Raw genomic sequence first — 46,491 nt, 5'->3', positions numbered from 1 at the left:
TCTTCTTGACCACCCGGAACGTGCCGTTCGCGCGCGCGATAACGACGCTATCTGCGGTGACAACGCATTGCACAAAGCAAAGCGTGCTTCCGGTCTTGATCACCTGGGATTCTACCGTGAGCCATTGTCCGATCTGGGCGCTGCTGATGAAATCGATCGCCATGCCGACCGTCACCAGCGAATGGCTGCCTGCAAGCTTCTGGCCACAGCTATGTCCCATGGCCTTGTCGGTCAGTGCCGCGATCAATCCGCCATGCGCGAAGCCGCGCGCATTGGTGTGAGGCCTGGCGAGACGAAGGCCCAGAACAAGTGCGTCAGGTGTCTGTTTTGAGTAGATCGGCTCCCACGGGTCGGTCAGCGGACTTCGCCGGGTCTGCCGTTCGAAACCCTCGGGGATATCGGTATCGATGGCGGTCATGGGAGAGGCTCGTGTGCTGACAAGATGCCTCGCATCAAACGTCAACACGGCGCCAATTGCACCGCCTACAAAGTTTAAAGCATGATTTCAGCGGTTGTTTGAAATGGGAGGATCGTTGCTGTTCCCCGTCATTGCAAGGAGCGAAGCGACGAAGCAATCCATCGCGCAACGGGGCGAAGTGGAAGATGGATTGCTTCGCGGAGCCTGTCATCGGGCGCGCATTCGCGCGACCCGTTGGCTCGCAATGACGAATCTAGATCTCCGGTCAGCTCAATACGGCAGCCCGACGTAATTCTCCGACAGGGACGTCGTCGCGGCTTTCGAGCCCACTAGGTAATTCAGCTCGGCAATCTGGATGCGCGCGCCAAATCCTTCGGTGTCGGGAAACCGATGCAGCATCGCGGTCATCCACCACGAGAAGCGCACCGCTTTCCAGACCCGCGCCAGCGCTTTCTGCGAGTAGCCGTCGATCCCGACGGAAGATTTCTCGTCGTAATATTCGCGCAAGGCCCCCGAGAGGTAATGCACGTCGCTGGCGGCAAGGTTTAAGCCCTTGGCGCCGGTTGGCGGCACGATGTGGGCGGCGTCGCCGGCCAGGAACAGGCGTCCGAACCGCATCGGCTCGGCGACAAAGCTGCGCAGTGGCGCGATGCTCTTTTCGATCGAAGGCCCGGTGATAAGATTATCTGCTGCTTCCTGGTCCAGCCGCCGTTTCAATTCGTCCCAGAACCGGTCGTCCGACCATTGATCGACGTGATCGTCGAGGCTGCATTGGACGTAATAGCGGCTGCGGTGCGTCGAGCGCATGGTGCACAGCGCAAAGCCCCGGGCGTGGTTCGAATAGATCAGTTCATGGCTGACCGGCGGTGTCTCCGACAGGATGCCGAGCCAGCCGAACGGATAGATCCGCTCGAAGGTCTCGATCGCGGACGGCTTCACGCTGGCGCGGCTGACGCCGTGGAAGCCATCGCAACCGGCGATAAAGTCGCATGCGATCTCGTGGCTGACACCGTCCTTTACATAGGACACTTTGGGATGATCGGTGTCGAAATCCTGCGGCTTGACGTCGCTGGCTTCATAGACCGTGGTCAGGCCGGCGGCGCGGCGCGCATTCATCAGGTCGAGCGTTACTTCGGTCTGGCCATAGATCGTCACTGTCTTGCCGGTGGCCGCCTTCATGTCGATGCGATGGCGCGAACCGCCGAAGGCCAGCTCGATGCCGTCATGGACCAGGCCTTCCTGGTGCGCCCGTGCGCCGGCACCGATCTTGTCGAGCAGCGCGACGGTGCCTTCTTCGAGCAGGCCGGCGCGGATACGGCCGAGCACATAGTCGGGCGTCTGGCGCTCCAGGATGATGTTCTCGATTCCGTAAGCGTGCAGCAATTGTCCCAGCAGCAATCCCGCCGGTCCCGCGCCGATGATGGCTACTTTTGTCCGCAACACTTGCTCCCTCACCCGTGATAGAATTTAACACAGTCATTGCCGTTACCGGCGCGGCCGTTTGGCCGTCGCCGGCGCGTCTGCTTGCAATGATAATTATATCATATAACAATATCCGCAAAAGGGCCATTGAAGCCTGATGCTGGAGGGGAGACGATGTCGATGAGGAAAACGCTCCTGGCGTTGCTCGTGGCCGCCTGCGTATCGCCTGCTTACGGGCAGGAGAAGACCTTTGAGCTCAAATTGTCGCACTGGGTGCCAGCGTCGCACCCGCTGCAAAAGGCGCTGGAAGATTGGGGCGCCGCGGTCGAGAAGGAATCTGGCGGCACCATCAAATACAAGGTCTATCCCGCACAGCAACTCGGCAAAGCCTTCGACCATTATGATATGGCGCGCGACGGCATCGCCGATGTCACTTACATCAACCCGGGCTACCAGCCCGGCCGTTTCCCGATCGTTGGCGCCGGCGAGCTTCCCTTTCTGATGTCGGACGCCAAGGGAGGCTCGATGGGGCTCGACGCCTGGTACCGGAAATATGCCGCCAAGGAGATGAAGGACGTCAAGTTCTGCCTGGCTTTCATTCATTCCCCGTCGTCGTTTCACTCGCGCACCAAGAAGATCACGGTGCCGGATGACGTCAAAGGCATGAAGATCCGGCCCGCCGACGCCACCATCGCGAATTTCGTGACGCTGCTCGGCGGCACCAATGTTCAGTCCTCGGCGCCGGAAGTGCGCGACATCATCGAGCGCGGCGTTGCCGACGCCGTCACCTTCCCGTGGGGATCGCTGGTGCTGTTCGGCATCGACAAGGTGACGAAGTATCACATGGACGCGCCGCTCTACGTCACGACATTCGCCTTTGTCATGAACAAGGACAAATATGAGCAGATGTCCGACCGGCAGAAGAAGGCCATCGATGACAACTGCAACACCGAAGCTGCTGGTCGCGTCGGCGAGCCCTGGGGCAAATTCGAGGACGCCGGTGTCGACAAGGTAAAGGCGCAGTCCGGTCAGGAAGTGTACACGCTGACGCCGGAGCAGACCGTGCTGTGGAAGAAGGCGTCCGAGCCGCTGATCAAGACCTGGAGTGACAGCGTCAGGAAAACCGGTGTCGACCCGGACGCCGCATTGACCGAACTGCGCGCATCGCTCGCCAAATACAACGCCTTGACGCAGTAATCCCCCGTACGGCGGCCCTGCGTCGCCGGGCTCTCGTCTCGCAATTCCCCGAAACCGGTATGGAGCGGAAATGAAGCGCACATCCATGGATCGTTTTATCAATACGATCGAATGGATTGCGGCCGGATTTGTCGGCCTTGTCGCGGCCAACATCTTCATTTCGGTTCTGTTGCGCAATCTCTTCAACTATTCGATCCCGGATTCCTTCGATATCGGGCGCCTGATGCTCGGCATCCTGATCTTCTGGGGTATCGCGGCCACCAGCTATCGCGGTACCCACATCACGGTCGATTTGATCTGGGGCAATGTCGGTCCGAAATACCAGCGCTGGGTCGACGTGTTTGCGACTTTGGTCCTGTTGTTCGTGGTGACGGTGCAGACCTGGACGCTGTTCGACAAGGTCCGCGGCACCTACAACGACAATGTCACGACCTTCGACATGCATATGCCGACCTGGCCGTTCTTCGCGGTCGCATGGGCCGGCGACGTCTCCGCGGTTCTCTTGATCGCGATCCGCACCTGGCGGCTGATCTTTGATCCCGAAGAGATGCACGACCCGAAAGTCGCGGGTACGGAATGAGAACCGCATGAGTACCGACGCTGTTGCGGTCCTGGGATTTGTCGCGCTGTTCGCGCTGATGTTGCTGCGCGTGCCGGTCGGCATGGCGATGGGCCTCGTCGGCGTGTCCGGCTTCGGCTATCTGGTCGGCGGCACGCCGGCGCTCAAGCTGGTCGGCCAGACGTCGATGCGCACGGTGACCGACTATACGTTCGGTGTGATTCCGATGTTCCTGCTGATGGGAACGTTCGTCAGTAACTCCGGCATGAGCCGCGATCTATTCCGGGCGGCGAATGGTTTCGTCGGCCATTTTCGCGGCGGCCTCGGGATTGCGACGGTCGCGGCGTGCGGCGGCTTTGCCGCGATCTGTGGTTCATCAGTGGCAACGGCGGCGACATTTTCCGCCGTGGCCTATCCGGAAATGCGCCGTTTTGGTTACCCGCAATCCTTTGCCACCGGCGTGATTGCGGCCGGCGGCACTTTGGGGGCGATGCTGCCGCCCTCGACCGTGCTGGCGGTGTACGGCATCATCACCGAGCAGGACATCGGTAAACTGTTCATCGCCGGCATCATTCCCGGCCTGCTGGCGATGACGATGTACATGATCACCATTGCGTTGATCGGCTATTTCCGGCCGGGCTTCCTGCCGACCGGCGCGCAGACCACATGGCGCGAGCGGTTCGCCGGACTCAAGGACATCTGGGCGCCAGTGCTGCTGTTCGTTTTCGTGATCGGCGGGCTTTACGGTCTGCCGTTCCTGCCGCGCTTCACCCCGACCGAAGCTGGCGGCGTCGGCGCCACCGGCGCATTTTTGATTGGCGTCTTCACCGGGCGATTGGACAAGGACAAGATCCTCGCCTCGCTGCTGCAGGCGACCCGCACGGCGGCCGCGGTGTTCACGGTGCTGATCGGCGCGCTGATCTTCGGATATTTCCTCACGGTGACGCAGACCCCGCAAAAGGTCACGGAATTCCTCACCGGGCTTGGGCTTGGCAGTTATGGCGTGCTTGCGGTCATCATGGTGATGTATCTGGTGCTTGGCTGTCTGATGGACGCGATGGCGATGATTATCCTGACCGTGCCGATTATTTTCCCGGTGATCTCCCAGCTCGGTTTCGATCCGATCTGGTTCGGCGTGATCATCGTGATGACGGTCGAACTCGGGCTGATCCATCCGCCGGTCGGAATGAACGTCTTTGTCATCAAAAGCGTGGTCAAGGACGTGTCGTTCACCACGATCTTCAAGGGCGTGATCCCGTTTGTGGCGACCGATATCGTCAGGCTGATCATCCTGATCGCGTTTCCGTTGCTCGCAACCTGGCTGCCGCAACAGATGATGGCGCACTGATGACGCCGGTACTGCAGACCAAATATGTCTTCACCATCACCGCCTATATCGGCGGCGTGACATCTGCCGGCGAGATCGGCCATGGCGTGCGGCGGATCATTCCGGTGATCGGCGGTGAGGTGCGTGGCCCCGGGATCAACGGCAAGGTCAGCGCCTTCGGTGCCGATTTTCAGATCATCCGGCCCAATGAGTTGATCGAGCTCGAAGCCAAATACGCCTTCGAGACCGATGACGGCGCGGTGGTCTATGTCGAGAACCGGGGCATCCGCTTCGGGCCGATCGATCTGCTGCAGAAGCTCAAGCGCGGCGAGCCGGTCGATCCCAAGCTGATTTATTTTCGCACCGTGCCGAAGTTCGAGACCGGCAGTGAAAAATACCGCTGGCTGATGGAAAACCTGTTCATCGGATCGGCCGCACGCCATCTCGACCGTGTCGTGGTCGATGTGCATCAGGTGCTGTAACTTCTGTCGTTCCCGCGTACGCGGGAACCCATACGCTGCGGCCTGTCGGTTTAATAACGCTGTTCGACGTCTGTCTCTAACGACGAAAGTCGGTGGCAATGGGTCCCGGCTCAAGGCCGGGACGACACCGAGTATTGATTGACTCCTTCCCTATTAGTTATAAAACATAACTATTCTAGGCAGGAAACAATACCGCCATGGGAAACGCCGCCACCGGGACCTCGGATCCTTCCGCACTGCTCCAGCTCGAAATATCCGGGCCGGTGCTGACCGTCGGCCTCAACCGCCCGGCCAAGCGCAATGCGCTCAACGACGGCATCATCCTGGCGATCCAGGAATGCTTCACTAATCTGCCGGAGGGAATCAGCGCGGTGGTGATCCATGGCATCGGCGATCATTTCTCTTCCGGCCTCGACCTGTCGGAACTGACCGAGCAGGACGCCACCGACGGCCTGCGCCATTCGCAGATGTGGCATCGGGTGTTCGACCGCATTCAATATAGCCGCGTGCCGGTGATTGCCGCGCTGCGCGGTGCGGTGATCGGCGGCGGGCTCGAACTCGCTTGCGCCGCGCATATTCGCGTCGCCGAGCCCAGCGCCTATTTCGCATTGCCCGAAGGCCAGCGCGGTATCTTTGTCGGCGGCGGCGGATCGGTGCGGCTGCCGCGCTTGATCGGCGTGGCCAGAATGACCGACATGATGCTGACGGGGCGGGTTTACTCGGCGACCGAAGGCGCGTCCTACGGCTTTGCGCAATATCTCACCGAAGAAGGCCAGTCGCTGGCCAAGGCGATGGAACTGGCGGAGAAAGTTGCCAAGAATGCGCCGCTGACGAATTTCGCGGTGCTGCAGGCGCTGCCGATGATTGCCGAGGCCAACCCGCAAACCGGATTGCTGATGGAATCCCTGATGGCGACGGTGGCGCAAAGCGACAAAGAGGCTAAACTTCGCATCCGTGCGTTCCTCGATCGCAAGACGGCCAAGGTGAAGCCGACCTGACATGAGCGCCAAACCCGACATGTCCCTCCCGTTCGCCGGCCACGCGCATCCGCTGCGCGCGATCTCGTTCGGCGATCCCGCCGTGTCGATCGATCGCCGCGCCGACGGCACCATCTATCTGCGTCCGAAAATCGCGCTCGGCGACTACCCGGCGCGGCTGACTGATCGGCTGCATCATTGGGCGGGCAAAGAACCGAACCGTGTCTTCATGGCGGAGCGCGACGCAAACGGCGGCTGGCGGAAGATCACCTACGCTCAACTCCTGACCGCGGCCCGGCGCATTGCCTCCGGTCTGCTTGCGCGTGGTCTGTCGGCTGAGCGACCCGTCGTTATCCTTTCGGGTAATTCGGTCGACCATGCGCTGATGGCATTCGGTGCGCTCTATGGGGGGATCCCGCTTTGCCCGATGTCGCCGGCCTATTCGCTGGTCTCGAAAGATTACAGCAAATTGAGTTTCCTGATGAAGCTCTTGACGCCCGGTCTGGTGTTCGCGGATGACGCGGGAAAATTCGCCGATGCGATCCGTGTTAATGTCCCCGGTGAAACCGAAATCGTGGTGTCTCACGGCGAAGTGCCCGGCCGCGATGTCACGATGCTCAGCGCATTGCTCGCCTCGCTGGAATATCCTGGCCTTGATGCCGCGCATGACGCGATCGGCCCGGACACGATCGCCAAATTCCTGCTCACCTCAGGCTCGACCGGTAATCCCAAGGCCGTCATCAACACCCAGCGGATGATCTGCGCCAATCAGGTGATGCTGCGTGAGACCATGGCGTTCCTGAAGGACGAGCCGCCCGTGATCGTCGACTGGCTGCCGTGGAATCACACGTTTGGCGGCAATCACAATATCGGGCTGACGCTCTATAATGGCGGCTCGATGTATCTTGATGCGGGCAAGCCGATGCCCGGCGGCATCGAGGAGACCGTGCGCAATCTCCGCGAGATTTCCCCAACGGTCTATTTCAACGTGCCGAAGGGCTATGAATCGCTGCTGCCGTATTTGCGCGACGACAGGGCGTTGCGCGCCAAATTCTTCCACCGGCTGCACGCGATGTTCTTCTCGGGGGCGGCGATGTCGCCCTACATCTGGAACAGTATCGACGAACTCGCGGTGCAGGAAACGGGTTTTCGGGTGCCGATGCTGACAGGCCTCGGCGCCACCGAGACGGCGCCCTATTTCATGGCGGTGCGTCCCGCCACCAGCCGCTCCGGCCATGTCGGACTTCCCGTGTCCGGCAATGAGGCCAAGCTGGTGCCTGATAACGGCAAGCTGGAGGTTCGTGCCAAGGGGCCGAACGTTACGCCGGGCTATTGGCGTCAGCCTGATTTGACTGCGAAGGCTTTCGACGAGGAAGGCTTTTATAAATTCGGCGACGCCCTCAAGCCGGCCGATCCCGACGATCTCAACGCCGGTTTCGATTTCGACGGCCGCATCGCCGAGGACTTTAAACTCGCCAGCGGCACCTGGGTCAGCGTCGGTCCGCTTCGCGCGCGCTTTATCGCCGCCTGCGCCCCTCTGGTGCGCGATGTCGTGATCGCGGGCATCAACCGCGACGAACTGTCGGCGCTGGTTGTGCTCGATCTCGACGGTTGCCGCCTGATCAATCCGGCACTACTGCCCGATGACCTCGCGGCGGCGGTGTCCGATCCGCTGGTTCGTGGGGCATTTCGCGAGCGGTTTGTAAAATTTCTGGCGATGTCGACGGGATCGTCGACGCGGATCACCCGCGCGGTCCTGTTGGACACGCCGATGTCGATCGATCGCGGCGAAGTCACCGACAAGGGTTCGATCAATCAGCGTGCGGTGCTGGAGCATCGCAGCCGCGTGATCGACGAGATTTATGCGCCAACGCCGGCTACCGAGATCATCACGCTGAACTGAATTCGAACAACACATCGCCAGGGAGAGACTCATGCAGTTAAAAGGCCATGCCGCTATCGTCACCGGAGGCGCATCAGGCTTGGGCGCGGCGACCGCGCGCAAGCTCGCCGGGCAGGGCGCCAGGGTCGCGGTGTGCGATCTCAACGCCAAGCTGGCCGAGACCGTTGCCGCCGAGATCGGCGGCGTCGCGGTTGTCTGCGATGTCGCGGATGCGGCCTCGGCGGAAGCCGCGATCGCAGCGGCGGCCAAGGCCCATGGCCCGGCGCGGGTGCTGGTGAATTGCGCGGGGATCGGCGTTGCCAAGCGGGTGATCGGCCGCGACGGGCCGATGCCGCTGGCCGATTTCGACCGTGTCATCAGGATCAATCTGATTGGTTCGTTCAACATGTTGCGGCTGGCGACGGCGGACATGTCGAAACTGGAGCCGCTCGAGGGCGGTGAGCGCGGCGTGGTGATTTCGACCGCGTCGGTCGCGGCCTATGACGGCCAGATCGGGCAGTCGGCCTATTCGGCCTCGAAGGGCGGTATCGTCGGCATGACCTTGCCGATCGCACGCGAACTGGCGCAATTCGGCATCCGCGTGCTGACCATCGCACCGGGTCTGTTTCTGACGCCGCTATTGGCCGGTCTGCCGCAGGAAGCGCAGGACAGCCTGGCCGCGGCGATCCCGTTCCCGCACCGGCTCGGCCAGCCCGATGAATTCGCCTCGCTGGCGCTGCACATGATAGACAATCCCTATCTGAACGGTGAAGTCGTGCGCCTCGACGCGTCGCTGCGGATGGCGCCGCGCTAGGAAAACTGAATGTTCGTCCATCGCAGAGATGTGCAGATCCAGTGGGGCGATTGTGACCCCGCCAATATCGTCTATTACCCGCGCTACTTCGAGATGTTCGACGATTCGACGTCGATCCTGTTCGAGGCTGCGGGTTTTTCGAAACAGGACATCGTCAAGAAGTATGGCCTGGTCGGAATTCCCATGGTGGACACGCGGGCGAAATTCTACATCGCCTCGACCCATGGCGACTGGATCACGATCGAAAGCCGGGTCGAGAGCTTCAAGCGCTCGAGTTTTGAGGTGACCCACAGGGTGTTCAAGGGCGAGGCGCTGGCGATCGAGGCGTTCGAGACCCGCGTGCTGGTCGGGCGCCACCCGGATGATCCCGGCAAGTTAAAATCCGCGGCGGTGCCTAAGGAAATCGTCGCGAAATTCATGCTGGGCTAATTGGGGCCTCATCCAAAAAGGGGCTGAAGTGCCCGGCAGATTTGGCTATAAAAATAACACCCCACGGAGGACGTCATGAGGAATTTCCATCTGTCTGCCGCCATTGTCGCGGCGGCCTTCGCGCTGCCGGCGTTACCTGCGACCGCGCAGACCAACGAGATCACCATCGGCATCTCGATCTCCACCACGGGGCCGGCTGCCGCGCTTGGCATCCCCGAGCGTAACGCGCTCGACTTTGTGCCGAAGGAAATCGGTGGCGTGCCGCTCAAGCTGATCGTGCTCGACGATGGCGGCGATCCGACCGCCGCGACTACCAATGCGCGCCGGTTTGTTACCGAGTCCAAGGCCGACATCATCATGGGGTCGTGTATCACACCGCCGTCCATTGCGGTGTCCAACGTCGCCAACGAGGCAGGCATCCCGCATTTCGGGCTCTCGCCGTTTCCAATCACGCCGGAGCGGGCAAAATGGTCGGTCGACCTGCCGCAGTCGATCCCGATCATGGGCAAGGTGTTGTATGCGCATATGAAAGCGCACAACATCAAGACCGTGGGTTATATCGGCTACTCCGATTCCTACGGCGATCTCTGGGTCAATGATTTCAAGGCCCAGGCTGTTCCGATGGGCATGACACTGGTGGACGAAGAGCGCTTCGCGCGGCCGGATACTTCGGTTGCGGGGCAGGTGCTCAAACTGGTCGCCGCCAATCCCGATGCGATCCTGATTGGTGCATCCGGCACCGCCGCGGCGCTGCCGCAATCGGCATTGCGCGAACGCGGCTACAAGGGACTACTTTATCAGACCCACGGCGCCGCCAGCATGGACTTCATCCGCATTGCCGGCGCATCGGCGGAAGGCGTGATCATGTCGGCCGGGCCGGTGATGTCGCCGGAGACGCAGCCGGACGACGCGCTGACCAAAAAGCCGGGGCTCGCACTCAACGCGGTCTATGAGGCCAAGTACGGGCCCAATAGCCGTAGCCAGTTCGCCGGGCATTCCTACGACGCTTTTGAAGTGCTCAAGCGCATCATTCCGGTGGCCTTGAAGACCGCCAAACCGGGCACGCCGGAATTCCGCGAGGCGATCCGTCAGGCTTTGATCAGCGAAAGGGAAATCGTCGCCACCCAAGGCGTCTACAACTGGACCGAAAAAGACCGCTACGGCCTCGACGATCGCTCGCGCATCATCCTGACGGTGAAGGACGGCAAATACGTTCCGGCGATGTGAGGTTCGATTGTAGTTCACTTGTAGGGTGGGCAAAGCGCAAGCGTGCCCACCACCTGTCCACGGGCATAGGCGAAGAATGGTGGGCACGGCGCAAGGGCGCCTTTGCCCACCCTACGCTTTCCCGTTCAAACGCTTACAGCTTGGTCGATCCACGCGTCAGCAGCTTCCAGTCTGCGCCCTGTTTTTGCCAGTTCATCAGGATGTGCAGATTGGTAGAGCTCTTCTTGCCGTCGGCGACGGCCTGGGCTTCGCCGACCCAGTGAAACCGCACGATCGCGGCATCGCCGACCACGCGAATGCTGACGTCCTGGTAGGCCAGCGACAGAACTTTCGATTTTCCGTCGGTGGCATTGGTGACAAAGGTCGCCTTGTCTTCGACCCGGCCGTCGGAGTGGCTGTAGCTGAGCTGCGGCGCGCAGAGCCCTTCCAGTGTCTTGGCGTCGGCGTTCATCTGGGCCACACGAAACGCCTCGACGTTCTTTGCAACGGCGTCTTCATCGGCGCCGGCGAAGGCGGGGCCCACGCCCAGCAGTCCAACGGCAAGCAGCGGCAACGCTAAATCGCGGCGATTGATGTTCATGGTTTCCTCCGGGGTTGTTATGTTATCAGGGCAGTCTCGCAGCCGTTTTTGCCGTTGTCGAGTAGGTGTACTCGATGTTGCAATTGCGAAGTCGTAGGGTGGGCAAAGCAAGCGTGCCCACCGCCTTTGACCAACAAGGATCGTGGTCACGGCGCAAGGGCGCCCTTACCCACCCTACGAATGCGACCCGACGATATATACGTCGTTTAAATCACGCTCGCGCCTTCATGCGTGAAGCCAAGATAGCTGGCGGCGACGCGGGTATTGGCGGCGATGTCCTTGGCCGGACCGTTCAGGATGAATTCGCCGAGCTCCATCACATAGGCGCGGTCGGCGATTTGCAGCGCGGCCTGCGCGTTCTGTTCGACCAGCAGCACCGAGACGCCGCTCGCGCGCAACTCGCCGATGATGCGGAAAATATCCGCGACGATGATCGGCGCCAATCCAAGACTCGGTTCATCCAGCATCAACAGCTTCGGCGCGCCCATCAGGGCGCGACCCATCGCCAGCATCTGCTGCTCGCCGCCGGATAATGTCCCGGCCAATTGCTTGTGGCGTTCTTTCAACCGCGGAAACAGCGTGTAGACGCGCTCCAATGACTGCGCCGCGACAGCTTTGGTTATCCGAAACGCGCCGAGCTGCAGATTGTCCTCGACATTCATGCTGCCGAACAATTCGCGATGCTCTGGCACCAGGCTGAGCCCGGCAGCGACCCTATCCTCGATGTCGAGCCGTGCCATGTCTTGATTTGCAAAGGTCACGCCGCCCTTCAGCGGCAGAATGCCCATGATGGCGTTCAAGAGCGTGGTCTTGCCGGCGCCATTGGCGCCGATGATGGTGACGATCTCGCCCGTGGCGACATCGAGCGAGACCGAGCGGACCGCTTCGACCTTGCCATAGGCGATATGCGCCGAGGATACCGACAGCAGCGTGTTTCCGCCGGCGTTCATGCAACGGCTCCGAGATAGGCCTTGATCACCTCGGGATTGGTCTTGATCGCTTGCGGCGTGCCCTCGGCGATTTTGGTGCCGAAATCCAGCACCACGATGCGGTCGGCCAGATCCATCACGAAGCCCATATCGTGTTCCACCAGCAGCACCGACATGCCGCCGTCGCGCAATTGGCGCAACAAGGCTGCGAGCTGCTGCTTTTCCATGTGACGCAGTCCGGCCGCCGGTTCATCGAGCAGTAATAACATCGGGTCGACGCACAGCGCGCGGGCGATCTCGACAATGCGCTGCTGGCCGAGCGACAGGCTCCCGGCCAACTGATCGATCTGGTCGCCGAGACCGACACGCTCGATCTGGCGCGTTGCTTCCGCCAGTAGTTTTGCCTCGTCAGCGCGATCAAGGCGGAACATGCTGGCGATAGCGCCGGCATGGCCGCGCAGATGCGCGCCGATCGCGACGTTCTCCAGCACAGTCATGTCGGGCACCAGTTTGACATGCTGAAACGTTCTGGCGATGCCGAGTTTTACGATCTGTTGCGGGGCGGCATGGCCGACCTTTTTGCCGAGCACGGAGATCGTGCCGCCCGAGGGGGCGAGCACGCCGGTGATCAGGTTGAACGTCGTGCTCTTGCCGGCGCCGTTGGGACCGATCAGCGCCACGATCTCGCGGGCCTGGACGTCGAAAGAGACGTCGTTGACCGCGATCACGCCGCCGAATTGCTTGCGGGCGTGGTCGATCTGCAGGAGTACGTCGGGCGTGATCGCGGGCCTGATACGCGCGGGCAGGACCAGCGACGTATCGGGTCGTTTTCGTTTGGGCCTGAACGGCAACCACACGGTAAGCGAGGGCCACACGCCGGTTGGCGCGATCTGCAGCAGCGTCACCAAGAGGATGCCGAACACGATGGTTTCGAGCTGGCCTTCGCCATGAAACAAATAGGGCAGATAGCTCTGCAGCAATTCCTTCAGGATCACGACAATCGCGGCGCCGAGGACGCCGCCCCAGACGTAGCCGGCGCCGCCGACCACGGCGATGAACAGATATTCGATGCCGGTCTGCACGCCGAACGGTGTCGGATTGGTCGCGCGCTGGAAATGCGCATAGAACCAGCCGGACAGTCCCGCCAGCACCGCCGCATAGATGAATACCAGCAGCTTGGCGCGCGGCGTCTGAACGCCGAAGGCTTCGGCGGCGACATGTCCGCGCCGCAGCGCGCGGATCGCGCGGCCCGTGCGCGAGTCCAGCAGATTCAAGGTGAGCAGCGCACATAGAAGCACCGCGATCCAGATCGCGAAATAGATCGTTCCGGGATCGATCATCCGCAGCGAGCCGATCGACAGCGGCGGAATGCCGGAGATGCCGTCATTGCGTCCCAAAAACTCAAGCTTGCTGAACAGATAAAACAGGCCGAGGCCCCAGGCCAGCGTGCCGAGCGGCAGATAATGTCCCGACAACCGCACCGTGACGAGGCCGAGCAAGACCGCGGCGATACCGCTCACCAGCAGAGAGAGCGGCAGTGTCAGCCATGGCGAGACGCCATAGGCCGTCGTTAGCACCGCCGTGGTATAGGCGCCGAAGCCGCAAAATGCCGCTTGGCCGAACGAGGTGAGGCCGCCGACGCCGGTCAGCAGCACCAGCCCCATCGCCACCAGCGCGGACAGGCCGATATTGTCCAGCAGTACGATCCAGAACGGCGGCACGCCCGGAATGAACGGGATCGCCGCCATCACGAGCGCAAAGACGATGATGGGCAGTCGCGGCATCATCGCGCTCAATCCTTCTCTTCCTCGACCGCGGGCGCTGCCAGCGACCGCAGCACGAGCACCGGAAGGATCAGCGTGAAGACGATGACTTCCTTGAAGTTGCTGGCATAGAAGGATGAGAACGCCTCGACCGCGCCAACCAGAAGCGCGGCGATCGCGGTCAGCGGATAGCTGACAAGACCGCCGATGATCGCGGCGACAAAGCCTTTCAGGCCGATCAGAAATCCGGTGTCGTAATACAGCGTCGTGATCGGCACGATCAGGATTCCCGAGACCGCGCCGATCACAGAGGCCAGCAGGAAGGCGATCTGTCCTGATAGCGCGGTCCGGATGCCGACAAGACGCGCGCCGAGACGATTGACCGCGGTGGCGCGCAGCGCCTTGCCCATTCGGGTAAAGCCGAAGAACATCCAAAGTCCCGCGATCAAGGCGAGCGTGATGGCGTAGACCGCGATGCTCTGGCCGGTGAATCGCAGTGGGCCGACAATGAAGGCGCTATCGGAAACCGTCGGGCCGCGCTGGCCTTCGGCGCCGAAAAACACCAGGCCGAAACCCTGCAGCGCGAGGTGACAGCCGACTGCGGCGATCAAAAGCACCAGCACCGAGGCATGGGCGATCGGCTGAAACGCGATCCGATAGAGAAATAATCCGATCGCGGCGACGATTACCAGCGACAGTGCGATGTTGACGCCGATCGGGCTGTGATGGCCGGCGAGCCAGATCGTAAGCGCCAGCACGGCGGCGGGCAGCACGATGTCGATCGCCAAGGCACGCGCGATCAGTTTTGCATGCAGCGCGCGGCGGCCGGCGAATAAATCGAGGCCAAAGGCCACGATACCCATCGCCAGCGCCAGCCGCGCGGTTCCCGGAACCTGCCCCGAAGACAACGTGGCATAGGTCAGCGCGCCATAGGTGACGAACTCGCCCTGCGGAATCAGGATCACACGGGTGACGGCGAACACCAGCACCAGTGCCAGCCCGAGCAGCGCGTAGATCGCACCATTGGTGATGCCGTCCTGCAGCAGGAACAGCATGATCGTCGTGTTCAAGACCGGGCGCTCCCCCTCAGGCGTCGGCTGCGCGGGGCTTCAAACCGCCGCCCGGCCGTCCGATATCAGCAGTTGAAAAAGCCTGCCGATATTTGATATGGTGGATAACAATTATCAAATATAATCTCAAGGCAGGTTTTGACTGAGCCTTTTTAGAGCGTTTTCGAGCGAAGTGGACACCGGTTCGCGTGAAGAAAACGCGTCAAAACAAAAACTGGAGCCCGGTTCTGATTCCATCAGAACCGATAGAGTTCCAGCCTAGCGGGATTGCGAGCCTCGAGCGATGACTGTTTCCAAAAACGCCGCGATCGATGCCGTCAAGGGCGTGCGTTCCTCGCGCAAGGAGCCGGCTGACGACGCGGCTGAGGGCACAGCGCTGCAACTGGGTGAACTGGCCGAGTTGCTCGGCTATTCACTCAAGCGCGCACAGTTGAAAGTCTTCGAGGATTTTCTGCACTGTGTCGCGCCGCTGCAACTGACCCCGGCGCAATTCTCGGTATTGTTGCTGCTCGACAATAACCCCGGGCGTAACCAGACCGAAATCGCCAACACGCTCGGAATTCTCCGGCCGAATTTCGTCGCGATGCTGGATGGTCTGGAAAGCCGCGATTTGTGCGCACGGATGCGCTCGACCAATGATCGGCGCTCGCACATTCTGGTGCTGACCGACAAGGGGCGCGCGGTGCTGGCGCGGGCCAAGAAGCTCGTCGCCGCCAAGCATGAAGCGCGTCTCAACGAATTGCTCGGCCCCGCCAACCGCGCGGCGCTGCTCGGCATGCTGGCCAAGATTGCCAAGGAATTTTGAGGGGCGGCTCATCTTGAGGAGCCGCAAAGCGGCGTCTCGAAGGATGAGATGGAACGCGTGATCTCATGGTTCGAGACGCGCGAAGACGCGCTCCTCACCATGAGGAACTGAGGCGCGATCAGGCCGCGACGATGCGGTTGGGTGCGGGCTGAACTTCACGCTCCGGCAGGAACAACCGCTCGATCTCGCGGGCCGGCAGCGGCTTGCTGAACAGGAAGCCCTGCATCTCGGTGCAGCCTTCGGACGTGATGCTGTCGAGCTGTTCGCGTGTTTCGACGCCTTCGGCCGTGGCGGTCATGCCCATGCCGCTCGCGAGTGCCGCGACCGCGCGCACGATGTTCAGCGAACCCGAGTTTTCCGTGATGTCCTTGACGAAGGAGCGGTCGATCTTGATCTTGTCGAACGGAAACGACTGCAAATAAGTGAGCGAGGAATAGCCGGTGCCGAAATCGTCGAGCGCGATCCGCACGCCCAGCCCGCGCAACTGATGCAGTACGGCCAGCGTGGCTTCCTTGTTTTGCAGCAATACGGTCTCGGTAATCTCGATTTCCAGCCGTGCCGGATGGAGGCCCGAGGCCGCCAACGCGCCGACGATGACCTGCAGCAGGCCGGGATTACGGAATTGCACGGCTGAAATATTGACGGCGACGCGCGCATCGCCCGGCCACTTCGCCGCGGTCGCGCAGGCCTCGCGGATCACCCACTCGCCCATCGGGACGATGAAGCCGATTTCTTCCGCAAGCGGGATGAAAGTGCCAGGTGATACCAGTCCGTGCTGCGGATGATTCCAGCGGATCAGCGCTTCGAAGCCGCTGACCTCGTTGCTCGCCAGGTTGACCACCGGCTGGTAGTAGAGCTCGAATTCGCCTGATGACAGCGCCTTGCGCAGGTCCTGCTCCATCAGGCGGCGGGTCTGCATCTGCAGGTCCATCGCCGGTTGGAAGAACCGGAACACACCGCGTCCGTCGCCCTTGGCGCGGTAGAGCGCGAGGTCGGCGTTGCGCAGCAGCCTGTCGGGCCGCAGGCCATCGCCCGGACCGACCGCGATGCCGATGCTGGCGCCGATCACGGCCTGATGGCCGTCAATCTCGAAGGGTTCGCCGATCGACCGGATGATCCGCTCGGCGAGCGAGGTCGCCTCGGAAGGATCCTTGATCGGCGCCTGCACGATGACGAATTCATCGCCGCCCATCCGGGCGATGGTGTCGCTGGCGCGAACCAGCCCGCGCAGCCGGTCCGCCACCAGCTTCAGGAGCTTGTCGCCGGCGGGATGGCCGAATGTATCGTTGACCGCCTTGAAATGGTCGAGATCGAGATGATGAACCGCGACGATCTCCTCGCGGTGAATTCGCGCACCCAGCGCATGTTCGAGCCGTTCGTTCAGCAACACGCGATTGGCAAGATCCGTCAGCGCATCATGGTGCGCCATGTATTCGATCTTGACCTCGGAGCGCCGCTGCTCGGTGATGTCTTCATGGGTCGCGACCCAGCCGCCGTCCGGCATCGGGCGATGGCGGATCTTGAACGTGCGCCCGTTGCGCAGTTCGACGATACTGTCGGTGGGTTCGGCGGATACGGCAACATTGGCGCGCCAGATCAGATATTCCTCGCGGGTCATCGCCGGAAAGCTGCCCGCCTCGAAGCGCATGTCGACGATTTCGGTCAGGGCGGTGCCCGGGCCGACGCGGTCGTGCGACAGGTCATACATATCGATATAGCGGTCGTTACACACGATCAGCCGGTGCGCCGCATCGAAGAAGCACAACCCTTGCGACATGTTGTTGATCGCAGTGTCGAATTGAAAGTGCCGGATTCGCAGATCCTCTTCCTGCGCCTTGCCGACCTCGTATTGCCGCTGCAGGCGGGCGCTCATTTCCTCCCGCGCGGTGATGTCCTCGTGCGTGGCCATCCCGCCACCGTTCGGCATCGGATAAATCGTGTAGGCAATGATCCGGCCATCGGTGAATTCCTGCACCGTAGTGCCGGCCTGAAGCGCGGTTCCGATGTGCTCGCGGATATATTCCTCTGACGGGACAGATATTTTCAGACCCAGATTCAGCCGGTGCTGGATCATGTCCTTGAGCAGCGTTCCGGGCTTCACCTGTTCGGGTGAAAGCCCATAGATTTCCATGTAGCGCCGGTTGCAGAACAGGATCGCGCGCTTGTCGTCGAAGATGGTCAATCCCAGCGATAGATTTTGGAGCGCGACTTCAAGCAATCCAGCCGGTTGAACCGGCTCCGGATGAATGGCGCGCTGTGTTGAATCCACCATATGACGACCCCCTGCTGCGGGTTCGCAGCACTCCGGCAATCAGGAGCCGCATATTGGAAGGGCAAGCCGGTAAATTACACCCTTGTAACGTCCTGCGCCCGGCGGCTTCTTCAGAGTTCGCTAAACAAAGCGTTAAAAAAATTCAGCGCGGGCGGCCGGCATCGCGAGACGATGATTTCGCAACGAAAATAAGTTGCGATGCAATGCCGGGATATGTCGCCTTGCCGACTCTTGCCGATGGTGTGCAACCCCGATGGCCGGAATCTAAACCGCGTCGACCAGGATCACTCTGACATCGTTGACATTGGTGAGCGTCGGGCCGGTCTGCAGGCGATCGCCAGTCGCGGTGAAGAAGGCGGTGGCGTCGTTGTTGTCGAGATAGGCTTTGGGATCGAGACCAAGCGACTTCATCTTTGCGAATGTGGCCTGATCGATGATCGCGCCCGCCGGATCGGAAGCGCTGCCGGCGCCGCCGTCCGCGCCGTCGGTATCGCCGGCCAGCGCCGCAATGCCGGAGGTGTTCTTGAGCAGATCGGCCAGCGCCAGCGCATATTCCTGGTTGGGGCCGCCGCGGCCGTTGCCGCGCACGGTCACGGTGAGTTCGCCGCCCGAGATGATTGCGACGCGCTTGCCTTCGGCTTGCGCCTTCAACGCGAGCCGCGCGTGATCGGCCGCGACCTCGCGGGCCTCGCCTTCGAGATCGGCGCCGAGATCGATGATCGCGTATCCGGCCGTTGCGGCTACCTTGATCGCGGCATCGAGCGACGCTTTCGGCCGCGCGATCAGTTCATACTGCGCGCGCGCGAACGCCGGATCGCCGGGTTTGCAGCTTTCGTTGTTGGGGTCATTGAGCGCGCGGCCAATCGCGTCGTCGACCTTCAAATCATATCTCGCGACCAGCGCGCGCGCATCGGCGAGCGTCGTCGGGTCCGGCACGGTCGGCCCCGAAGCGATCGCAGAGGGATCGTCATGCGGCACGTCCGAGATCGCCAGCGTCACGATCTCGGCGCGCTGACCGGCCCGCGCCAGCCGCCCGCCCTTGATCCGCGACAGATGCTTGCGCACGGTGTTGACCTCGCCGATCGGCGCGCCCGAGCGCAACAGCGCGCGCGTCACCTGCTGCTTCTGCGCAAAGGACACGCCCTCGACCGGCGCGATCCAGTTCGCCGAGCCGCCGCCCGACAACAACACCAGCAGGAGATCGTCCGCACGGGCATCGGCGGCCATCTGCAGGCTCTGCTCGGCGCCCTTCAGCCCGGCCTCGTCGGGCACGGGATGGCCGGCTTCGATCATCTTGATCCGGCGAGTCGGCACGCCGTGGCCGTGACGGGTGGTGGCGATGCCCTGCAATCGCTCGGGCGCCAGTCCCAATTGATCGAGATAATACCGCTCCGCGGCCGCAGCCATCGCACCCGCGCCCTTGCCGGCGGCGAGACAAATCACCCGGCCCTTCGGGACCGGGCGCAGATGCGCCGAGAGCACAACGTCGGGATGAGCCGCGGCGACGGCGGCGTCGAAAATCGTGCGCAGGAGAGGGCGTTTGTCGGTCATTGTTTCACGGAATCTGCCATCGGGATATCGGATGCCGGTTATCCATCCGATTGAAGCAAAAGAAAACCCCCGCGGCGCCCGCGGGGGTCATATGGCCTGTCCTCACACCTCAGCCGCCGACATCCGCACTGATGATGTCGCCGAACAGTTCCCATTTCTCGCCCTTGAACTTCATCAGTTGAAGCTGGCTGATCGGGGCGAAATCGGTCGGGCTGGTGTTGATCTTGATGCCGGGCAGCAGGACTTCGCTGCGGAAATCCTTGAGGCTCGCGGCCTGTTTCATGACATTGGCGCGGGTCAGGTCGTCACCGCATTTGGTGAGGACTTCCACCAGCGTCTGGGCAACGCCATAGCCGACCACAACATTGCCGTCGAGCTTGTTGCCTTCCGGGTAATCCTTGGCGAGAAATTCGTAGAATTTCTTCATGCCAAGATCGTTGTCCCATTGCGGGTCCGACGCGTCCTTCAGATAGGCGGCGGAAACGATGCCTTGCGAATTGTCATAGCCGGCCGGCTTGATCACGCTGCCGACCGACGCCGAAACGTTGTTGAGGAAGTGAAGCGGCTTCCAGTCGATCTCGGCGACCTTCTTGATGGCTTGCGCCGCGAATTTCGGTGTCGCGATATCGATGAATACATCGGCGCCGCTGGCCTTGAGCTTGACGATGTGATTGTCGATGGTCGGCTCCGAGGTCTCGAAACTCTCCTCGGCGATGATCATCGAGGCGGCCCTGGCGCCGAGACCATCTTTCAGGCCTTTGAGGTAGTCCTTGCCGTAATCGTCGTTCTGATACAGCACGCCTATTTTCGCGTTCGGTTTCTCTTTGAGAAGATACTTGGCGTAGATCTGCGTTTCGCTCTGGTAGCTCGGCTGCCACCCCATGGTCCATGGAAAATCCCTGGGATCGTTCCACTTGGTGGCGCCGGTGGCGACGAACAGTTGCGGCACCTTTTTCGAATTCATGTATTTGTGGATCGCGGAATTCGGCGGCGTGCCGAGCGGGTTGAACACCAGCAGGACTTCGTCGCTTTCCACCAGCTTGCGCGCCTGTTCCACCGTCTTCGGTGGGCTGTAGCCGTCGTCATAGGTGATGAAATTGATCTTGCGGCCGTTGATGCCGCCGGTATCGTTGATCTTCTTGAAATAAGCCGCTTCGGTCTTGCCGATCACGCCATAGGCGGAGGCGGGGCCGCTATAGGGCATGATGTTGCCGATCTTGATTTCTGTATCGGTGGCGCCGGCGTCGTATTTCTTCTGTGCGAGCGCGCCGCTACCGGATGCGGCCAGCAGCGCGAGTGCGGCGGCCGAGGCAACGACTATTCTGGTCGCGGTGACAGGCATGATCCTCTCCCTCATTTCCATTGGTATGGATGGCGTGTGTCACGGCCTTCTTGATCGAAAGCTCTTTGAACCCAACGCCTTGAGTAACATTTTACCGGATGGCTCACAAGAAAAAGCCCTCCGCGCCGGGCGCGAAGGGCTGCTTCTTTAGTCGTCAGTCAGGACCAGAGCTTTTTATTTTGACGCGTTTTCTTCACGCGAACCGGTGCCCACTTCGCTTGAAAACGCTATCTCGTATCAGTTGCTGAGTTCGCCGCTGATGGTGTCGCCGAACAGGTCCCACTTTTTGCCCTTGAACCGCATCATCTGAAGTTGCTCGATCGGATAGAAGTCGGTTGCGCTGGTGTTGATCTTGACGCCGGGCAGCAAAGTGTCGGGCGTGAAGTCCTTCAGGCTGGTGGCCTGCTTCATGATGTTTTCGCGGGTCAGATTGTCGCCGGCCTGCTTGAGGACCTGAACTACGGTCTGGGCCTGGCCATAGCCGAACACGACGGACCCGTCGGCTTTGTTGGCGTCCGGCGCGTATTTGGCGAGGAACGCATAGAATTTCTTCATGCCCTCGTCATTGTCCCATTGCGAGTCCGCGCCGTCCTTGGCGTAAGCCGCGGAGAGAATGCCCTGGGAATTTTCAAAACCGGCAGGCTGCAGCACAGAGCCAACCGATGCGCCGACGTTGCTCTGGAAATACAGCGGCTTCCATTCTAGTTCGGCGAGTTTCTTGATGCTCTGGGCAGAGAATTTTGGCGTCGTCATGCTGAAATACACGTCGGCGCCGGAAGCTTTTATCTTCACGATATGCGAGTCGATGCTCGGCTCGGTCACCTCATAGCTTTCCTCGGCAACAATCATGGACGCGGCCTTGTCGCCGAGACCGTCCTTGAGACCTTTCAGCAGGTCCTTGCCGAAATCGTCGTTCTGATACAGGATTCCGACCTTGGCGCCCGGCTTCTCCTTCAGCAGATACTTTGCATAGATGCGGCCTTCACTCTGGTAGGCTGGTTGCCATCCCATGGTCCACGGAAAGTTCTTGTAGTCGCCGAATTTGGTGGCGCCTGTCGCGACGAAAATCTGCGGGACTTTCTTGCTGTTCAGATACTTCTGGATCGCCGAGTTCGACGGTGTTCCGAGCGGTCCAAACAGAAAAAGCACCTCATCGCTTTCGACCAGCTTGCGGGCCTGCTCGACGGCTTTCGGCGGGCTGTAGCCGTCATCATAGCTGATGAACGTGATTTTGCGGCCGTTGATGCCGCCTTGCTCGTTGATCATCTTGAAGTAGGTTTCTTCGATCTTGCCGATCACGCCGTAAGCCGAGGCCGGACCGCTATAGGGCATGATGTTGCCAAGCTTGATCTCGGTGTCGCTGGCGCCGGTGTCGTATTTCTTCTGGGCGAGCGCGCTGCCGGTGGTGGCCGCAAAAGCGATCACCGCGGTCGAGAGTACGGCGGCCAGCATTTTCTGTTTTGAAAGCATGTCTTCTCCTTGAGCTTTTTTTGAACCGGTTTTTCTTGAGCTTAGCCGTTCTTGAGCTTGCCGAGCCAATGTTGAGCGACCACGGCGACTTGCCTCGCGCCATGCGGCACCAGGAAGATGACGAGGAACAAGAGAACTCCGAACACCGCTCCGGAAAGCCCTTTCGAGATTCCTTCGGCAATATTCGGCACGAAGATGATGAACGCCGAACCCACGATCGATCCCGGCAGCCATCCGACGCCGCCGACCACCATGCCGAGAAACAGCGAGATCGCCAGCGTGATAGTATAGCCATCGGGGGCGACGAATTGCACGGCGATGGCGCCGAGGCCACCGGCCACGCCGGTGATCCCGGCGCTGACTCCGAACGCCAGTGTCTTGTACAGCGCCACGTCGATGCCCATCGCGGAGGCGGCGATTTCATTGTCGCGGATCGCCATGAAGGCACGGCCGGAGCGTGATTTCAGGAGATTGACAGAGAAAATATAGATCGCGATCGAGACCGCGAGCGTGAAATAATACAGCCACATGTCCTGCGACATCGGCAGGCCGAACGGGGCATCGGGCTTGGTCACCACCAGGCCCTGCACGCCGCCGGTCCATTTTTCGAACACGCCGAGTTTCAATAGCTGCGGCATCGCGGTCGCCAGCGCAAAGGTCGCCAGCGCCAGATAGACGCCGCTCAACCGAAGCGCCGGCTGGCCGAACAGAAATCCGAAGATGAAGCAGACGAGGCCGGCGACCGGCAACGTCAGTGCATAATTGATGTCGGCATGTTCCATCAGGATCGCCGAGGTGTAGGCGCCGACCGCGTAGAACGCGCTCTGGCCCAGCGAGAATTGCCCGCTGCCGCCGGTCAGGATGTTGAGCGCCAGAACAGCCAGCGCATAGATCAGCAGCATCGTAAGCTGAAAGATGACAAAATTCTTCACGAACAGCGGCACCAGGATCAGCACCAGCAACATCGCGAGCGACGTTCCGTAACCGAGCGTCATGGCGCGCTTGGGAACCGCCTCGACCGCGGGCGCCTCAGTGACGACTTCCTGAATGGCGCTCATGATCAAACTCGCTTCACGATGGAACGGCCAAACAGGCCCGCCGGTTTGACGACCAGAACCGTAATGATCAGCGCCAGTGCGATCGGCAGCTTCAGTTCGTTGCCGACGCCGGGAATATAAGTGCCGACCAGGTTTTCGAAGATCCCGACCAGGAAACCGCCGATCACGGCGCCAAACGGGCTGGTCAGGCCGCCGAGCACGGCGGCGGCGAAACCATAGATCAGCACGCCCAGCATCATGTTCGGTTCGAGAAACACCACCGGCGCGATCATCATGCCGGCGATCGAGCCGATCGCCGCCGCCATGCCCCAGCCGAGTGCGATCATCCAGGACGTGTTGATGCCGACCAGCCGCGCCGATTCAGGCACCGAGGCCGCCGCGCGCATCGCGAGTCCGACCCGCGTGAACTGAAAGAACAGATAGAGCAGGATCAGCAGCAGTACCGTGATGCCGATCATGCCGGCCTGATGGGTCGAGATCAGCTGACTGCCGAGGAACGGCGAGGAGCCGAACGGGCTCGGATATTGCTTGATAGTGAAATCCCAGATCAGCCCCGCGACGCTGTTGATGATCGCGTACAGCGCAATGAACCCGGCGACGTTGGTCAAAATGGGTGCCTTGGCCAGCGGCTTGAACAACAGGCGTTCGATCAGGATGCCGGCGGCGAACGAAATTGCCAGCGTCAGCACGAAGGCGCCCCAATAGGGGATGCCCCATTGCATTAGCTGCCAGGAAATGAAGGTCGAGAACATCGCCATCTCGCCCTGGGCGAAATTGAGATGGTCGATCGCCTGGTAGATCATGACCACGGCGAGCGCCATGCAGGCATAGATCGCGCCAGTCGCGATGCCGGCCAGGACCTGGTTGGTGAAAAGCTCCATGGCCGCGCTCCCTCAATACCCCAGATAGGATTTACGCACGTCTTCGTTGTTGGCGATCTCGTCGGCCTTGCCCGACATCACGATCCGTCCGGTCTCGATGACGTAAGCCTGATCGGCCAGTTCCAGCGCCAGTTGCGCGTTCTGCTCCACCACCAGGATGGTGACCTTGTCCTCGCGATTGATCTTGCCGAGGATCTTGAACAAGTCGCGCACGATCAGGGGTGCGAGACCAAACGACGGCTCGTCGAGCAGCATCAGCCGCGGGCGCAGCATCAAGGCGCGGGCGACCGCGAGCATCTGCTGTTCGCCGCCCGACAACGTGCCGGCCTGCTGGGTATAACGCTGCTTGAGCACCGGAAAGTGGGCGTACATGCGCTCGATGTCGGAGACGATGGCAGTCTTGTCGCTGCGGGTAATGGCGCCGAGCTGGAGGTTTTCTTCCACCGTCATGGTGGTGAAGGTGCCGCGGCCCTGTGGCACATGGGCGATACCGAGGCGGACGACGTTCTCGGTCGAACGATTTCCCAGCGGCTTGCCGTCAAACTCGATTCCGCCGGTCGAGCGCACCATGTTGCAGATCGCTCGCAGCGTGGTGGTCTTGCCGGCGCCGTTGGCGCCGAGCAGCGTGGTCAGGCTGCCCTCGTTGAGCGAGAACGAAAGGCCATGCAGCGCCTGGACCTGCCCGTAATAGGCTCTGAGATCGCTGACATTCAGGAGCGCGGTCATTGGTCCTTGCTCCCCAGATAGGCCTTGATGACATCCGGGTCGGCCTGGACCTGCGCCGGTGTTCCCTCGGCGAGCTTCTTGCCAAAATTTAACGCAACCACATGATCGGCGATCGACATCACCAGGCCCATGTGATGTTCAACCAGCAGCACCGTCATCCTGCGCTCGTCGCGGATACGGCGGATCAGGTCACCGAGTGCATAGACTTCCTCGTGGTTGAGGCCGCCGGCGGGTTCATCGAGCAGCAGGATTTTCGGATCGGCCGCCAGCGCGCGCGCCAGTTCGACGCGCTTCTGGGTGCCGAACGGCAAGCCCGACACCGTGAGATGGGCGACATCGCCGAGATCGAGATAGCCAAGAATTTCGTGGACGCGTTTGTTGAGCTCGGTCTCGCTGCGGCGAACCCAGGGCAGTTTCAGGGAGTCGCTGATGATGTCGCTGTTGGTGCGGGCATGGGTGCCGACCCTGACATTGTCGAGCACGGAAAGATTTGCAAACAGCGCGACGTTCTGAAAGGTGCGCCCGATGCCGATTTCGGCGATTCTATGCGGCGGCCGCTTTAGGATGCTCCGGCCTTCCATCAGAATGTCGCCCTTGCTCGGCTGATAGAGCCGGCTCAGGCAATTGAACAGGGTGGTCTTGCCGGCGCCGTTCGGTCCGATCAGGCCCAGGATCTGGCCTTGATACATGTCGAACGAGACGCCATTCAACGCAACGATTCCGCCGAACACGACGCTGACATTACAGACCGCAAGCAGGGGGGATTCAGACTGCGCAGATTGTGCCTGCGTCATCGTATCCTGCCCGAATGATCGATCCGGCCGGAACGTGCACGCAGACTGGTTCGCCGCTCACCGTGTTGACCGCTACCTGATCCCCTCGACCACACGTGCAACTTTCCCTCCTGGTTTCAGCTTTTTGCCTTCTTCTTTTTTTGATTGCGGAACAGCGCCGCCAAGGGCTGCCTCGATATTTCTTACCATCGCCACCAGACGTGGTCCAATGTCGTCACGCAGCCGCTCTTCCGTGAAACGGAATGCTGGCGCGCCGCAATTAAACGCATAAGGGCCGGTTCCGTCGTTAAGCTTGAGGGCAACGCCGACGGCGTGGATGTCGTCGTGCCACTCGCCCGCCGAGATGACGAAGCCATGTTGTCTGACGTTTTCTCCGGCGCGCTCGATGCCGTCGCGCATCCGCGGCCAGCGGCTGCCATAATGCTCGCGCAGGTCGCGCAGCAATGTCGTGCGCTCTTCGTCGGGCAATGCCCAGAGATAGGCGCGGCCCATGGCCGTGGTCGCGATCGGGATTCGCGAACCCACATCCAGTTGGACGCCGAGCGTCATGCCGCGGCTCTGGCCGAAATAGATCATGCTGAGACGGTCGCGTCCGCCGACGGCTACCGCGCCGCCGGTTTCGCGCATCAATTCTTCCCGGTAGCTTTCGGAAAGGTGCCGAACGCCGAGATTTGCCAAGGCCGCATAGCCGAGCGCCATCGCCGCGGGCGCGAGCTGATATTTTTCGAACCTCGGAACCGGCGTCAGATAACCCAGTTTGGTCAGCGTATAGGTCAGCCGCGAAATGGTCGGCTTGGGCAGTTTGGTGCGGGCCGCGATTTCCTGGTTCCCAAGCAGCCCGTCATTGGGATGGAATGCGCGCAACACATCCAGGCCGCGGGAAAGCGCGACGACAAAACTGCGATCAGTCGCCACTTTCTTGGTCGGACGTTTCATCGCCTGCTGCCGCTGTGCGGACCTCGTTGACAAGGGACGTGCTTCAAAATAACCCTCGCTGTCAAGATGTGGAATTAAATTCCGCAATGCGGAATAGGCAAGAACGGCGATCCAGGGAGAATCTCGTGAACGAAGTGGTCAAGCTCGAGCGTCATGACGTCATCGGCATCGTCACGGTCAACAGTCCTCCCGTCAATGCGCTGAGCGCCGCCGTCCGGGGCGGCATCCTGGAGTGCATCAAGAGCGCGATCGCCGATCCGGAAATAAAGGCAATCGTGCTGACCTGTGCCGGCCGCACTTTTATTGCCGGCGCCGACATCACCGAATTCGGCAAGCCGCCGAAGCCTCCGGGTCTGCATGAAGTGCTGACCGAAATGGAGAACTCGCCGAAGCCGATCGTTGCTGCAATTCATGGCACCGCATTGGGCGGCGGCCTTGAGGTCGCGCTTGCCTGCCATTTCCGTGTTGCAACCAAGGACGCCAGACTAGGTCTGCCCGAGGTGAAACTCGGCCTACTGCCAGGCGCCGGTGGCACGCAACGCCTGCCGCGCGCGGTCGGCCCCGAACTGGCTGTGAAGATGATCGTGGCCGGCGATCCGATCGGCGCTGCGGAAGCCCTCAAGAACGGCCTGATCGAGGATATCGTCGAAGGCTCTGCCACCGGCGGCGAAGCCTTCGCCCGCAAGGTGCTGGCGGAGAAGCGCCCGCTGCGCAAGCTGCGCGACGACAACAGCAAGCTTGCGGCCGCGAAGGCTGACCGTTCGATCTTCACCAATGCGGTCGCCGCCCTCACCAAGAAGGCGCGCGGGCTGGAAGCGCCGTTCGCGGCCGCCGACGCGGTCGGCTTCGCGATCGACCTGCCGTTCGACGAAGGCCTGAAGAAGGAACGCGAAAGTTTCCTCAAGCTGATGATGGGCGATCAATCGAAGGCACAGCGTTACGCCTTCTTTTCGGAGCGCGAGGCGGCCAAGATCGCGGGCGTTCCCGAAGGAACCAAGGCCCGCAACGTCGAGCGCGTCGCGATCATCGGCGCCGGCACCATGGGCGGCGGCATTGCGATGTCGTTCGTCAATGCCGGCATTCCCGTGACGCTGATCGAGACCGGCGAAGAGCAGCTCAAGCGCGGCATGGGCGTGATGCAGAAGAATTACGAAGCCACCGCGGCGCGCGGTGGCATCCCGGCGGATGCGCCTGCCAAGCGATTGGGGCTGATCACCGGCGTGGTCGGGCTGGAGAATGTCAGGGATGCTGACCTGATCATCGAAGCCGTGTTCGAGACCATGGCGATCAAGAAGGAAGTGTTCGCCGCGGTCGACAAATACGCCAAGCCCGGCGCGGTGCTGGCATCCAACACCTCCTATCTCAACATCGACGACATCGCCAAAGTAACCAGCCGTCCGCAGGACGTGCTGGGCATGCACTTCTTCAGCCCTGCCAATGTGATGAAGCTGTGCGAGATCGTGCGCGCGGACAAGACCGCGCCGGATGCGCTGACCACCGCGGTCGCGGTGGCGCGCAAGATCGCCAAGGTGCCGGCCGTGGTCGGCGTCTGTGACGGTTTCGTCGGCAACCGGATGCTGGCGCAACGCGGCAAGCAGGCAGAGAAATTGTTGTTTGAAGGCGCGCTGCCGCAGCAGGTCGATGCGGTCGTGACCAGGTTCGGTATGCCGATGGGGCCTTTTGCGATGGGCGATCTCGCCGGCCTCGATATTGGCTGGCGCTCGCGCAAGGACCGCGGCATCAAGTCCGAGATCGCCGATGCGCTGTGCGAAGCCGGCCGCTTCGGCCAGAAGACCGGCAAGGGCTATTACAAATACGAGGCCGGATCGCGGGCGCCGCTACCCGATCCGGAGGTCGAGAAGCTGATCGACGAGACGCTGCAGCGGCTCGGCCGCAAGCGCCGCATCGTCACCGACGACGAAATTCTCGAGCGCATGATGTATCCGATGATCAATGAAGGCGCGCGAATTCTCGAAGAAAAGGTCGCGGCGCGTCCGAGCGATATCGATGTGATCTGGCTCTATGGTTACGGCTGGCCGATCTATCGCGGCGGTCCGATGTTTTATGCCGATCAGGTCGGCCTCAAGCACATCGCCGATCGTCTGTCGTTCTACGCCAAGGAGACCAATGATCCCTCGCTTGAGCCGGCGCCGTTGCTCAAGCAACTGGCGGCGGAAGGCAAGACTTTTGCGTCGCTGGCGCAGACAGCGAAAGCGGCTTGATGGTGGCGGGTCGGATGTACTCTGGTTCGTATTTCAACGCGTCGTCCCTGCGAACGCAGGGACCCATACCGCGTGGATTCACGTTCAGGCACGTCGGGAGAGACCTCTTTCCAATATCGAGGGCAGTGGCTATGGGTCCCTGCGTTCGCAGGGACGACGAGCGGAGAGAGTTTTCTGAGCTCGGCTTGCAGGACGACCCATGACTCATCCCGGCGAGCGATTTTATCCGGAAGGGATTCACTGGGATGATCCAATCGCCCGCGGATCGTTGCCCGATGTCCTGTCGAACGCGGCGGCGAAGTTCGAGGTGCGGCCGGCGCTTGAGTTTCGCGATCGCACGATCAGCTACCGCGAACTTGAGCAATTGACCGAAATCGCAGCTTCGGCCTTCCTGCGCGCCGGCTACGGCAAAAACGATGCGATCGCGCTGTTCCTCGGAAATTCACCGGATCATCCCGTCAATTTCTTCGGCGCGTTGAAGACCGGTGCGCGCGTCGTGCATCTGTCGCCGCTCGATGGCGAGCGCGCACTCTCGCACAAGCTCAGCGACAGCGGCGCGCGCATTCTGATCACCAGCGATCTCTCCGCATTGCTGCCGATGGCGCTGAAATTCCTGGAAAAAGGCCTGCTCGATCGCCTGATCGTCTGTGAGGACGATCATTGGGGCGCGGTCGGCAATCCGCATACGCCGATCCCGGATCACCCTGCGATCGTAATGTTCAAGAGGTTTGTCGAGGGCGCGATAAAACCCGCGCAATGGCCGTCGATTTCGCCTGATGATGTCGCGCTGCTGCAATATACCGGCGGCACTACCGGATTGCCCAAGGGGGCCATGCTCAGCCACGGCAATCTGACGTCGGCAGTATCGATCTATGAACTCTGGGGTCGCAAGGCCACCGCCGAGCGCAAGGCGATCGAGCGCGTGATCTGCGTGCTGCCGCTGTTTCATATCTACGCGCTGACGGTGATCCTGTTGCGCTGTCTGCAGCGTGGCGACCTGATCTCGCTGCATCAGCGTTTTGATGTTCAGGCGGTGATGCGTGATATCGAGGTCAAGCGCGCGACGGTATTCCCCGGCGTGCCCACGATGTGGATCGCGATTGCGAGCCTTCCTGATCTGGAAAGCCGCGATCTGTCGTCGCTGGTCAGTTGCGGATCGGGCGGCGCGCCGCTGCCGGTCGAGGTCGCCAAGATTTTCGAGCGCAAGACCAACATGAAGCTCAAGAGCGGCTGGGGCATGACCGAGACCTGTTCGCCCGGCACCGGCCATCCGATGAACGGTCCGGACAAGCCGGGCTCGATCGGGCTGATGCTGCCCGGCATCGAAATGGATGTGGTGTCGCTGGAGGATTCCAAAAAGGTTCTGCCGCCGGGCGAAGTCGGCGAAATTCGCATCAAGGGGCCGAACGTCACCAAGGGCTACTGGAACCGGCCCAAGGAAACCGGCGAGGCATTTGTCGGCGATCGGTTCCTGACCGGCGATATCGGCTATATGGACAGTGACGGCTACTTTTATCTGGTCGATCGCAAGAAGGACATGATCATCTCCGGCGGCTTCAACGTCTATCCGCAGATGATCGAGCAGGCGATCTACGAACACCCGTCCGTGCAGGAAGTAATCGTGATCGGGATTCCCGATCAATACCGCGGCGAGGCGGCAAAGGCCTTCGTTAAATTGCGCGCGGGCGCCAATTCCTTCACGCTGGACGAGCTCAAGGCGTTCCTCGCCGGCAAGCTCGGCAAGCATGAAATCCCCGCCGCACTCGATTTTGTCGATGAACTGCCGCGCACGACCGTCGGCAAGCTCTCGCGCCACGAATTGCGCACACAACAATCCGCACAAACATCCGCGCCGCCCCAACACCAACCCGCAACAGGAGGTCGCTCATGACCGACGCCGTAATCGTCTCCACCGCCCGCACGCCGATCGGCAAGGCTTATCGCGGCGCGCTCAATGCGACCGAAGGCGCGACATTGCTCGGTCACGCGATCGGCGAAGCCGTCGCGCGCGCCAAGGTGGATCCCAGCGAGGTCGAGGACGTGGTGATGGGCGCGGCGTTGCAACAGGGTTCTACCGGCGGCAATATCGCGCGCAAGGCGCTGTTGCGGGCCGGCCTGCCGGTGACCGTCGGCGGCACGACGATCGATCGGCAATGCGCCTCCGGTCTGCAGGCAATTGCGCTCGCCGCGCGCTCGGTGATCTTCGACGGCGTCGAGATCGCGGTCGGCGGCGGCGGCGAATCCATCAGCCTGGTGCAGAACGACCACGCCAACAAGTTTCATACTCAGGATCCAGCGCTGCTCAAAATCAAGGGCGAAGTCTACATGCCGATGATCGACACCGCGGAAGTCGTCGCCAAGCGCTACGGCATCTCGCGCGAGCGGCAGGACGAGTATTCGCTGGAGAGCCAGCGCCGCGTCGCGGCCGCGCAGCAGGGTGGCAAGTTCAACGACGAACTCGCGCCGATCACCACCAAGATGGGCGTCGCCGACAAGGCCACCGGCGAAATCTCCTTCAAGGAGATTACGCTGTCGAAGGATGAAGGCCCGCGGCCGGAAACCACTGCCGAGGGCCTCGCCGGTCTCAAGCCGGTGCGTGGCGAAGGCTTCACCATCACCGCCGGCAATGCCAGCCAGCTCTCGGACGGCGCCAGCGCGTCTGTCATCATGAGCGACAAGGAAGCCTCAAAACGCGGGCTCAAGCCGCTCGGCATTTTCCGCGGCTTTGTCGCCGCCGGTTGCGAGCCCGATGAAATGGGAATTGGTCCGGTGTTCGCGGTGCCGCGCCTGCTCAAGCGTCATGGTCTCAAGATCGACGACATTGATCTGTGGGAACTGAACGAAGCCTTCGCGGTGCAGGTGCTGTATTGCCGCGACAAATTGGGAATCGATCCCGAGAAGATCAATGTCGACGGCGGCGCGATCGCGGTCGGCCATCCTTATGGAATGTCCGGCGCGCGTCTCACCGGTCACGCACTGATCGAGGGCCGCCGCCGCAAGGCCAAGCTCGCGGTCGTGACCATGTGCGTCGGCGGCGGCATGGGTGCCGCGGGATTGTTCGAGATTGTGCAGTAGGACGGTTCCGTCATTCCGGACAGGCGCATAGCGCCTGATCCGGAATCTCGAGATCGTAGTCATAGCAGTGAGATTCCGGGTTCACGCTTACGCGTGCCCCGGAATGACGGAAAAATTCCGAGGCCGGCGCAAGCGGCTTTCATCACAGGAGGATCCGATGGATCTCAGCTTCAGCAAGGAAGAAGTGGCGTTTCGGGATGAAGTGCGAACCTTCCTGCGGGACAATGTTCCGCCCTCGACACGCCAGAAACTCCAGGAGGGTCGTCACCTCTCCAAGGACGAGATGGTCGAGTGGTGGCGGATCCTGAACAAGAAGGGTTGGGGCGTCTCGCACTGGCCAAAGGAATATGGCGGCACCGGCTGGAGCTCGGTGCAGCATTACATCTTCAACGAAGAGCTGCAGATGGTGCCGGCGCCGGCGCCGCTCGCCTTCGGCGTCAGCATGGTCGGTCCCGTCATCTACACTTTCGGCAATGAAGCGCAGAAGAAGCATTATTTGCCGCGCATCGCCAGTGTCGAAGACTGGTGGTGCCAGGGCTTTTCGGAGCCCGGCTCCGGTTCTGATTTGGCCTCGCTCAAGACCAAGGCCGAGCGCAAGGGCGACACGTATGTGATCAACGGCCAGAAGACCTGGACCACGCTGGCGCAATATGCCGACTGGATCTTCTGCCTGTGCCGGACCGACCCCGGCGCCAAGAAGCAGTCCGGCATTTCGTTCATCCTGGTCGACATGAAGACCAAGGGCATCACGGTGCGCCCGATCCAGACCATCGACGGCGGCGTCGAAGTCAACGAAGTGTTCTTCGATGACGTGGTGGTGCCGGTCAGCAATCTCGTCGGCGAGGAAAACAAGGGCTGGGACTACGCCAAATTCCTGCTCGGTAATGAGCGCACCGGGATCGCCCGCGTCGGCGTGTCCAAGGAGCGGCTGCGCCGCATTCGCGACCTTGCCTCCAAGGTGGAATCCGGCGGCAAGCCCGTCATGGAAGACCAGGCGTTCCGCGAGAAACTCGCCGCGGTCGAGATCGAACTCAAGGCGCTTGAGCTGACGCAGCTTCGCGTGGTCGCCGATGAAGGCAAGCACGGCAAGGGCAAGCCCAATCCGGCGTCCTCCGTGCTCAAGATCAAGGGCTCGGAAATCCAGCAGGCCACGACCGAGCTATTGATGGAAGTTATCGGCCCGTTCGCCGCGCCCTTTGACGAGCACGGCGATGACGGCAGCAACGAAGCGATGGACTGGACCGCTCAGATCGCGCCGAGCTATTTCAACAACCGCAAGGTCTCGATCTATGGCGGCTCCAACGAGATCCAGCGCAACATCATCACCAAGGCGGTGCTGGGGTTGTGAGGACCGTCATTCCGGGGCGCGCGTGTAACGCGCGAACCCGGAATCTCGAGCGAATAACCTCTGGATTCCGGGTTCACGCTACGCGTGCCCCGGAATGACTCCATTGGGCGTAAAATTATCTACGCATATAGGGAAGAAAAATGGATTTTGATCTGTCCGAGGAGCAGCGGCTTCTCAAGGAAAGCGTCGACGGGCTGCTCGGCAGTTCCTACGAATTCGATGACCGCAAGAAATACATGGCGGAAAAAGGCGGCTGGAGCAAAAGCGTCTGGGGCAAGTTCGCCGAGCAGGGGCTGCTCGGGTTGCCGTTCTCCGAAGACGATGGCGGCTTCGGCGCCGGTGCGGTCGAAACCATGATCGTGATGGAAGCGCTGGGCAAGGCGCTGGTGCTTGAGCCGTATCTGCCGACCGTGGTGATCGCAGGCGGCTTCCTGCGGCGTGGCGGCTCGGCCGCGCAGAAAGCGGAATACATTCCCGCCATCATCGACGGCAGCAAGACGTTTGCATTCGCGCAGCTCGAGAAGAACTCACGCTACGATCTCGGCGATGTCGCGACTTCGGCCAAGAAAAAGGGCGAGGCTTACGTGATCGACGGCGAAAAGTTCGTGGTGCTCAATGGCGAGAGCGCCGATATGCTGATCGTGACCGCGCGCACCAAGGGCAGCCAGCGCGACGCTGATGGCGTCGGCGTATTTCTGGTGCCCGGCAATGCCAAGGGTGTTGCGAAGAAGGGCTATCCGACCCAGGACGGGCTTCACGCAGCCGATATCAGCTTCACCGGCGTCGAAGTCGGCGCCGATGCCGTGATCGGCGATCCCGAGAACGGCCTCGCTTTGATCGAGCGCGTGGTCGACGATGCCCGCATCGCGCTCTGCGCCGAGGCCGTCGGGTTGATGGATGAATCGCTGAAATCCACTGTGGAATATCTCAAGACCCGCAAGCAATTCGGCGTTGCGATCGGAAGCTTCCAGACCCTGCAACACCGCGCCGCCGACATGTTCGTCGCGCTCGAACAGGCCCGCAGCATGGCGATGTTTGCGACCATGGCCGGCGATTTTGACGACGCCAAGGAGCGCGCCACGGCGGTCGCGGCCGCGAAGGTACAGATCGGAAAATCCCTGAAGTTCGTCGGCCAGCAGTCAATCCAGCTTCACGGCGGCATCGGCATGACCATGGAAGCGAAGATCGGTCATTACTTCAAGCGACTGACCATGATCGAGAACACGTTCGGGGACACGGATTATCATTTGCGCCGTGTGACCCAGGGCGGCGGGCTGGTTTGATCTGTCATTTATCGTAACCCGGATGAGCGAAGCGACATCCGGGAAAGGCCGCGACGTTAGCCCTGGATGTCGCTTCGCTCATCCAGGCTACATAATATCTCTCGTCATTGCGAGCCAACGGGTCGCGCGAATGCGCGCCCGATGACAGGCTCCGCGAAGCAATCCATTTCACCGCGCAAAGGAAGAATGGATTGCTTCGTCGCTGCGCTCCCTTGCGCAAACGCTTTGCGTTTGTCGCAGGCAATGACGGCGTTGGACTCCGATGCGTCGAGCTTGATGACCGGCCAGACCATCGTGGTTGATGGTGGAGTGACGACAGCGGCGGTGTAGTTCTTTCTTGCCCTCTCCCCTTGTGGGAGAGGGTGGACGCGAGGCGAAGCCTTGCGGACGGGTGAGGGGTTCTTTCCGCGGATAGAGACCCCTCATCCGGCGCGCTATGCGCGCCACCTTCTCCCACAAGGGGAGAAGGGAAGAAGCCACGCGCCCCTTCCATATTGACCTTCCCCCTTCAATCCGCTTGCCTCGGCACAACCTAAAAACTCCCGAGGACCCCCCTCATGTCCCACGTCTTGGCCATCGATCAGGGCACCACATCCTCCCGCGCGATCGTGTTTCGCAGCGACATTTCGATCGCCGCGTCCGCACAGCAGGAATTCCCACAGCATTTTCCAGCCTCCGGCTGGGTCGAGCACGAACCGGAGGATATCTGGACCTCCACCATCGCGACCTGCCGCGCGGCGTTGCAGAAGGCTGGCGTCATCGCCAAGGACATCGCCGCGATCGGGATCACCAATCAGCGCGAAACCACTGTGGTGTGGGACCGCGTCACCGGCACAGCTATTCATCGCGCCATTGTCTGGCAGGATCGCCGCACCGCCGATATCTGCGCGCGATTGAAGAGCGAAGGCCACGAGCCGGCAATCTCGGCCAAGACCGGTCTCATTATCGATCCTTATTTTTCCGGAACAAAAGTGGCCTGGATCCTCGACCACGTGCCCGGCGCGCGCGCCCGCGCCGAGCGCAGCGAATTGCTGTTCGGCACCGTCGATTGCTACCTGCTGTGGCGGCTGACCGGCGGCAAGATGCACGCGACAGACGCGACCAACGCTTCGCGCACGCTGCTGTTCAATATCCACACCGGCCAGTGGGACGATGAACTGCTGAAAATCCTGCGCGTGCCGCGTTCGATGCTCCCAGAGGTGAAGGACTCCTCTGCAAAATTCGGCGATAGCCTGCCGGAACTGTTCGGCGGCTCCATCGCGATTTCAGGGATCGCCGGCGACCAGCAGGCCGCGACCATCGGTCAGGCCTGTTTTTCGCCCGGCATGATCAAATCGACCTATGGCACCGGCTGCTTCGCGCTGCTCAACACCGGCACCACGCCGGTCGCCTCGAAGAACAAGCTGCTCACCACCATTGCCTATCAGCTCAGCGGACAGCGCACCTACGCGCTCGAGGGCTCGATTTTCGTCGCGGGCTCGGCGGTGCAATGGCTGCGCGATGGGTTGGGGATCATCAAGAACGCGGCCGAGACCGGCCCGCTCGCCGATAAATCCGACTCGATGCAGAGCGTTTATCTCGTGCCGGCCTTCGTCGGTTTAGGGGCGCCCTACTGGAATCCGCGCGTGCGCGGCGCGCTGTTCGGGCTGACGCGCAACACCGGTCCCGCCGAACTCGCGCATGCCGCACTGGAAAGCGTCTGTTACCAGACCTTCGATCTGTGGGCCGCGATGCGCGCGGACTGGCCCGACGCCAGCGCCGTGAAAACCGTGCTGCGCGTCGACGGCGGCATGACCGCCTCCGACTGGACCATGCAGCGCCTCGCCGATCTGCTCGACGCGCCGGTCGATCGCCCGATGATCCAGGAAACCACAGCCCTCGGCGCCGCCTATCTCGCGGGGTTGGCCGCGGGCGTCTATCCCGAGCCGTCGAAGTTTGCCGACAACTGGCGGCTGGAACATCGCTTCAAGCCGGCGATGAGTGCCGCGACAAGAGAGCGGAAGCTGAAGGGCTGGGCGAGGGCGGTGAAGGGATTGCTGGCGAGCGATGAGGGGGAGGGGTAGAGGATATTCGTGGGCTAGTTCTCTCAAAGTTTTTGAAAGGTAAGCATTATGTCCGCAGATACATTCTCAAGCCCCCCGACGCGATTTGGAACAATTCCTGACTATGAGATCGTGGAATTGGCATCCCGAGGAATTCTTATAGGTGAAAATTTTGAACCAAAGTGCGTGAAGCAGGCTTGTTATGAGCTGAGGGCCGGAGAAATTTACTACGACCTTTCGAAAGAATCGGAGCGAACAGTAGTTCCCGCAGGTTCCTATATTTTGATAAAACCACGACAACTGATCACGATAATTACGAAGGAAGTCTTGGAAATTCCCCAAGATGTACTCGCTCGAATTCTGACAAAAGGTAAGCTCTTCTCAATTGGGCTGCTACCCGTGAATACATACGCTGATCCAGGCTTTGTAGGTAGGTGCTTGATCGGTACTTCGAAGAGGGGCGATTAAAGGTTTCGTGTTTTCGGGAAGATGAGAAATCCCCGCGCTTACCCCGATTGACCTACCCGACGGGCAAATCAAAGCGCCCGGCGCTGGATCATTTGTCCAGCCCCTTCCGCAAAAATATTCTGTTTTTCAGAAATCGAAAATCAGTCTATATAAATGCCCATCCCGCCTCACAAGAGGGGCGCTTCGCGGTCGTCACGGACGTTGATGCGGGATGCGATGGACGCGGCAATGTCACATGACGAATGACATCGCCGCGGACGGAGAAGGCGTGTGGTCCCGACACCCCGACGCTGGTGTCAAGTTTGCGCATGAGGCTGCGCAGGCGACGGTGGCAAGAAAGCCCGGTCACCGAGGAGAGCGCGCAGGAAGCTGTTAAAACCATTGCGTGGGGAATGCCGGGTGATTCCGGTGTGACCTGACTAACGCGTGTGCTCTTTACTTACCACTTTCGCACACGCGGCTGCGGGCGCATCGGGCGCCCGGCATTCCCCGCGCCCTCTGTTTGGAGGGCTGGAAGTTAAGAGCAAAACTCGGGCGGATTGCGTCGCGAGAATGCGAAACCGTGTCGATCTCTTCCGTCATTGCGAGCCGCTCTCTCAACGTCATTGCGAGCAAAGCGAAGCAATCCATCTTTTTCTTTATGTTGCCCGATGGATTGCTTCGTCGCTTTCGCTCCTCGCAATGACGGGCCATGCTGTTTGAAAATTGGAATCCAAAATCAGAACCGCTGCGGCGCTTTCTTCCCCTCTCCCCTTGTGGGAGAGGGTGGCTTCGCGAAGCGAAGACGGGTGAGGGGTTCTTTCCGCGGATGCAGACCCCTCATCCGGCGCGGACTTTGTCCGCGCCACCTTCTCTCACAAGGGGAGAAGGGAAAAGAAAAACCGTCAGGCCCTCGCCGCCTTCTTCCGGTACGCCAGGTGCACGGCGCAACTGCAGCCCGGGGGATGCGAGGCGACTTCCTTGGCGGCGACGTCGTTGGCGGGAACGGCCGACGCCGGCGCCAATGTCGGCATCGCTTCCTTGACGCGGCGGTCCTGTGCGGACTGGTCCTGGGTCGGAATATAATTCAGCACCGGGGCCAGCCAGCGTTCGGCTTCCGTGACGCTCCAGCCTTTGCGGGACGCATAATCCTCGACCTGGTCGCGCTCGATCTTGCCGACGCCGAAATAGAAGCTTTCCGGATGGCTGAAATAAAGCCCCGATACCGACGAGCCCGGCCACATCGCGTAGCTCTCGGTCAGCTTCACGCCGGCGGTGTTCTCGGCATCGAGCAGCGCGAACAAGGTCGCCTTCTCGGTGTGATCGGGCTGCGCGGGATAGCCGGGGGCAGGGCGGATGCCGGCATATTGCTCGAGGATGAGTTGATCGGGCGTTGCGGTCTCGTCCGGCGCATAACCCCAGAATTCGCGGCGCACGCGCGCATGCAGGCGCTCGGCGAAGGCTTCGGCAAGACGATCCGCCAGCGCCTTGCACAGGATCGAGGAGTAGTCGTCATTGGCGTTTTTAAAGCGATCGGCGATCACGTCCTCGCCAATCCCGGCGGTGACCACGAAGGCGCCGATGTAATCCGGCACGCCACTTGACGCGGGCGCGATGAAATCCGACAGCGCCGAATTGAAACGGCCCTCGCGCTTCTCCAGTTGCTGGCGCAGCGTGTGGAAGGTCGCGATCTGCTGTTGGCGTGTGTCGTCGGCATACACCGTGATATCGTCGCCGTCGGCATTGGCCGGCCAGAAGCCGATCGTCGCCTGCGCGGTGAACCATTTCTCCTTGATGATGCGGCCCAGCATCTTGCGGGCGTCGTCATAGAGCGAGCGCGCGACTTCGCCGACTTTCTCGTCGTCGAGGATCATCGGGAAGCGCCCGGTCAGCTCCCAGGTCTGGAAGAACGGCGTCCAGTCGATGTAGTCGGCGAGTTCAGCGAGGTCGTAGGCTTTGAAAGTCTTGGTCCCAAGGAACGCCGGCTTCTTCGGTGGCGTCTTGGTAAAGTCGATGGTCATTGCATTGGCGCGAGCGTCGGCCAGCTTCAGCCGCTTCTTGTCGGCCTGGGCGCGAAAATGCGCCGCGGAAATCTTGGCGTAATCGGCGCGCACTTCGGCGGCATAGGCCTCGCGCCGTTCCGGCGACAGCAGCGACGAGGCGACACCGACCGCGCGGCTGGCGTCGTTGACATGCACCACCGGTCCGCTGCGGTAATTCGGGTCGATCTTCACGGCGGTATGGACGCGGCTGGTGGTCGCGCCACCGATCAGAAGCGGCACGTTCAGGCCCTGGCGTTCCAGTTCGCCCGCGAGAAAACTCATCTCGTCGAGCGAGGGCGTGATCAGGCCGGACAGGCCGATGATGTCGGCGCCCTCGGCTTTCGCGGTCTCGATGATCTTGGCGGCCGGAACCATCACGCCGAGGTCGATCACTTCGAAATTATTACATTGCAGCACGATGCCGACGATGTTCTTGCCGATGTCGTGGACGTCGCCTTTCACGGTCGCGAGCACGATCTTGCCGGCGGAGTTGCGGCCGTCGCCGACAATGCCGTTGGCCTTGTTGCGCGCCTTTTCCTCTTCCATGAACGGCATCAGATAGGCCACCGCCTGCTTCATCACGCGGGCAGATTTCACGACCTGCGGCAAAAACATTTTACCGTCGCCGAAGAGATCGCCGACGATATTCATGCCGGCCATCAGCGGACCTTCGATCACATTGAGCGGACGCTCGACGGTCTGGCGCGCGGCTTCGGTGTCGGTCTCGATATATTCGGTGATGCCGTGCACCAGCGCGTGGCTCAGGCGTTTCTCGACCGGCCATTCGCGCCAGGCAAGGTCCTGTTCCTTGGTCTGCTTTTCCTTGCCACGGAATTTTTCCGCCAGCGCCAACAACCGTTCGGACGCGCCGGGGTCGCGGTTGAGGATCACGTCCTCGCAGGTCTGGCGCAGTTCGGGATCGATGTCGTCATAGACGATCATCTGCCCTGCATTGACGATGCCCATGTCCATGCCGGCCTTGATGGCGTGATACAGGAACACCGAATGCATCGCTTCGCGCACCGGCTCATTGCCGCGGAACGAGAAGGAAAGGTTCGAGACGCCGCCGGAAATATGCGCGTGCGGCAGGTTCTTGCGGATCCAGCGCGTCGCCTCGATGAAATCGACGCCGTAATTATTGTGCTCGTCGAGGCCGGTCGCGATCGCAAAGATATTCGGATCGAAGATGATGTCTTCTGGCGGGAAATCCAGTTGCCCGACCAGGATATCGTAGGCGCGCTTGCAGATTTCAGTCTTGCGCGCAAACGTATCGGCCTGGCCGACCTCGTCGAACGCCATCACCACCACGGCGGCGCCATGGCGGCGGGCGATCCTGGCCTCGTGAATGAATTTTTCTTCGCCCTCCTTCATCGAGATCGAGTTGACCACCGGCTTGCCTTGAACGCATTTCAGGCCGGCTTCGATCACGGCGAATTTCGACGAGTCGACCATCACGGGAACGCGGGCGATGTCGGGTTCGGCGGCAACGAGATTGAGGAACGTCACCATCGCGGCTTCGGAATCCAGCAGCCCTTCGTCCATGTTGACGTCGATGATCTGGGCGCCGTTCTCGACCTGGTCGCGCGCCACTTGAAGGGCCGCAGTGTAATCGCCCGCGGTGACCAGCTTGCGGAATTTCGCCGAGCCGGTGACGTTGGTGCGCTCGCCGACATTGACGAAGGGGATCGCGGGCGTCAGCTCGAACGGTTCCAGACCGGAAAGCCGCAGGCGCGGTTCGATGCCGGGGATCACGCGGGGCTTGTGCGGCGCCACGGCAGCGGCAATCGCGGCGATATGATCCGGGGTGGTGCCGCAGCAGCCGCCGACGATGTTGACGAGGCCGGCCGAGGCAAACTCGCCGATCAGCCCGGCCATGAATGCCGGGGTCTCGTCGTACTGGCCGAATTCGTTAGGCAGGCCCGCGTTGGGATAAGCACAAACCAGCGTATCGGCGACGCGGCCGATGTCGGCGATATGGGCGCGCAAATCCTCGGCGCCGAGCGCGCAGTTGAAGCCGATGGTGATGGGCCGGGCGTGGCGCACCGAATTCCAGAACGCCTCGGGCAATTGGCCCGAAAGGAGACGGCCGGATTTGTCGGTGATGGTGCCGGAGATCATCACGGGCATGTCGATGCCGCGGGCTTCGCTGATCTCGGCGATGGCGTAGAGCGCGGCCTTGGCGTTGAGCGTATCGAAGATGGTTTCGACCAGCAGCAGATCGGCGCCGCCGTCGATCAGGCCGTTGATCTGCTCGCTATAGGCGATGCGCAGATCGTCGAAGGTCACGGCGCGATAACCAGGACTCGAGACGTCAGGCGAGATCGACGCGGTGCGGTTGGTCGGGCCGATGGCGCCGGCGACAAAACGGGGCTTGCCGTCTTCCGCGGTGACGCGCACAGCCGCGGCGCGCGCGAGTTTGGCGCCTTCGAGATTGAGCTCATAGGCAAACGACGAGAGGTCGTAATCGGCCTGCGCGATCGAGGTCGAGGAAAACGTGTTGGTCGCGACGATGTCCGCGCCGGCGCGCAAGTAGGCGGCGTGGATATCCTCGATCGCCTTGGGCTGCGTGAGGATCAGAAGATCGTTGTTGCCGCGCAGGTCGCGGTGAAAATCCTTGAAACGCTCGCCACGAAAGGCGGCCTCGTCATATTCGAGGCCCTGGATCATGGTGCCCATGGCGCCGTCGAGCACCAGGATACGTTCGCGGGCGGCCGCGATCAGTGCGGTTCGCTTGGGAGAAACGATAGAGGTCATCGATCAAGCGGCTTTCTGTGCGCCTTGCGGGCGAATGCCCAGCAAGTGGCTGATGGCGAACACGAGATCCGCGCGGTTCATGGTGTAGAAGTGAAAGGTGTCGACGCCCTGCTTGGCGAGCTTTTGCACCTGACCGGCCGCGACGGTGGCTGCGACCAGCTTGCGGGTCTCGGCGTCATCGTCGAGGCCGTCGAATTTTTCCGCCAGCCAATCCGGAACAGAGGTGCCGGCGCGGGTCACGAAATTGCGGGCCTGCTTGAAATTGTGCATCGGCATGATGCCGGGCACGATCGGGATATCGATGCCGCGGGCGCGAACCCGGTCGAGATAGCGCAAATAAAGGTCGTTATCGAAGAACACTTGCGTAATCGCGCGGGTCGCGCCGGCATCGACCTTGGCCTTGAGCACATCGATATCGGCATCGAAGTCGGGGCTTTCCGGGTGTTTTTCCGGATAAGCCGATACGGAGACTTCGATATCGGGATGACGCTTCTTGATGCCATCAACCAGTTCGGCCGAGGTCTGATAGCCCTGGGGATGGGTGGTGTAGGGCGTCCCGATGCCGCCGGGCGGATCGCCGCGCAGTGCTACGATGTGACGGACGCCGACGTCATGATAGCGGCTGACGATGTCGTCGATCTCGCCGCGTGCCGCGCCGACGCAGGTCAGATGCGCGGCCGGCCGGATGTCGGTTTCGTTGAGGATGCGGGTGATGGTGGAATGGGTGCGCTCGCGGGTCGATCCGCCGGCGCCATAGGTCACCGAGACGAAATTGGGGGTCAGCGGCGCGAGCCGCTTGATGGTCTCCCACAGGCTCTTCTCCATCTCCTCGGTCTTCGGCGGGAAGAACTCAAAGGAGATCGCCGGCGACTTCGGCACGCGCTGTCCATCGGGCGCGGGGGGCGTAACCTCGGTCATGGCGCGAAAAACTCCACTCAATCGGGATCGCATCAGGTTTAGTTGCAGAGCACCAAAATAGGCTAAACAGGGTCGTTCAAACAGCCCATCGGTTATGGGAAATTGCCCACTACTTGTATTTATTTGATATTTTTTGCTCTTAAAAATTAGGGTTGGGCCAAAAATGTAAAAGCTGCAAAAGTCAACTTTCGGCTAATTATATTGGGTTATTGTAACATTATATGTAAAGGATTGCCTTATTTCAAAGGTGGGCAGTATGACGTATCGATGTGTATCCTGAATATTAGCCCACTTTCTGGGTGTTGACCAAAATCGCCGCGCCGGTCAACGCGCATCTGATTTGCGCGGCACGGCCCTTTGTCGGCCGGGCAGAGCACATTAGGTTCAGTCTCATGATCCCGCTTTCCATTCTCGACCTCTCCGTCGTCACCACTGGCACCAAGCCCGCCGCAGCGCTGCGCAACAGCATCGATCTGGCGCGCTTCGCCGATACGCTGGGCTACACCCGCTACTGGCTGGCCGAACACCACAACCTGTCGTCGGTCGCGAGCCCGGCGCCGGAAATCATGATCGGGCAGATCGCCGCGGTGACCAAAAACCTGCGCGTCGGCTCCGGCGGTGTGATGCTGCCCAACCATGCGCCGCTGATGGTCGCCGAACGTTTCAAGATGCTGGAAGCGCTGTTTCCCGGCCGGATCGATCTTGGGCTCGGCCGCGCGCCCGGCACCGACGGCACCACCGCCTATGCCTTGAGGAGCCGGCTCGATCGCCGCGAAGGCGACGATTTTCTTGAGCGGCTGCATGAGCTGACGCTGTGGGAGACCCGCGATTTTCCGCCCGACCACCCCTTCAACAAGGTGGTGGCGATGCCGGATGATACGCCGCTGCCGCCGATCTGGCTGCTCGGCTCCAGCGATTATAGCTCAGAGCTTGCCGCCCAGGTCGGGATGGGGTTTGCATTTGCGCATCATTTCGCCTCGCATGACGCGCTGGCCGCGATGATCAATTATCGCATGCATTTCAAGCCATCGGGCTGGCGCACCACGCCCTATGCTATCCTCGCCGTGGCTGTCGTCGCGGCCGACACCGACGCGGAAGCCGAACAACTCGCGTCGTCGATGGATCTCAACCGATTGCGGAGGGATCGCGGCCAGTATCTGCCGCTGCCGAGCGTCGAGGAAGCGCTGGCCTATCCCTACAGCGACGCCGAGCGCGCGTTGGTCGCGCGTAACCGTTCGCGGATGTTTGTCGGCAGCCCCGCGACTGTCATGACAAAACTGCAGCCGATGATCGCGGCCAGTCAGGCCGATGAGCTGATGGTCATCACCGCGGTGTATGACCACGACGCGCGCAAGAAGTCCTATCGACTGATGGCGGATGCGTTCGGGCTTGGCAACAAGGCCGCGGCGTAAATACCGTCATTCCGGGGCGATGCGTAGCATCGAGCCCGGAATCTCGAGATTCCGGGTCTGGTCCTTCGGACCATCCCGGAATGACGAACATCAAATCAGTCCGCCGTCTCGCTGAACGTCGCGCGGAACGGGTGGGCGGGATAGACGCCGACGATCCGCAATTCACGCGAGAAGAATTTCAGCTCCTCCAGCGCGAAGGCGAGATTTTTGTCGTCGGGATGGCCATCGACATCCGCATAGAACTGCGTGGCGAAGAAATTGCCGTCGACCATGTAGCTTTCCAGCTTGGTCATGTTGACGCCGTTGGTCGCAAAGCCGCCCATCGCTTTGTAAAGCGCGGCGGGCAAATTGCGCACCCGGAAAACAAAGGTAGTGACCAGCGGCCCCGATCCCTGTTTGGCCCACGCGGCCTCGCGCGCCAGCACCACGAAGCGCGTGGTGTTGTGGGTTTCGTCCTCGACATCCTCGGCCAGGATATCGAGACCGTAGATATCGGCGGCCAGTCGGGGCGCGATCGAAGCGCAGCTTTTGTCGCCGCGCTCTCCCACAATGCGCGCGCTACCGGCGGTATCGACCGCGACGATCGGCCTGATGCCGAGCTTGCGGATGATGCGGCGGCATTGGCCGAGCGCGTGGACGTGGCTTTCCACGGTCTTGATATCGGCCAGTTTGGCGCCGCGCGGCGCCATCAATTGGTGATGGATCGGTAAAAACCATTCGCCGACGATGAACAGGCCGGATTGCGGCAGGAGATGATGGATATCGGCGACCCGGCCGGCGACCGAATTCTCGATCGGGATCATGCCCAGATCCGCCTCGCCCGAGGTGATCGCGGCCAGCGCGTCCTCGAAGGTCGGGCAGGGCAATGGTTCGGCGTCGGGATAGGCTTCGGCGATCGCAATATGAGAGTTTGCGCCGGGCTCGCCCTGGAATGCGATTTTGATGGGTTTGGTCGTTGTCATGGCGGGCCTTTTACCAGCCGCCTAGGTTTTCGCTAGTATGCGGCGGGCGGTTTCGAGGTCGGCGGGGGTGTCGACCCCGCGCGGCACGGTATCGACGATGGTGACATCGATCCGCATGCCGGCCTCGATGGCCCGCAATTGCTCGAGTTTTTCTTGCTGTTCCAGGTAAGAGGGCGGCAGTGCCACGAACCGCTCCAGCGCCGCACGCCGATAGGCATAGAGACCGATGTGATGGTAGCGCGGCCCGTCGCCCCAGGGGGCCGTGGCGCGGGTGAAATAAAGCCCGCGCAGCCGCTTCGGGCCGATCGGCGATCCCACCACTTTCACGACGTTCGGATTCGACGCCTCTTCCTCGGTATGGATTTCGGCGGCCAGGGTCGCGATATCGACCCCGGCGTCGGCCAGTGGCGCCAGCACGTCGCGGATATTGTCGGACGAAATGGTCGGAAAGTCGCCCTGCAGATTGACGATGATGTCGGTCTCGCCGCGGGGGTCGAGCTTGCCCAGCGCCTCGTAGCTGCGGTCCGATCCCGAAGGATGATCGGCGCGGGTCATCACCGCCTCGAAACCGTGGGCGGTCACGACCGCCGCAATCTCCGGGGTGTCGGTGGCCACCGCGACGCGGCCGATGGCGGCGTCCTGCGCGCGGCGCAGCACATGGACGATCATCGGCAGGCCGGCGATGTCCAACAGCGGCTTGCCCGGCAGCCGGGTCGCTGCCATACGGGCGGGAATCAGTACCAAAATACGGGGTTCGGTCATCAAAGTGAGGTCTGGGCTCCCGGTCGATAACAAGCCGGAAATGATGGGGATTGGTCGAAAGCCGATGCATTTATACGGGTTGCCAGAGCACGGGCAAACCGATATCTGATCGTGGCTCGGGTGCGGTGCGAAAGCCTGATTCCTGACGCTCATCCGCGGCCGTTTCTCTCCGGCCTAAAGTCGACATTCCGGCCTGGAGCCTGATCCAAAATGGACTCCTTCGAACTCAATAAAATCATGGGTGCCGTTCTGGCCACCTGTCTCGTTCTGCTCGCGACCAGTTTCGCTGCCGGCGCGATTTTCTCGCCCGTGC

General features: G+C 61.3%; 38 protein-coding genes and 1 pseudogene (1 of these 39 only partly in view). 20 read left to right on the top strand and 19 right to left on the bottom strand.

Features of this window, described 5'->3' with window-relative positions; translation table 11 throughout:
• Together HB676_RS26310 and pobA are read right to left on the bottom strand one after the other, a co-directional pair.
• Nucleotides 1-418, bottom strand: a 418-nt coding sequence (locus tag HB676_RS26310) for a PaaI family thioesterase (RefSeq protein ID WP_213741384.1), incomplete at its 3' end; no start/stop codon positions are given.
• A gap of 270 nt (nt 419-688) precedes the next feature.
• A complete protein-coding gene (gene pobA / locus HB676_RS26305; protein WP_213741383.1) occupies nt 689-1,858 on the bottom strand; it encodes a 4-hydroxybenzoate 3-monooxygenase in 1,170 nt (389 codons plus the stop codon).
• Between the two features lie 162 nt (nt 1,859-2,020).
• On the opposite strand from pobA, the gene HB676_RS26300 reads away from it, so the two are divergent.
• The 9 genes from HB676_RS26300 to HB676_RS26260 all read left to right on the top strand — a co-directional run bounded on the left by HB676_RS26300 (nt 2,021) and on the right by HB676_RS26260 (nt 10,734).
• Nucleotides 2,021-3,037 (top strand): TRAP transporter substrate-binding protein, encoded by a 1,017-nt coding sequence (locus HB676_RS26300; protein ID WP_213741382.1) that lies wholly within the window; start codon nt 2,021-2,023, stop codon nt 3,035-3,037.
• Nucleotides 3,038-3,107: 70 nt separating this feature from the next.
• On the top strand, nt 3,108-3,617 hold the full coding sequence (locus tag HB676_RS26295; RefSeq protein WP_213741381.1) for a TRAP transporter small permease: 510 nt from the start codon (nt 3,108-3,110) through the stop codon (nt 3,615-3,617).
• Nucleotides 3,618-3,624: 7 nt separating this feature from the next.
• Nucleotides 3,625-4,944 carry a TRAP transporter permease gene (locus HB676_RS26290; protein WP_213741380.1) on the top strand — a complete coding sequence of 440 codons (1,320 nt, stop codon included), beginning with the start codon at nt 3,625-3,627 and terminating at the stop codon, nt 4,942-4,944.
• Entirely contained in the window at nt 4,944-5,405 is a 462-nt protein-coding gene (locus HB676_RS26285) for a DUF3237 domain-containing protein (RefSeq protein ID WP_213741379.1), read from the top strand. Before HB676_RS26290 ends, HB676_RS26285 begins: the two co-directional genes overlap by 1 nt.
• 197 nt (nt 5,406-5,602) lie before the next feature.
• The gene (locus HB676_RS26280; protein ID WP_213741378.1) at nt 5,603-6,403 is read left to right on the top strand and encodes a crotonase/enoyl-CoA hydratase family protein; all 801 of its coding nucleotides are present in this window, start codon (nt 5,603-5,605) and stop codon (nt 6,401-6,403) included.
• Between the two features lies 1 nt (nt 6,404).
• Nucleotides 6,405-8,285: a feruloyl-CoA synthase gene (locus HB676_RS26275; RefSeq protein WP_213741377.1), complete on the top strand. Its 1,881-nt coding sequence runs from the start codon at nt 6,405-6,407 to the stop codon at nt 8,283-8,285.
• Between the two features lie 31 nt (nt 8,286-8,316).
• Nucleotides 8,317-9,078 carry an SDR family NAD(P)-dependent oxidoreductase gene (locus tag HB676_RS26270; RefSeq protein WP_213741376.1) on the top strand — a complete coding sequence of 254 codons (762 nt, stop codon included), beginning with the start codon at nt 8,317-8,319 and terminating at the stop codon, nt 9,076-9,078.
• A 9-nt stretch (nt 9,079-9,087) separates the two neighbouring features.
• Nucleotides 9,088-9,507, top strand: a complete 420-nt coding sequence (locus HB676_RS26265) for a thioesterase family protein (protein WP_213741375.1) — start codon at nt 9,088-9,090, stop codon at nt 9,505-9,507.
• 75 nt (nt 9,508-9,582) lie between these two features.
• On the top strand, nt 9,583-10,734 hold the full coding sequence (locus HB676_RS26260; RefSeq protein WP_213741374.1) for an ABC transporter substrate-binding protein: 1,152 nt from the start codon (nt 9,583-9,585) through the stop codon (nt 10,732-10,734).
• Between the two features lie 133 nt (nt 10,735-10,867).
• Here the strand turns inward: HB676_RS26260 and HB676_RS26255 are convergent, their stop codons facing one another.
• From HB676_RS26255 to HB676_RS26240, 4 genes are all read right to left on the bottom strand, one after another.
• Nucleotides 10,868-11,314: a nuclear transport factor 2 family protein gene (locus HB676_RS26255; RefSeq protein WP_213741373.1), complete on the bottom strand. Its 447-nt coding sequence runs from the start codon at nt 11,312-11,314 to the stop codon at nt 10,868-10,870.
• Between the two features lie 206 nt (nt 11,315-11,520).
• Nucleotides 11,521-12,264 carry an ABC transporter ATP-binding protein gene (locus HB676_RS26250; RefSeq protein ID WP_213741372.1) on the bottom strand — a complete coding sequence of 248 codons (744 nt, stop codon included), beginning with the start codon at nt 12,262-12,264 and terminating at the stop codon, nt 11,521-11,523.
• Entirely contained in the window at nt 12,261-14,030 is a 1,770-nt protein-coding gene (locus HB676_RS26245) for a branched-chain amino acid ABC transporter ATP-binding protein/permease (protein WP_213741371.1), read from the bottom strand. Before HB676_RS26245 ends, HB676_RS26250 begins: the two co-directional genes overlap by 4 nt.
• A 5-nt stretch (nt 14,031-14,035) precedes the next feature.
• Entirely contained in the window at nt 14,036-15,076 is a 1,041-nt protein-coding gene (locus tag HB676_RS26240; protein WP_213741370.1) for a branched-chain amino acid ABC transporter permease, read from the bottom strand.
• A gap of 283 nt (nt 15,077-15,359) precedes the next feature.
• Here HB676_RS26240 and HB676_RS26235 point away from each other — a divergent pair, with 283 nt between their 5' ends.
• The gene (locus HB676_RS26235; protein WP_213741369.1) at nt 15,360-15,881 is read left to right on the top strand and encodes a MarR family transcriptional regulator; all 522 of its coding nucleotides are present in this window, start codon (nt 15,360-15,362) and stop codon (nt 15,879-15,881) included.
• A gap of 118 nt (nt 15,882-15,999) precedes the next feature.
• Here HB676_RS26235 and HB676_RS26230 read toward each other — a convergent pair whose 3' ends face one another.
• The 3 genes from HB676_RS26230 to HB676_RS26220 all read right to left on the bottom strand — a co-directional run bounded on the left by HB676_RS26230 (nt 16,000) and on the right by HB676_RS26220 (nt 21,046).
• Nucleotides 16,000-18,153: an EAL domain-containing protein gene (locus tag HB676_RS26230; protein WP_213741368.1), complete on the bottom strand. Its 2,154-nt coding sequence runs from the start codon at nt 18,151-18,153 to the stop codon at nt 16,000-16,002.
• 264 nt (nt 18,154-18,417) lie between these two features.
• On the bottom strand, nt 18,418-19,704 hold the full coding sequence (locus HB676_RS26225) for a glycerate kinase (protein ID WP_213741367.1): 1,287 nt from the start codon (nt 19,702-19,704) through the stop codon (nt 18,418-18,420).
• A gap of 109 nt (nt 19,705-19,813) precedes the next feature.
• On the bottom strand, nt 19,814-21,046 hold the full coding sequence (locus HB676_RS26220; protein WP_213741366.1) for an ABC transporter substrate-binding protein: 1,233 nt from the start codon (nt 21,044-21,046) through the stop codon (nt 19,814-19,816).
• Here HB676_RS26220 and HB676_RS26215 point away from each other — a divergent pair.
• Nucleotides 21,045-21,197, top strand: coding sequence for a hypothetical protein (locus tag HB676_RS26215; RefSeq protein ID WP_213741365.1), 153 nt, complete (start codon nt 21,045-21,047; stop codon nt 21,195-21,197). The genes HB676_RS26220 and HB676_RS26215 overlap by 2 nt on opposite strands.
• Nucleotides 21,198-21,283: 86 nt before the next feature.
• Here HB676_RS26215 and HB676_RS26210 read toward each other — a convergent pair whose 3' ends face one another.
• The 6 genes from HB676_RS26210 to HB676_RS26185 all read right to left on the bottom strand — a co-directional run bounded on the left by HB676_RS26210 (nt 21,284) and on the right by HB676_RS26185 (nt 26,911).
• Nucleotides 21,284-22,516: an ABC transporter substrate-binding protein gene (locus HB676_RS26210; protein ID WP_213741364.1), complete on the bottom strand. Its 1,233-nt coding sequence runs from the start codon at nt 22,514-22,516 to the stop codon at nt 21,284-21,286.
• A 41-nt stretch (nt 22,517-22,557) separates the two neighbouring features.
• Complete coding sequence (locus HB676_RS26205; protein WP_213741363.1) at nt 22,558-23,574, bottom strand: branched-chain amino acid ABC transporter permease; 1,017 nt, start codon at nt 23,572-23,574, stop codon at nt 22,558-22,560.
• A 2-nt stretch (nt 23,575-23,576) separates the two neighbouring features.
• On the bottom strand, nt 23,577-24,455 hold the full coding sequence (locus HB676_RS26200) for a branched-chain amino acid ABC transporter permease (RefSeq protein WP_213741362.1): 879 nt from the start codon (nt 24,453-24,455) through the stop codon (nt 23,577-23,579).
• Nucleotides 24,456-24,467: 12 nt separating this feature from the next.
• On the bottom strand, nt 24,468-25,181 hold the full coding sequence (locus tag HB676_RS26195) for an ABC transporter ATP-binding protein (RefSeq protein ID WP_213741361.1): 714 nt from the start codon (nt 25,179-25,181) through the stop codon (nt 24,468-24,470).
• A complete protein-coding gene (locus HB676_RS26190; RefSeq protein WP_213741360.1) occupies nt 25,178-25,975 on the bottom strand; it encodes an ABC transporter ATP-binding protein in 798 nt (265 codons plus the stop codon). Before HB676_RS26190 ends, HB676_RS26195 begins: the two co-directional genes overlap by 4 nt.
• Before the next feature lie 72 nt (nt 25,976-26,047).
• Nucleotides 26,048-26,911, bottom strand: coding sequence for an IclR family transcriptional regulator (locus HB676_RS26185; protein WP_213741359.1), 864 nt, complete (start codon nt 26,909-26,911; stop codon nt 26,048-26,050).
• A gap of 125 nt (nt 26,912-27,036) precedes the next feature.
• On the opposite strand from HB676_RS26185, the gene HB676_RS26180 reads away from it, so the two are divergent.
• The 7 genes and pseudogenes from HB676_RS26180 (at nt 27,037) to glpK (ending at nt 36,902) form a co-directional block, all read left to right on the top strand.
• Nucleotides 27,037-29,133 carry a 3-hydroxyacyl-CoA dehydrogenase NAD-binding domain-containing protein gene (locus tag HB676_RS26180; RefSeq protein ID WP_213741358.1) on the top strand — a complete coding sequence of 699 codons (2,097 nt, stop codon included), beginning with the start codon at nt 27,037-27,039 and terminating at the stop codon, nt 29,131-29,133.
• A 199-nt stretch (nt 29,134-29,332) separates the two neighbouring features.
• Nucleotides 29,333-31,024 carry a dicarboxylate--CoA ligase PimA gene (gene pimA, locus HB676_RS26175; RefSeq protein WP_213741357.1) on the top strand — a complete coding sequence of 564 codons (1,692 nt, stop codon included), beginning with the start codon at nt 29,333-29,335 and terminating at the stop codon, nt 31,022-31,024.
• A complete protein-coding gene (locus HB676_RS26170) occupies nt 31,021-32,208 on the top strand; it encodes an acetyl-CoA C-acyltransferase (protein ID WP_213741356.1) in 1,188 nt (395 codons plus the stop codon). The genes pimA and HB676_RS26170 overlap by 4 nt, the downstream gene beginning before the upstream one ends.
• Before the next feature lie 157 nt (nt 32,209-32,365).
• Nucleotides 32,366-33,556, top strand: coding sequence for a pimeloyl-CoA dehydrogenase large subunit (gene pimC / locus HB676_RS26165; protein WP_213741355.1), 1,191 nt, complete (start codon nt 32,366-32,368; stop codon nt 33,554-33,556).
• Nucleotides 33,557-33,696: 140 nt separating this feature from the next.
• Nucleotides 33,697-34,839, top strand: coding sequence for a pimeloyl-CoA dehydrogenase small subunit (gene pimD, locus HB676_RS26160; protein WP_213741354.1), 1,143 nt, complete (start codon nt 33,697-33,699; stop codon nt 34,837-34,839).
• Nucleotides 34,840-35,070: 231 nt separating this feature from the next.
• Nucleotides 35,071-35,169: pseudogene (locus tag HB676_RS33930) on the top strand (short-chain dehydrogenase); the annotation flags it as partial.
• 227 nt (nt 35,170-35,396) lie between these two features.
• Entirely contained in the window at nt 35,397-36,902 is a 1,506-nt protein-coding gene (gene glpK / locus HB676_RS26155) for a glycerol kinase GlpK (RefSeq protein ID WP_213741353.1), read from the top strand.
• A gap of 1,331 nt (nt 36,903-38,233) precedes the next feature.
• On the opposite strand, the gene metH is transcribed toward glpK, so the two are convergent.
• Nucleotides 38,234-42,124, bottom strand: a complete 3,891-nt coding sequence (gene metH / locus HB676_RS26150; RefSeq protein WP_213741352.1) for a methionine synthase — start codon at nt 42,122-42,124, stop codon at nt 38,234-38,236.
• 3 nt (nt 42,125-42,127) lie between these two features.
• Nucleotides 42,128-43,042 (bottom strand): methylenetetrahydrofolate reductase [NAD(P)H], encoded by a 915-nt coding sequence (gene metF / locus HB676_RS26145; RefSeq protein WP_213741351.1) that lies wholly within the window; start codon nt 43,040-43,042, stop codon nt 42,128-42,130.
• A 392-nt stretch (nt 43,043-43,434) separates the two neighbouring features.
• On the opposite strand from metF, the gene HB676_RS26140 reads away from it, so the two are divergent.
• On the top strand, nt 43,435-44,454 hold the full coding sequence (locus HB676_RS26140) for an LLM class flavin-dependent oxidoreductase (RefSeq protein ID WP_213741350.1): 1,020 nt from the start codon (nt 43,435-43,437) through the stop codon (nt 44,452-44,454).
• Nucleotides 44,455-44,549: 95 nt separating this feature from the next.
• Here the strand turns inward: HB676_RS26140 and HB676_RS26135 are convergent, their stop codons facing one another.
• Both HB676_RS26135 and HB676_RS26130 read right to left on the bottom strand, forming a co-directional pair.
• Nucleotides 44,550-45,416, bottom strand: coding sequence for a prephenate dehydratase (locus HB676_RS26135; protein WP_213741349.1), 867 nt, complete (start codon nt 45,414-45,416; stop codon nt 44,550-44,552).
• Between the two features lie 21 nt (nt 45,417-45,437).
• Nucleotides 45,438-46,178, bottom strand: a complete 741-nt coding sequence (locus tag HB676_RS26130; protein WP_213741348.1) for a 3-deoxy-manno-octulosonate cytidylyltransferase — start codon at nt 46,176-46,178, stop codon at nt 45,438-45,440.
• A gap of 210 nt (nt 46,179-46,388) precedes the next feature.
• On the opposite strand from HB676_RS26130, the gene HB676_RS26125 reads away from it, so the two are divergent.
• A protein-coding gene (locus HB676_RS26125; RefSeq protein ID WP_213741347.1) for a cytochrome c family protein crosses the window boundary here: on the top strand, nt 46,389-46,491 show its 5' end (the start). 443 nt of this gene lie beyond the right edge of the window; 103 of the gene's 546 nt are visible here — the first part of the coding sequence; it begins with the start codon at nt 46,389-46,391; its stop codon lies beyond the right edge, outside the window.

Origin of the sequence: Bradyrhizobium sp. dw_411 (assembly GCF_018449695.1) — a bacterium.
Lineage (GTDB): Bacteria > Pseudomonadota > Alphaproteobacteria > Rhizobiales > Xanthobacteraceae > Bradyrhizobium.
This window is presented reverse-complemented; position numbering and strand designations above follow the sequence as displayed.

Bases quoted from the DNA above. Each gene is read 5' to 3' on its own strand.
- HB676_RS26220 (WP_213741366.1), bottom strand. From the start codon at position 21,046: ATGCCTGTCACCGCGACCAGAATAGTCGTTGCCTCGGCCGCCGCACTC.
- HB676_RS26210 (WP_213741364.1), bottom strand. From the start codon at position 22,516: ATGCTTTCAAAACAGAAAATGCTGGCCGCCGTACTCTCGACCGCGGTG.
- pimD (WP_213741354.1), top strand. From the start codon at position 33,697: ATGGATTTTGATCTGTCCGAGGAGCAGCGGCTTCTCAAGGAAAGCGTC.
- HB676_RS26200 (WP_213741362.1), bottom strand. From the start codon at position 24,455: ATGGAGCTTTTCACCAACCAGGTCCTGGCCGGCATCGCGACTGGCGCG.
- HB676_RS26280 (WP_213741378.1), top strand. From the start codon at position 5,603: ATGGGAAACGCCGCCACCGGGACCTCGGATCCTTCCGCACTGCTCCAG.
- HB676_RS26135 (WP_213741349.1), bottom strand. From the start codon at position 45,416: ATGACAACGACCAAACCCATCAAAATCGCATTCCAGGGCGAGCCCGGC.
- HB676_RS26195 (WP_213741361.1), bottom strand. From the start codon at position 25,181: ATGACCGCGCTCCTGAATGTCAGCGATCTCAGAGCCTATTACGGGCAG.
- HB676_RS26235 (WP_213741369.1), top strand. From the start codon at position 15,360: ATGACTGTTTCCAAAAACGCCGCGATCGATGCCGTCAAGGGCGTGCGT.
- metF (WP_213741351.1), bottom strand. From the start codon at position 43,042: ATGACCGAGGTTACGCCCCCCGCGCCCGATGGACAGCGCGTGCCGAAG.
- HB676_RS26275 (WP_213741377.1), top strand. From the start codon at position 6,405: ATGAGCGCCAAACCCGACATGTCCCTCCCGTTCGCCGGCCACGCGCAT.
- HB676_RS26245 (WP_213741371.1), bottom strand. From the start codon at position 14,030: ATGATGCCGCGACTGCCCATCATCGTCTTTGCGCTCGTGATGGCGGCG.
- HB676_RS26205 (WP_213741363.1), bottom strand. From the start codon at position 23,574: ATGAGCGCCATTCAGGAAGTCGTCACTGAGGCGCCCGCGGTCGAGGCG.
- HB676_RS26255 (WP_213741373.1), bottom strand. From the start codon at position 11,314: ATGAACATCAATCGCCGCGATTTAGCGTTGCCGCTGCTTGCCGTTGGA.
- HB676_RS26185 (WP_213741359.1), bottom strand. From the start codon at position 26,911: ATGAAACGTCCGACCAAGAAAGTGGCGACTGATCGCAGTTTTGTCGTC.
- HB676_RS26285 (WP_213741379.1), top strand. From the start codon at position 4,944: ATGACGCCGGTACTGCAGACCAAATATGTCTTCACCATCACCGCCTAT.
- HB676_RS26250 (WP_213741372.1), bottom strand. From the start codon at position 12,264: ATGAACGCCGGCGGAAACACGCTGCTGTCGGTATCCTCGGCGCATATC.
- HB676_RS26270 (WP_213741376.1), top strand. From the start codon at position 8,317: ATGCAGTTAAAAGGCCATGCCGCTATCGTCACCGGAGGCGCATCAGGC.
- HB676_RS26130 (WP_213741348.1), bottom strand. From the start codon at position 46,178: ATGACCGAACCCCGTATTTTGGTACTGATTCCCGCCCGTATGGCAGCG.
- HB676_RS26170 (WP_213741356.1), top strand. From the start codon at position 31,021: ATGACCGACGCCGTAATCGTCTCCACCGCCCGCACGCCGATCGGCAAG.
- HB676_RS26190 (WP_213741360.1), bottom strand. From the start codon at position 25,975: ATGACGCAGGCACAATCTGCGCAGTCTGAATCCCCCCTGCTTGCGGTC.
- pimC (WP_213741355.1), top strand. From the start codon at position 32,366: ATGGATCTCAGCTTCAGCAAGGAAGAAGTGGCGTTTCGGGATGAAGTG.
- HB676_RS26225 (WP_213741367.1), bottom strand. From the start codon at position 19,704: ATGACCGACAAACGCCCTCTCCTGCGCACGATTTTCGACGCCGCCGTC.
- HB676_RS26260 (WP_213741374.1), top strand. From the start codon at position 9,583: ATGAGGAATTTCCATCTGTCTGCCGCCATTGTCGCGGCGGCCTTCGCG.
- HB676_RS26140 (WP_213741350.1), top strand. From the start codon at position 43,435: ATGATCCCGCTTTCCATTCTCGACCTCTCCGTCGTCACCACTGGCACC.
- pimA (WP_213741357.1), top strand. From the start codon at position 29,333: ATGACTCATCCCGGCGAGCGATTTTATCCGGAAGGGATTCACTGGGAT.
- HB676_RS26295 (WP_213741381.1), top strand. From the start codon at position 3,108: ATGAAGCGCACATCCATGGATCGTTTTATCAATACGATCGAATGGATT.
- HB676_RS26265 (WP_213741375.1), top strand. From the start codon at position 9,088: ATGTTCGTCCATCGCAGAGATGTGCAGATCCAGTGGGGCGATTGTGAC.
- HB676_RS26230 (WP_213741368.1), bottom strand. From the start codon at position 18,153: ATGGTGGATTCAACACAGCGCGCCATTCATCCGGAGCCGGTTCAACCG.
- HB676_RS26300 (WP_213741382.1), top strand. From the start codon at position 2,021: ATGAGGAAAACGCTCCTGGCGTTGCTCGTGGCCGCCTGCGTATCGCCT.
- HB676_RS26290 (WP_213741380.1), top strand. From the start codon at position 3,625: ATGAGTACCGACGCTGTTGCGGTCCTGGGATTTGTCGCGCTGTTCGCG.
- HB676_RS26215 (WP_213741365.1), top strand. From the start codon at position 21,045: ATGATCCTCTCCCTCATTTCCATTGGTATGGATGGCGTGTGTCACGGC.
- metH (WP_213741352.1), bottom strand. From the start codon at position 42,124: ATGACCTCTATCGTTTCTCCCAAGCGAACCGCACTGATCGCGGCCGCC.
- glpK (WP_213741353.1), top strand. From the start codon at position 35,397: ATGTCCCACGTCTTGGCCATCGATCAGGGCACCACATCCTCCCGCGCG.